We start from the raw sequence: 57,524 nt of genomic DNA, 5'->3' as shown, positions 1-57,524 counted from the left end.
CTGTCATTTTTCCTGCTCAACGTTACCGTTTAATTTCAAACGCTCTCTTTTTAACCACTCCGTTACCCTAAACTCGCCCTTACGCCGCCATTTCTGCAAAGGTTTTCTGTGAAGATGCCTGCAAAATCCGCTTATAAAACACCCTCTTTGCGGCTTTTACATGCGAATTGCGTGTGATTTGTGCAAACGATAAAAGCTTTTGGAAAATTGTTTGACTTATAAGTCCCAGAAAGTAATATATGCGCCACGCAGCGACGAGAAGCTCTTAACGAGTAACTCGAAGCACTCGAAAGAGGCGTTGTGTGGTGAGGTGGCCGAGAGGCTGAAGGCGCTCCCCTGCTAAGGGAGTATGCGGTCAAAAGCTGCATCCGGGGTTCGAATCCCCGCCTCACCGCCATTTTGCATCCGTAGCTCAGCTGGATAGAGTACTCGGCTACGAACCGAGCGGTCGGAGGTTCGAATCCTCCCGGATGCACCATCTATTACTTCATATTGCTTTAGAAGTGATATGAATATCGAGCAGTACAGTAGTAAATCCCGATGCATCCGTAGCTCAGCTGGATAGAGTACTCGGCTACGAACCGAGCGGTCGGAGGTTCGAATCCTCCCGGATGCACCATTTACTATTTCTGAAAGCAGTACCCTGATGCATCCGTAGCTCAGCTGGATAGAGTACTCGGCTACGAACCGAGCGGTCGGAGGTTCGAATCCTCCCGGATGCACCATTTACTATTTCTGAAAGCAGTACCCTGATGCATCCGTAGCTCAGCTGGATAGAGTACTCGGCTACGAACCGAGCGGTCGGAGGTTCGAATCCTCCCGGATGCACCATATTCTCCGAGATAATAGCCACGCTGTTGTTTCAAGGTCTGCGAGTTAATCGCGAGAACCAGGGAGGATAACGTTGCTTCAGCAGCGGCCCGCAGGGCGAGGCGCAGCCGAGTAATCCTCCCGGATGCACCATTATTATTTCTGAAAGTAGTTCCCTGATGCATCCGTAGCTCAGCTGGATAGAGTACTCGGCTACGAACCGAGCGGTCGGAGGTTCGAATCCTCCCGGATGCACCATCTTCTCCTTCTTTGTTTATTCCTTCGACGTTCCGTCAGCAATCACACTCTCAATCAGCGACAAAAATCACCATTTACGATAAAGTAATGCTTTGTTAATCGTTTAGCGAGAGCACGATGTACGCACAGTATGACGGTTTGATCTTCGATATGGACGGCACTCTCCTGGATACCGAACCCACGCATCGTCAAGCCTGGACTGACGTCCTGGGCCGCTACGGAATGCGTTTCGATCTTCAGGCGATGATTGCCCTCAACGGATCCCCCACCTGGCGTATTGCGCAGGCCGTGATTGAACTGAATCAGGCCGACCTCGACCCGCATCTGCTCGCGCGCGAAAAAACCGATGCGGTAAAAGCCATGCTTCTAGATACCGTACGTCCTCTGCCGCTGATTGATGTGGTAAAAGAGTGGCACGGGCGCCGCCCGATGTCGGTAGGAACAGGCAGTGAAAGCTCGATTGCAGAAGCTTTGCTCAATCATCTTGGCCTGCGTCACTATTTTTCTGCCGTGGTCGCCGCCGATCATGTTAAACATCACAAGCCCGCACCGGACACCTTCCTGCTTTGCGCAGAATTAATGGGCGTCCCGGCGGCAAAATGTGTCGTGTTTGAAGACGCCGATTTCGGCATTCAGGCCGCGCGTGATGCCGGTATGGATGCGGTGGATGTGCGCTTACTGTGAGTGACGCGCTGTCACTTGCTTCATTATTCGCCAGCAGTTTTTTAAGCGCCACGCTGTTACCGGGAAATTCGGAAGTGGTGCTGGTGGCGATGCTGTTGTCCGGCGTGAGTCAGCCCTGGCTGCTTGTATTAATAGCAACAATGGGTAATAGCCTTGGAGGGCTGACTAACGTTATTCTTGGGCGTTTCTTTCCGCTGCGCGAAAAATCGCGCTGGCAGGAAAAGGCAGTCGGCTGGCTAAAACGCTATGGCGCTGCCACGCTGTTATTAAGCTGGATGCCTGTAATAGGCGATTTACTGTGTCTGCTGGCGGGATGGATGCGCATCTCCTGGGGACCGGTGCTCTTTTTTTTGTGCCTTGGCAAGGCGTTGCGCTATGTTCTCGTGGCGTGGGCAACACTACAGGGTATGACGTGGTGGCACTAATTGGTGGAATGAATACGCGACCTTCAATCGTCAACCATTACAATTATGCTGAGTAACATTACTTTGACAGGCGGGAGGTCAATTTGATCCCGGACGTATCTCAGGCGCTGGCCTGGCTGGAAAACCACCCTCAGGCATTGAAGGGTATTCAGCGTGGTCTTGAGCGTGAAACGCTGCGCGTTAACGCGGACGGTAGCTTAGCGACGACGGGTCACCCGAAGTCGTTAGGCTCGGCGCTGACACATAAATGGATCACAACCGATTTCGCTGAAGCACTGCTGGAGTTCATCACGCCAGTAGAGGGTGATATTGATCATATGCTGACGATCATGCGCGATATCCATCGCTACACCGCGCGCAACATGGGCGACGAACGTATGTGGCCCCTCAGCATGCCGTGCTATATCGAGCAGGGCCAGGAGATTGAGCTGGCGCAGTACGGCACGTCAAATATCGGCCGGCTGAAAACGCTCTATCGCGAAGGGCTGAAAAACCGCTACGGCGCGTTGATGCAGACGATCTCGGGCGTGCATTATAACTTCTCGCTGCCAATGGCGTTCTGGCAGGCGAAATGCGGTGAAACGGATAAAGATGCGATCTCTGAAGGCTACTTCCGCCTGATCCGCAACTATTACCGTTTCGGCTGGGTGATCCCGTATCTGTTTGGTGCCTCCCCGGCGATCTGTTCTTCGTTCCTGCAGGGGAAACCGACCACGCTGCCGTTCGAGAAGACCGAGTGCGGAATGTACTATCTCCCGTACGCGACCTCTCTGCGCCTGAGCGATCTCGGTTATACCAATAAATCGCAAAGCAATCTCGGTATTACGTTTAACGAATTGCACGAATATGTGGCAGGATTGAAGCGGGCGATCAAAACCCCGTCGGAAGAGTACGAGAAAATCGGCCTCGAAAAAGACGGCAAGCGCCTGCAAATCAACAGCAATGTGCTGCAGATTGAAAACGAGCTGTATGCGCCTATTCGTCCTAAGCGCGTAACGCGCAGCGGTGAAACCCCGTCGGATGCGCTGCAGCGCGGCGGGATCGAATACATTGAAGTGCGTTCGCTGGATATCAACCCGTTCTCACCGATTGGCGTTGATGAGCAGCAGATTCGCTTCCTGGATCTGTTTATGGTCTGGTGCGTGCTGGCGGATGCGCCGGAAATGAGTTCAGACGAACTGCTCTGTACCCGTACAAACTGGAATCGCGTGATTCTGGAAGGGCGTAAGCCGGGCCTGACGTTGGGTATCGGCTGCGAAACGGCACAGTTCCCGCTGACCAAAGTCGGCAAAGATCTGTTCCGCGATCTGAAGCGTGTTGCCCGCACAATGGACAGCATTGACGGCGGCGACGCGTATCAACAGATCTGCGACCAGCTGGTGGAATGTTTTGATAATCCGGAACTGACGTTCTCAGCGCGTATTCTGCGTTCTATGATCGATCAGGGCATTGGCGGCACGGGGCGTTCACTCTCAGCGGAGTATCGTGAGATGCTGATGCAGGAGCCGTTAGAAGTGCTGAGCGAAGCAGATTTTGCCGCGGAACGCGATGCGTCCGTGGTGCGTCAGAAAGAGGTTGAAGCGGCGGATACCGAGTCGTTTGAGGCGTTTCTGGCGAAGCAGTCTTAAGCAGAAAAGAAAAAGGCCACATCGCTGTGGCCAAAATATACATCTCTGAATTCAGGGATGATGATAACAAATGCGCGTCTTTCATATACTCAGACGTGCATTCTGTAGAAGAGTTCAGTTTATTTTAAAAAAAATCACTGTCGGAGGTGACGTATGCCGTTATTAGATAGCTTTACTGTCGACCATACCCGTATGGAAGCACCTGCAGTTCGCGTGGCGAAGACCATGCACACCCCGCACGGCGACACGATCACCGTCTTCGATCTGCGTTTCTGCGTGCCAAATAAAGAAGTGATGCCAGAGAAAGGCATTCATACCCTGGAACACCTGTTCGCCGGTTTCATGCGTGACCATCTGAACGGCAACGGCGTTGAGATCATCGACATCTCCCCTATGGGCTGCCGTACCGGTTTCTACATGAGCCTGATTGGCCAGCCGGAAGAGAAACGCGTCGCTGATGCGTGGAAAGCGGCGATGGAAGACGTGCTGAAGGTGAAAGAGCAGAACCAGATCCCTGAGCTGAACGTTTACCAGTGCGGTACTTACCAGATGCACTCTCTGGAAGAAGCGCAGGAAATCGCGCGTCACATCATCGAGCGTGATGTTCGCGTGAACAGCAACGAAGAGCTGGCCCTGCCAAAAGAAAAACTGCAGGAACTGCACATCTAGTGCACCTTTTCCCTCTCCCTCCGGGAGAGGGTAGGGTGAGGGTGGTTTAACCCCATGACCACAACCGCAACCTTCTCCTTTACCCATCGTCCCCTCGTTCCGTTCGCCCATGATTACGTTCATGGTGACAGCGAGCCGTGGCATGAGCACGACTGCGCGCAGCTGTTGCACACCCTGAGCGGCGTGGTACGGGTCGATACCGCATCGGGCTGTTGGGTTGTTCCTCCGGGTCGCGGCGTCTGGCTACCGGCGGGGACTCGCCACTCGCTTCGCATCACCGGCAACGTGGCGGCGCGAACGCTGTTCATCGATCCGCTGGCGCGGGCCGATCTCCCGGCCTCCTGTCAGATCGTGCAGATCGCGCCGCTGCTGCGCGAGCTGATCCTCGTCTCTCTTGCTTTACCTGAATCGTACTCGCCCGGCAGCCGGGATGAACGCGTCTATGAACTCATTCTCGATGAAATCCGCACCATGCCGGTGCTGCCGTTTCATCTGCCGGAGCCGGAAAGCGAGGCGTTACGCCACCTGTGTCTGCTAATCCGGCAAAACGCGGGAGGGAGCTGGAGCAGCGCGCAGGCCGCGAGCATGATGAACATGAGCGAGCGCACCCTGAACCGCCATTTTCAGCAGCAGACGGGATTAAGCTACGGCGAGTGGCTGAGAAGGGCGCGCCTGCTGGAAGCCTTAGTGCGGCTGGCGCAGGGCCAGCCAGTGCTGCGCGTGGCGCTGGATCTGGGTTACGGCAGCCACAGCGCCTTTACGGCAATGTTCCGCCGGGTGATGGGCGTCTCACCCAGCGATTACTTTAAGAACGACTGACGGCGTTTAAAAGCGCCTGAAGCGACGCGCGCGCCACGTCGCTGTCGATGCCCACGCCCCAGCGGCTGCTCCCGTCCTGGAACAGGCAGCGGATGTAGGCCACTGAGCGGCTGTCGCTGCGTTCGCCTAACGTATGCTCGTGATAATCCTTAATCACGAACGGGGCGTTGACCCAGCGGCTCAAGCCGTGAGCGGCGGCGGAGAGCAGACCGTTACCCTGACCTTCCAGCTGACGCGTTCCCCCCTGCGTAGCGATGCTTGCCGTCAAACGCAGCTGGCCGTCCTGCTGGCTGTCGCTGCGGTAGGATTGCAGCGCAAACTGCGGCGTGGCTACCAGGCCGTAGCGGGTGCGGAACAGCTGCCACAGCGCATTCTGCGTCATCTCTTTTCCGTGGCGATCGGTTTCCTGCTGCACGTGCTGGCTGAAATCCTGCTGCAGGGCGCGGGGTAATTTCAGGCCATGATTCTGTTCGATGAGCCACGCGCTGCCGCTTTTCCCTGACTGGCTGTTCACGCGGATCACCGCTTCGTAGGTGCAGCCGATGTCCTGCGGATCGACGGGCAGATACGGCATCTCCCAGCGATCGCCAGGCCTGCGGGCATCAAAGCCTTTTTTGATCGCATCCTGGTGCGAGCCGGAGAAGGCGGTATAGGCCAGCCGGCCTGCCCACGGGTGGCGCGGATGCACCGGCAGCTGGTTGCAGGCTTCCACCACTTCCACGACCCGGTTCATATCGCTAAAGTCGAGATTCGGGCTGATGCCCTGGCTGTAGAGGTTCATCGCCAGCGTCACCAGGCAGACGTTGCCCGTGCGCTCGCCGTTACCAAACAGACAGCCCTCCACGCGGTCTGCCCCCGCCATCACGGCCAGCTCGGCGCTGGCGACGCCGGTACCGCGGTCGTTATGCGGATGTACGCTGATGCAGACATCCCGGCGGCGGCTGAAGTGGCGACAGAAATACTCGATCTGGTCGGCATAGACGTTCGGCGTGCTCACTTCGACGGTTGCGGGTAAGTTGATCACCATGGGCCGTTCGTCGCACGGCTGCCAGATCTCCGCCACGGCTTCACAAATCTCCAGCGCAAACTCCGGCTCGGTAAAGCAGAAGGTCTCCGGGGAATACTCATACTGCCAGCGGGTGTCCGGGTTCTCTTCACACTGCTGACGAATAAGCCGCGTGAATCGCGTCGCCAGCTCGACGACTTGCGCTTTCTCCATGCCGAATACCAGGCGGCGGAACAGCGGGGCGGTGGCGTTATACAGATGCACGGTAGCCTGCTTCGCGCCGCGCAGGGATTCAAAAGTGCGATGGATGAGATCTTCCCGCGCCTGGGTTAATACCTGAATCGTGACGTCATCCGGGATGCGGTTCTCTTCAATCAGCTGGCGAACAAAGTTGAAATCCGTCTGCGAGGCGGACGGGAAGGCGACCTCAATCTCTTTGAATCCGCAGCCCAGCAGCAGATCCCAGAACTGCAGCTTGCGGGCGCTGTCCATCGGCTCGGCAAGGGCCTGGTTGCCGTCGCGCAGGTCGGTTGAGAGCCAGCGCGGCGCGCAGGTAATGCGTTGCTCCGGCCAGCGGCGGTCGGGCAGGGAAAGGGTCGGATAGGGTTGGTACTTGTCGGCGGGTGTGTTCAGCATAATGCGCTCCTGTTGTCTTTTCACTATCGTGAATTGATTTCAGGAGCGCTGCTTTATCGGAACTGACAATCGCTGTCGCGTTCAGGACAGGGTGCGGTTTTTTGCCGGATGGCGGCTACGCCTTATCCGGCCTACGTTCGTAGGCCCGGTAAGCGAAGCGCCACCGGGCAACTGTCAAAGGACTAGTGCGCGCCACCGCCGCCGCTACCGGCGCCAAACGGTGGTTTAGCAAACCACACCAGCCCCAGCAGGACGATAAAGATCCCCGCCGATATCCAGAAAATCTCGTTGGCCGAGATAATCAGCCCCTGGTTGGTGATCTGCTGGGCAATCCACCCTGACGCCTGCTGCTCCGTCATGCCCATTCCCTGAAGCTGGTTGTACATCTCCCGGGAGTTAGGGTTGAACGGGTTCACCGCTTCGGTCAGCTGGGCATGGTGCATCGATTCACGGTTCGTCCACAGGGTGGTGGTGATCGACGTACCAATCGAGCCCGCCAGCGTTCGCGTAAAGTTCGACAGGCTCGATGCGGCCGCCATGCGCTCAGGCGGTAAACCGGAAAGCGTGATGGTGGTCAATGGCATAAAGAAGCACGCCACGGCAAAGCCCTGAATAAACTGCGGCCACGCGGACGCGCCAAAGTCCATTCCCGGTTCGAACGTATACGCGCGCCAGTAGAAGCACACGGCGTACATGATAAAGCTGAACGTCACCAGCCGGCGCATGTCGAGCTTGTGGGCGAAGCGGCCAATAATCGGCGACAGCAGAACCGGAATCAATCCAACCGGCGCCGAGGCTAAACCTGCCCAGGTTGCGGTGTAGCCGTATACCTCCTGCAACAGCTGCGGCAGCAGTACAATCGCGCCGAAGTAGAGCATGTAGGCGAGGCTGATACACAGACAGCCTATGGTGAAGTTTCGCGACTTAAACAGCGACAGGTCGACTATCGGGTTATCGTCCGTCAGCTCCCAGACAATCAGGAAGCTCAGCGACACCACCGCGACAATCGTCAGGATGATGATCTCCCTGGAGTTGAACCAGTCCAGCTCTTTGCCCTGGTCGAGCATGACCTGCAGGCTACCGATGCCGACAACCAGCAGTGCCAGACCAATGGCATCGATACGCCGCTGTTCCGTCCGGGTTTCTCTGCCGCGCAGCGACTGGAGCGTCAGCATTACCACGAGGGCGCCAATCGGTACGTTGATGAAGAAGATCCAGCCCCAGTGATAGTTGTCGCTGATATAGCCGCCTAAGATAGGCCCGCAAATCGGCGCGACAATCACGGTCATTGACCACAGCGCCAGCGCGATGGAGCGCTTGGCGGGCGGGTAGTTGTTCAGCAGTAAGCTCTGCGACAGCGGGATCAGCGGCCCGGCAACAATCCCCTGAATGACGCGGAAGAAAATCAGCATCGTCAGGCTGCTGGACATACCGCACGCCCAGGAGGCAAGAACGAACAATACCGTAGACCAGAGGAACAGCTTCACTTCACCGACACGCTTTGCCAGCCAGCCGGTAATCGGAATGGAGATGGCGTTTGCCACCCCAAACGAGGTAATGACCCAGGTCCCCTGGCTCAGCGACGAGCCAAGGTTACCGGCGATAGTCGGGATCGCCACGTTTGCGATGGTGGAGTCCAGCACCTGCATGAATGTCGCCAGCGACAGCGCGATGGTCATAATGACCAGCTGCGCGCCTTCCAGCGGTTTTTGCGGCTTTTGCTGTTGCATAACGCTCACCTTCGGATTAACCGGCGTTTGCCTTCACGATGTCATCGATCAGCTTGTTGACCGGATCGAGGCTAATTTCACGGGCGTTACTTTCATAAGCCGGGCTGCTGCGCACCTGGCTTGCCAGGATCTGACCGTCGCGGTTGGCGGTGTCGACCGTCACCAGCGTAGAGAGGCCGATACGCAGCGGGTGATCCGCCAGCTGTTTGGCATCCAGCTCAATACGCACGGGCAGACGCTGAACCACTTTGATCCAGTTACCGGTGGCGTTTTGCGCAGGCAGCAGGGAGAAAGCGCTGCCGGTCCCCATGTCCAGACCAACCACTTTACCGGTGTACTTCACGTCATCGCCGTAGATGTCGCTGACAACCGTCGCGCTCTGGCCGATACGCATATGGGCAAGCTGCGTCTCTTTAAAGTTGGCGTCTACCCACAGATTGTCTGCCGGCACGACCGCCATCAGCGGCGTGGTTGGGCTAATCTGCGCCCCTGGCTGGACGGAACGACGGGAGACATAGCCGGTCATCGGGCTGACGATTTTGGTACGCTGCAGGGCAAGCCACGCGTTGCGCACTTCGGTCGCCGCCTGCTGTACGGCAGGCTGGTTTTCAAGGCTGGTGCCCAGCACCATCGCCTGGTTGGCGTTGTACTGTTGAATGGCTACATCCAGCTGTGCCTGAGCGCTGGCAACGGCGTCGCGGGCATGCTGCAGCTCTTCACGGCCAATCAGGTTGGCGGTGCCGAGCGGAACGCGGCGGTTCAGGTCGCTCTGCGCCTGCGCCAGCGCCGTTTTCTGCACGTCGATGTTGGCCTGCAGCTGTTTGCTGTTGATCATCAGCTGACGGGTCTGACGGACGCTGGAGGCCAGCGCGGTCTGTGCTTTTTCAAACGCCTGCTGGGCGTCGGTTGGATCGAGGGTCACCAACACATCGCCTTTTTGCACAAAGTCGGTATTGTCAGCCCAGACTTTCGTCACGCTGCCCGACACCTGCGCCATAATTTGTACCTGGTTCCCTGCCACGTACGCGTCGTCAGTCTCTTCAGCATGACGCAGTACTAAAAACCAATAGATCCCATATGCCACGGCAATAATGATAAAGAGCAAGGTCAACAGAAGAAGGGCGCTCTTACGTTTGCCTTTCTTGTTGGCCGGTTGCTGCGGGGTAGTGCTCTCCGCATTTGCGCTCATTGTTGTTCTCCACGATCTTCTTATTTTCACATCGGCTGAGCCGACCTGTTGTCAGAAAGGCCAGCACTGTGACGTGCTGGCCTGTCGGTTTTCTTATGAATCTGGAATGGTGAGCGTGTCGTCGCGTTAGCGCAGCGCCTCAAGAACGGCGCCGTCTTCATCCATCTGGTCCAGACGGGTGAGCAGCTTGCGAGTGATGTGCTCAAGCTGGTCGCGCTCGGCGGTGCTGAGGGCAGACCAGAGTTTGTGCAGGCAATTGTGCTGAGGTGGCAGCACCTCGCGCAGGAACTGGTGACCTTTATCGGTCAGTTGCAGATGCAGGCAGCGGCGATCGTTGTCGCTTTCACGGCGCTCAATCCAGCCGCGCTTTTCGAGTTCATCGGCAATACGGGTCGCATTGGTACGGGAGGAGCCCAGCGCGCAGCTCAGTTCGGAAGGCTGAATGCTGTGATTTTCCTGAGACTCCAGCGTAATCAACGCCATAAACAACGTCTCGTTAATCCCTTGAGCTTTCAGCATTTTATTACGGTTTTCCAGTAGCTTACCCTGCATGTGCATGCACAGGCGAGTCAGCAGGATTTCCTGATACGGGAAGTCCTCATGGCGACTGGCGCGGAATTTAAGCATTTGTTCAATGGGCGTAAACGAACTATCCATTTGGGCATAACCTCATTAATTACAGCCGATATAGTAACGATGGTGACAAATAATGTAAATGAATTATTTGTGCGGTTATATCCGCCAAACTTATGTCACCATCAGAAAGCGCCGGGTAAGTCCGTGACCCGGTGAGCACAGAAAGCGTTGGGTGTGAACCCGCTGAAGAGAGGATGTGAGGACGGGGGTCTGAACTATTCATGCCGATTGTAAATATGTCACCCACATTAAAATTTCTGGGATAAATGATTACGTTTACATTAACAGAGTGAAGGGTCTCTTAACACCCTAAGAGGCCAACTCAATGTAAATGTTAGTTAATTGCATCCTGACGGTGATAACCGCGCCACCATACTACCAGGTTGAGGGTAGCGACGATGGCCCCGATCGCGCATACCCCCGACCAGCCCGCATGCTGCCACGCCGACGCTGAAATAAGCGAACCCGCCGCGCCGCCGATGAAGTAGCTGGTCATGTATCCGGCCGTCAGACGGTTACGCGCCTCTGGCTTCACGCGATAGATGACGGTCTGATTGGTGATGTGAACGCCCTGAACGGTGAGATCGAGCACCAGGATACCGACAATCAGCGCCAGCACCGAGATGTGTCCGTACCAGATCGCCGCCCAGGATAGCAGAAGTAAAACCAGCCCTGCGGAGGTGGTCAGGTGGGATTTGCCCTTGTCGGCCAGCCCGCCAGCGGGACGTGCGCCCAGTGCGCCTGCGGCACCGGCCAGACCGAACAGGCCAATCACCCCTTCGGAATAGTTGAACGGCGGCGCGGCCAGCAGAAACGCCATCGACGTCCAGAGAATGCTGAAGTTAGCGAAGGTGAAACAGCCCAGCAGGGCGCGGGTGCGCAGAAGCTTGTCCTGCGTAAACAGGCTGAAAACGGAGGCCAGCAGCTGAGGATAGTTCAGGTGGTTTTCCTGCTTCACTTTTGGCAGCCCGCGCCACAGCGCCAGCGCCATGATTACCATCAGCACGCTCGCCACCCAGTATACGGTGCGCCAGCCGCCGAGGCTTGCCAGCAGCCCTGCAACGGTACGCGCCAGCAAAATCCCCAGCAGCAGGCCGCTCATGATGGTGCCCACCACCTTGCCGCGTTTTTCCGGGGAGGCGAGGGTTGCGGCGAGCGGGACCAGGATTTGCGCCACCACGGAGAACAGCCCCGTAAGCGCGGTTCCGACGATCATCATCGTCAGCGACTGGCTGCTGGCGGTGATCAGCATCCCACCGGCGGCCAGCAGGGTCATGGAGACAATCAGCATTCGGCGTTCAAACATATCGCCGAGCGGCACCAGGAACAGCAGCCCGGCGGCATAGCCCAGCTGGGCAGCGGTAACGATAAAGCCTGCGGAGCTGGCGGAGAGATTGAACGCGCGGGCGATGGTGTCGAGAAGAGGCTGCGCGTAATAGTTGCTGGCGACCGCCAGACCCGTTGCCACGGACATTAAAAGGATGAGTGCGGGGCTAAGCCCTTGAGCTGTTTTTGTCATTAGTTTCAGGAATCGTTAGTTGAGTGATTATTTTTCCGGAAACCATAATAGCTAATGATTGTGAATAGTGGGGGATTGTTGGGTGATGTATTGTGCGGTTTAGGTGAATGGTGCGGTCTGGTGCCCTCACCCTAACCCTCTCCCACAGGGAGAGGGAACGCTAACAGAGAGCCGGGGTGAGGGAAAATGTTTTACTTCTGCGCTTCAAGCGCCTCTTTCACCCAGCCGTCAAACTGCTGCTGGTGGGCCTTGATCCAGCCGTCGACGTGGCCTTTCACATCCGCTTCAGACGATTTGCCCGCATGCATCATCGCGTTCTGGGCATTGATGTCCGCCAGCGGCAGCTTCATTACCGAGAACAGCTTCGCCGCCGCCGGGTTTTTCTCCGCCCAGGCTTTGTTGGCCACGATATGCATGGTGTTCACCGGGAAGCCGTAGTTCATGCCGTTCGGCAGTTTGGTGTCGATATCCTTCTGCTCGCCCGGAAGGGAGGAGAACGGCACCTGCAGCCACACCACGTCTTTGCCCGGCTTCAGCACGTCGCTCACCCAGTACGGCGTCCAGGTGTAGTAGATCACCGGTTTACCCTCTTTGAAGCGGGCAATGGTGTCGGCCATCATCGCTGAATAGTTGCCGTGGCTCACGTCGACCGTTTTCGCCAGATCGAAAGCTTTGTTCTGGTGGTTAATCACCGCTTCACAGCCCCAGCCCGGCGAGCAGCCCATCATGTCGGCCTTGCCGTCGCCGTTGGTGTCGAACAGTTTGGCGATCTTCGGATCTTTCAGCTGTTCAATGTTGGTGATGTGGTACTGGTCGGCAGTTTTCTTGTCGATCAGATACCCCTGCGCCGCGCCCGTCACGAAGGTGCCTTCGCGGTAGAACTTCTTGTCGCCACCGGCGGCGGCATACATGTCGTCGTGCAGCGGCTGCCAGTTCACCGCGGTAAAGGTGGCGTCACCAGAGGCAATCGACGTGTAGCCTACGTTGTAGTCCACTTCGCTCGGCGTGTTAACCGTGTAGCCCAGCTTCTCCAGCGCGCGGCTGACGATCAGAGTCTGGAAGCTCTCTTCCGAAATGGTGCTCTGCACCGGCTGCACGGTAATGCCTTTACCCGGCAGGTCAGCCGCAAACGCGCTGGTGGAGACAAGGGTGGCAAACGCTGTGGCAAAAAGTACGTTATGTCGCATCGTTGTTCCTTATTTTGATTTCGAGAAAGGGCGGGTGAGTAACCCGACAGGGCCGGTGGTATACCAGCGACGGTTGCCGCGACTGCGTGAATCACGACCGACTGCCTGGGTCAGGCGGTCAAGGATAATGGCGAGGATCACAATGCCGACGCCGCCGACGGTGGCCAGCCCCATATCGAGACGGCCAATGCCGCGCAGCACCATCTGGCCCAGACCGCCAACAGCGATCATCGAGGCGATCACCACCATCGACAGGGCCAGCATCAGCGTCTGGTTAACGCCCGCCATGATGGTTGGCATCGCCAGCGGGAGCTGAACCTTAAACAGCATCTGGCGCGGGCTGGCGCCGAACGAGCGTGACGCTTCGATCAGGTCCGCAGGCACCTGGTTAATCCCCAGAATGGTCAGACGAATAATCGGCGGCAGGGCGAAGATAATGGTCACCACCACGCCCGGCACGTTGCCGATACCAAACAGCATTACGATAGGCACCAGATAGACGAACGCCGGGGTGGTCTGCATCGCATCCAGCAGCGGACGAATAATCTTCGCTGCCCGCGGGCTGCGCGCCAGCCAGATCCCCATCGGCAGGCCGATGACAATGCAAAAGAGCAGGGCGGTCAGCACCAGCGCCAGGGTGATCATCGCCTGCGACCACGCGCCAATTGCGCCAATGGCAATCAGCGAGATCAGCGTGGCGATCCCCATCCCCGCGCTACCGAACTGCCAGGCAATCAGGGAGAACAGGATAATCGCCACCGGCGCCGGCATGCCCAGCATCAGCTGCTGGAAGCCGTTCAGGATGTAATCCACCGGGACGCGGATCCCCTGGAAGACCGGACGGAAGTGCGTGACCACCCAGTCGATCCCCTCTGTGACCCAGCTGTCCAGCGGGATCAGCGTTTTATGGAACGGATCCATGATGTTGAAATGTTCTGGCGCAGGCGCGGGTGCGCTGTTCAGCCAGTCTGCCGCGCCGCCGCCATCGGCAGGAGCGGGCGTGGAACCCCACGCGTCGGTGGATTGCGCAGCGCTGTCCGCTGCCTCAGTGGTGCCCCACGGGTTAGATTGATCGGTCATTGTTTGCCCCCTCGCGATCTAAAGCCTGCAGCAGCATCCGTTTTGAGATGATGCCGACGTACTGTTGTTCCTCACCGACGACCGGCACGGCGCACGGCGCCTGGCCTACGTGAGAGAGCAACTCGCTGAGCGGCGTTTCGGCGTCCACGGCAAGCGGAGCGTCAATTAACGCCGCATCGATTCCCTGGTTCTCAGTGAGAGCCGTTTTCAGGGAGTCGATGGAGACAATGCCAACAAATTTATTGCCGCGTTCAACCAGATATCCGTATTCACGGTCTTCGTCCTGCAGCAGCTTAAGCGCCGAGCGCGGGCCGAAGCCTGGCGTTTTACGGATAATGCCGTTTGGCGTTCGACGGGCAATATCTTTGGCGCTAAAGACCTGGCTAATATCCACGCCGCGGAAGAAGGTGCGGACATAATCGTTCGCCGGATTATTGAGAATTTCATCCGGCGTGCCGACCTGCACCACTTCACCGTTTTGCATAATGGCAATGCGGTCGCCAATACGCATGGCTTCATCCAGATCGTGGGAAATAAAGACAATAGTTCGCTGATGTTTAGCCTGTAATTTTACCAGCTCGTCCTGCATCTCGGTACGAATTAACGGATCGAGGGCGGAGAAGGCTTCATCCATTAATAATATGTCTGGATTAATGGCTAATGCACGGGCTAATCCCACGCGCTGACGCATACCGCCGGAAAGTTCATCCGGATACGCATGCGCATAATTTTCCAGCCCGACCTGACGCAGCGCATCAAGGGCTTTTTCCTGACGTTCCTGAGCCGGCGTGCCGGCTAATTCCATGCCGAAAGCGGTATTATCCAGCACCGTCATGTGCGGCATCAGCGCGAATGACTGGAACACCATTGCAATCTTCTTTCTGCGCACCTCGCGAAGCTCTGCGTCTGATATTCTGGCGATATCCACGCCGTCAATCAGCACCTGTCCGCGGGTGGGTTCAATCAGGCGATTGAGAAGGCGAACCATAGTGGATTTACCCGAACCGGATAATCCCATGATGACAAAAATCTCGCCTTCTTCAATGGCCAGACTGGCGTCTTTAACGCCAAGCGATAGCCCGGTTTTTTCCAGAATTTGCTCTTTCGTAAGGCCTTTCTCAATATATTTGAATGCGCGCTGCGGATGCTCGCCAAATACTTTATAAAGATTTTTCACTTCTAATTTAATTGCCATGCAATAGAGAGTGTCCTGTTATTTGTTTATGCCGATATGATTACCATGGTAAATTGTTAACGGGCATAACCCTAACATACTGAGAATCTGAGACAACCCTGAGTCGGGATGAAGGCAAAATTTTGACGCAAGCGAAACGGCTGAATTTCCCATGAATAAAGGGCTGAGGGCGATTTGAATTTTTCTCAATTTTTTGCTGCTGCATCGTGAAATTTCGCCTGAACCGGAATGATTCAGGCGAATATGACGTGGAAATTACAGTGTAGTTGTTTTGTAAATATTAGAGTGGGAATTGTTGGGTTTATATTAAATTAACGAACGTTAGCGTTCATCAAAAATCCCAGTCTTCATCCTCGGTTTCCACCGCTTTGCCCATCACGTACGATGAGCCCGATCCCGAGAAGAAATCGTGGTTTTCGTCGGCATTGGGCGACAGCGCGGCCAGAATCGCCGGGTTCACCTCCGCCATCTCCGGCGGGAACAGCGCGTCGTAGCCCAGGTTCATCAGCGCCTTGTTGGCGTTGTAGCAGAGGAAGGCCTTCACGTCGTCCTCCCAGCCGGTGCCGGCGTAGAGTTCCTCCGTATAGCTCAGCTCGTTGTCGTACAGATCCATCAGCAAATCGAGCGCAAAGCCTTTAAGCTCCTCGCGCTTCGCCTCGCTGACTTTCTCCAGTCCTTTCTGATACTTATAGCCAATGTAATACCCGTGCACCGCTTCATCACGAATGATGAGCCGAATCAAATCGGCGGTGTTGGTGAGCTTGCCCCGGCTCGACCAGTACATGGGCAGCCAGAAGCCGGAATAGAAGAGGAAAGATTCCAGGAACACGCTGGCGATCTTCTTCTTCAGCGGCTCGTCGGCGCGGTAATATTCCAGAACCAGCTCCGCCTTTCTCTGTAATGACTCGCTCTCTTCACTCCAGGCGTAGGCTGCGTCCACGTCTTTGGTCTGGCACAGGGTCGAGAAAATCGAGCTGTAGGAGCGGGCATGCACCGCCTCCATAAAGCTTATGTTCGACATCACCGCCTCTTCGTGCGGCGTCAGCGCGTCGCTCATCAGAGCCGGTGCACCGACGGTATTCTGAATGGTGTCCAGCAGCGTCAGGCCGGTAAAGACGCGGATCGTCAGCTGCTGTTCGGCGTGGCCGAGCGTTTGCCAGGCCGGAATATCGTTGGAGAGCGGGACCTTTTCCGGCAGCCAGAAGTTGCTGGTGAGGCGGTTCCACACCTCCAGATCTTTATCGTCCTGAATCTTGTTCCAGTTAACGGCACTCACGCGTGACAGTTTCATCCTTTCTCCTTACAGCGCGCAGGACACGCAGCCTTCGATTTCGGTTCCTTCCAGCGCAAGCTGGCGCAGGCGAATGTAGTAGAGCGTTTTGATGCCTTTCTTCCAGGCGTAGATCTGCGCTCTGTTGATATCCCGCGTGGTGGCGGTGTCCGGGAAGAACAGCGTAAGCGACAGTCCCTGATCCACGTGTTTCGTCGCCTCGGCGTAGGTATCGATGATTTTTTCCGGGCCGATCTCATACGCGTCCTGATACAGCGCCAGGTTCTCATTGGTCATAAACGGGGCAGGGTAGTAAACGCGCCCGGTTTTGCCTTCCTTACGAATTTCAATTTTCGACACGATCGGGTGAATGCTCGACGTGGCGTGGTTGATGTAGGAGATCGATCCGGTCGGCGGCACCGCCTGCAGGTTCTGGTTATAAATGCCGTAGCGCATCACGTCGTCACGCAGCTGCTGCCACATCTCGCGCGTCGGCAGGGTAATCCCCGCGCGGGCAAACAGTTCGCGCACTTTTTCGGTTTTCGGCTGCCAGTCGCCTTCAAGATACTGGCTGAAATAGGCTCCGCTGGCGTAACGGGAGTGCTCAAAGCCCGCGAACCGCTGGCTGCGCTCGCGCGCCAGCATCATCGAGGTGTGCAGCGCGTGCCAGGTAATGGTGTAGAAATAGAGGTTGGTGAAATCCAGCCCTTCCGGACTGCCGTAGGCGATACCTTCGCGCGCCAGATAGCCGTGCAGGTTCATCTGCCCCAGACCGATGGCGTGCGAAGCGGCGTTGCCCGCTTCAATAGACGGTACGCTGCGGATGTGGCTCATGTCCGACACCGCCGTCAGCCCGCGAACGGCGGTTTCTATCGTGCGGCCAAAGTCGGGGGAATCCATGGTGTGGGCAATATTCAGCGACCCGAGGTTGCAGGAGATATCCTTGCCGATGTCCGCGTAGTCCAGGTTTTCGTCGTAGGTAGACGCGCTGTTGACCTGCAAAATCTCCGAGCACAGGTTGCTCATGTTGATGCGCCCGGCAATCGGGTTCGCGCGGTTCACCGTATCCTCAAACATGATATACGGATAGCCGGACTCAAACTGGATCTCCGCAAGCGTCTGGAAGAAATCGCGGGCATTGATGGTTTTTTTGCGGATGCGATCGTCGGCCAGCAGCTCGTCGTACAGCTCGCTGATGGCCACGTCGCCAAAGGCTTTGCCGTAGATTCGCTCAACGTCATACGGCGAGAAAAGCGCCATCTCGGCATTCTCTTTGGCGAGCTTAAAAGTGATATCCGGGATCACCACGCCAAGCGACAGCGTTTTGATGCGAATTTTTTCGTCGGCGTTTTCACGTTTGGTATCAAGAAAACGCAGAATGTCCGGGTGGTGCGCGTGCAGGTAAACCGCGCCCGCACCCTGACGCGCGCCAAGCTGGTTGGCATAGGAGAAGGCATCTTCCAGCATCTTCATCACCGGGATCACGCCGGAGGACTGGTTTTCGATGCGCTTGATCGGCGCGCCCGCTTCACGCAGGTTCGAGAGCAGAAACGCCACGCCGCCGCCGCGTTTGGAAAGCTGCAGCGCCGAGTTCACCGCGCGGCCAATCGACTCCATATTGTCTTCGATACGCAGCAGAAAACAGGAAACCAGCTCGCCGCGCTGGGCTTTGCCGCAGTTGAGAAAGGTCGGCGTGGCGGGCTGGAAGCGGCCGGAGAGGATCTCGTCGGCGAGCTGCTCCGCCAGCGCTTCATCGCCCTGCGCCAGCGTCAGCGCCACCATCGCCACGCGATCTTCAAAGCTCTCTAAGTAGCGCTTGCCGTCAAAGGTCTTCAGCGTGTAGCTGGTGTAGTACTTCCACGCGCCGAGGAAGGTCTGGAAACGAAAGCCGCTGGCGTGGGCGCGTTCAAACAGCTTCACCACAAAGGCGCGGTCGTAGCGGGTGAGCGTGCGCGCGTCGTAGTAGCCCTCGTTCACCAGATAGTCGAGACGTTCATTCTGGCTCGCAAACGTCACGCTGTTGGGCCGCACGTGGGCGGCAAAAAAGGCGTCCACCGCCTCACGATCTTTCTCGAACTGAATGCGTCCCTCCCGATCGTAGAGGTTAAGCATGGCGTTTAATGCATGGTAATCCGGTGTCGCCTGAATCACCCGTTCTGCGGTTGTCGTTGCCAAAATTCGTTCACTCCTTTACGCACGTTTTCGACGTCCTGCTGTGTCCCCATCAGCTCAAAACGATAGAGATACGGCACGCCGCATTTTTGAGAAATGACATCCCCGGCGCGGCCGAAGGCATCGCCGAAATTGCGATTCCCCGCCGCGATCACTCCGCGAATCAGCCCGCGGTTGTGAGGATCGTTCAGAAAGCGGATCACCTGGCGAGGCACGGCTCCTGCCGTGCCGCCTCCGCCATAGCTGGGCACCACCAGAATGTACGGTTCATCTACCCGGATCCGCTCCCGCTCGTTCAGCGGAATGCGCACCGCAGGCAGCCCGACGCGCTCAATAAAGCGGAGCGTGTTTTCCGAGCTGCTGGAGAAGTAGACCAGCCCGCTCATGCACGCGTGGCCTGAGCGCTCAGGCGGTTAATCATGTCCGGGCGGAAGCCAGACCAGCTTGTCTCCCCGGCGACCACCACCGGAAGCTGACGAAAACCCTGCTTGCGCAGGGTGTCTGCGGCCTCGGGGACCTGGTCAACATTCACCATTTCAAACGCCACGCCGCGGCTTTCCATTGCCCGTTTGGTCGCGTGGCACTGAACACAATCGTTACGAGTGTAAATAATAATGCTCATGATTCGTATTTCCATTTAAAATGAGGGTGCGGCGCGAATCATCGCGTCAGGTTGTGTGTATCTTGCTAAAAGGAATACTAGATGTAGTTGTCTTAAGTTTCAACCATACAAGATATGGGAAATTTAGATTAATATCGCCCCTGTGATGAGCACAGCGGGGCAGGGCAGGCTGTACGGGTTTTTCAGGCTTACGGGCATAAAAAAGCCCCGGCGCCTGAGGCTACCGGGGCAGAATACGCGGGATTATTTACGCAGGCTGAGCAGGGCACCGACGAAGATGCCGACCGCCGCGACGGTTCCCAGAGTACATAGCGGTTTTTCACGCACGAAGGTCGTAGCACAGCTTGCCATATCGCAGGCAGCCTGCGTGGCGCGTGAACGTCCGTTCATACGGGCGCGGGTTTCACGGAGCAGAGACTGAGCCTTACGCTTTGCGGCTTCCGCTTCGTCCTTCGCGTCACTTCCCCAGGACTTCAGCACCTCTTCCAGCGTGTCCGCTAATTGGCTGACATCATTACGAATATCCTGAGCGTCGTCGTTAATATCGTTTCGGTTCGGTCTGTTAAACATACGATCCTCCGTAATTTTGTGTTCCCGTTCAGTTTAGTTCAGAAATTTAATATCTGAAGCGCATCACGCGTTATCCGGCAGTTTATGGACTATTCTGAAAGCCCTGCTATTGCTGAATACTGTAAGGTTGCCGGGCAGGAAAAGATAACGAGGAAAAGATATGTATTTACGACCTGACGAGGTGGCACGCGTTCTTGAAAAAGAGGGATTCACCATGGATGAGGTGACGCCAAAAGCGTATGGATATCGCCGCGGCGAGAATTATGTTTATGTTAATCGCGAAGCAAGAATGGGACGTACCGCTCTCATTATTCACCCGACGCTGAAAGACAGAAGTTTGTCATTTGCTGAGCCTGCCTCGGATATTAAAACCTGCGATCATTATCAGCAATTTCCGCTCTATTTAGGCGGTGAACGGCATGAGCATTACGGTATTCCGCACGGTTTCAGTTCGCGTATGGCGCTGGAGCGATTTTTGAAGGGACTGTTTGGCGACGTACAGTAAATCCGCGACTGGCGTGCGCCAGTCGCTTCACATCACGCTTTTGCCTGGCTGTACTGGCTGACCTTAAACAGGCGGCGGCAATAGTCGAGGAAATAGCCGTAAACGGCTCCCATCAACATCGAAATAACAATATTCGAACTGACCGCCGCAGCGATCTGGTGCCAGTCTGCACCGACTGTCAGGAGAATGGCCACGTAAACCGGCGACTGGAACGTCACATACGCCAGAACGTCCGCCAGGTTTTTCACCCAGCCTGCTGGGCTGATACGACGCGCGAAACGCATTACCGCATCGCGGTATAAACCGTAAGGCCATGCAATAATAATATTGACCGGGATCGCCACCAGACGAGAAGAAAACGACTGCTCGAAGGACATTCCGGAGAGGAATATTTCGATCAGCATGTTCACGACGGAACAGTAAACAACCATCGCGAAAGTATCCGCCACCGCGTGGCGCAGGCGAGATTGCGGCGAGAACATGTCTGAACTCCTTGAGAAGAACACAAAAGAAACGATTTTCCTTCAGCGGTTAGTGCTTTAGGTTGGTTTGTTTGACGTGTATAGCGTATATCTCTGCGTTTGAACTAACAACTAGTGATAAATTTTTATTTAATCGCCTTTTGTCCACAAAATTCTCTAAAGTTGTTCGTTTTTTGTTCCGATCGTTATAATCTGTCTTGTTTGATGGTTATTGCATTAAAATCAATGAGTTGGTTTTGTTAGTGGCTAAAGTCAGGAATCCTCCACCTGACGCGGCGCAGTATGCTGTAATTTGGATTAAAGTTGGCCATTTATATTAATGGAGTGATTGGATTCATCGATGTCCTGTCAGCACCTTGCGCTATTATTAACAGTGAGTTCTAAATATATTTACACTGATGCCCGTACGGACCCTTGGGTAGATATTTCAACTCAAATGAATTATTCTGTCGGCGATTTATCTATTTACCCCCCAAAGAAAAGGTTTTCAAATAATATGTCTTTGACGTTACAGAATCTTAATAATATCCGAACCCTGCGCGCCATGGCGCGTGAATTATCCCTGGACGTTCTTGAGGAAATGCTGGAAAAGGTCAGGGTCGTTACTGAAGAGAAACGCAGCGAGCTGACGGAATTAGAGCAGCAGCGTGCTGAGCAGCAGGAAAAAATTAATGCCCTGCTGGAGCTGATGAAAGCTGATGGTATTTCACCGACTGACCTGCTGGGTTCTGAACTAGCGCAGACGGGTAAGCCAGCGAAAAAGCGTAAGCCGCGTGAAGCAAAATATCGCTTTATTGACCAGAACGGCGAAGAGAAAACGTGGACCGGCCAGGGCCGCACGCCGAAGCCTATCGCCAGCGCGCTGGCAGACGGTAAATCACTGGATGATTTTCTGATCTAACGAATGAGCCGGGCGGAACACGCCGCCCGGCTGACTGTTCAGCAGACGCCGAAATCGCCTTCTTCGGTATAAGGCGCCACATCGGCGGCTTTCAGCGTATATTTCTCGCCTTGCTCATTGCTGGCCTGGACCGCCACAATGCTGTCACCGTTTACTTCGAGCACTTTCAGTTTCGGGCCGCCTTTACGCGGTTGCACATAATCACCGACAGAAAACATATTACCTCCTCATCGTTTTAGCGATCTTCACCTTAGCCCACGCATGACGCCGGGTACAGCGTATTTCACCGATTACTGCTTATGAGGTACGCCGGTTCCAGGGCATCACCTTGAGCAGTCGCGCCATGCCGCAAAAGCCCGTCACACCGGCGAACAGCAGACCGGCTCCGACAAAGCCGCTGAGCAGGAAAAAGCCGCTGGAGACGCTATAGCCCAGCACCACGCCACAGAGTATTAACAGCCCGGCGGCAATTTGCACCTGACGCATCAGCGGCAGCGGCTGGGACTTGTCTTCGACGGTCGGCAGTCCGGCCTGCTTCCAGCCCTGAATGCCCCCCTCGACCACAAATGCCTCTGCGGGCGCGGCGGCCTGAGCAAGGCGGTCGGCATTCCCCGACGTCCGGGCGCCGGACTGGCAGTGAAAAATCACCGTATCGCCCGCCTGCGCGTTAAGCGCGCCGGGTAAGGTATCCAGCGGCACGGACCGCGCGGCGGGAATATGCTCGCGGGCGTACTCATCGGCATCACGAATATCAATCAGTTTTGCGCCTTCAGCGACGCGGGCATTGGCCTGGCGCGGTGAAAGAAGAGGAAGTGACATGGCGACTCCTTACGGGCAATAAAGGGTTTTCAGGGTGCTGATAAGCTGATGTACCGCATTGTTTTTAATGGAATAGAGAATGCGCTGCGCGTCGCGAGTGCTGTCGATAAGCCCTTCCTCACGCATGCGCGCCAGATGCTGCGACGTGGCGGAAGGACTTAGCCCCGTGGCTCGCGCAAGCTCCCCCGCGCTGGTGCCGGGCGCTCCGCATAGGGTGCAGAGGATCAGCAGGCGACGGGGGTTGCTCATCGCTTTTAAGAGTGTGGCGGCCTGCCCGGCGCTGGCCTGAAGCTGTTCGAGTTCTGTCATAATAGTTTAGCATTTACTTAATTAAGTAAATGCTAAACTAATTCGATGCATTAAACCAGCGTCAAAAGCGTAAAAGAGGGTAAACGCGAGGCCCGGAACTGGTATAGACGAATAAACTGGCTATGCTTACAGCATTCTCTTTATTATTTTCAATGGATTAGATTGAACGGAGTGTTTATATGGGATTTTGGCGTATTGTTTTTACGATCCTTATACCGCCGCTGGGCGTGCTGTTGGGCAAAGGGTTTGGCTGGGCGTTTATTATCAACATTCTTCTGACGCTGCTGGGCTACTTCCCCGGCCTCATTCACGCGTTTTGGGTACAAAGCAAAAGCTAGGCGCGCCACAGTAAATCGCTATAGATATCGGTCAGTACCCCCGCTGGACCAAACTGCTGCTTGATCCACCGCGTGACCTGGCCGGTTGCGGCATGCTGCGTGGCGAGCAGCATGCGCGAATCCTGACGCGGGTTGTTAATCCGTCGGGTGACCAGCAGCCCCGCGTCTACCGCCTCGCGGACCATGTATTCCGGCAAAAAGCCAATCCCTTCGCCCAGGATCTGACACTGACATTTGGTGTTAAAGTCCGGGACCAGAATCGCCTCCTGCCCGTGCAGCAGCCAGCCGACCTTTTTGTTAATGGTGTGCGCGGTATCTTCCACCATGATGTTGGGATACAGGCGCAGCTGGCTTTCCGCTATTGGCTCCGGGGTGAATGCCAGCGGATGTTCCGGCGCGATGGCAAACACCCAGCGAATGGCGCCGATCTCGGTGTAATCAATCCCGCCACCGTCCAGCAGCGTGTCCGGCGCGCCAATCGCGATGTTGGCCTGGTTATTGATGATGGAGTCCCAGACGCCGTTGTAGACCTCGGTGGTCACGGTGATCTGACAGGTGGGAAACTGCTTTTTTAGCACCTGCAGCAGCCGCGCCGTGTGGCGTGGGGTATACAAAAGCTGGTTGATACAGATGCGCACCCGCGCCTCAATGCCCTGAGAAATGGTGTCAATCCCGCGCTTGATGGCGTGAAAGTCGTTAAGCAGGTCGGTGGCCTTACGGTAAAAGTAAAACCCGGACTCGGTCAGCTCGATGCTGCGCGTGCTGCGGACAAACAGCACTACGTCCAGCCCGGTCTCCATGCGCTTAATGGTGTAACTGATAGCAGAGGTCGTCACGCCCAGTTCAGCGGCGGCTTTGCTGAAGCTGCCGAAGCGTGCGGCGGTAGTAAAGGCCAGCAGGTTTTCCTCGGTAAAGATGGAATTCATATCTCACTTCCTTCAGCCATCAGTTTTGAACATATTTTAACAGCGTCGTTACAACGCATTTGAAGCCGATCACAGTTCTGACTCTTTGTCGAAAGCCGCATGCGGTAAGGCTTCGTAAGACATAAGCATAATGCAGCCAGAAGCGCTAAAAAGCGGGGAAACATAAGAAAAAGGTTGCACAGACGCACGTTTTGACCGGTTTATTGAATTTACCTCAACAATGAATTGACTGTCGATGAATCATTTTTAAGCGGATTCTTTTATGACCAGGCTGTTGCTATTCTCAGGTCAACAGAAATAAAAACATCGGGAGTCTGAATATGTCTGCGAACGAACTCGTTACTGAATTTCTGCTGGCGGCAGAAGAGGGCAATAGCGATGCGCTAAAAGCCTGTCTGGAGAAAGGCGTGGATATTAACGCCACCAACCGTCAGAAAAGAACCGCCGTTATTATTGCCAGCCTGAAAAAGCATTATGACTGCGTGGCGTTATTAATTGCCGCCGGGGCGGATATTGATAAACAGGATCAGACCTGCTTTAACCCCTTCCTCATTAGCTGCCTGACCAACGATATCACCCTGCTGCGCCTTGTCCTTCCGGCAAATCCGGATCTCGACCGCCTGACGCGCTTTGGCGGCGTGGGCATTACGCCAGCCAGTGAAAAAGGGCACGTGGAGATCGTTCGCGAGCTGCTGGAGAAAACGGATATCAACGTCAACCACACCAACTTTGTCGGCTGGACGCCGCTGCTGGAAGCGATCGTGCTTAACGACGGCGGCGCTAAGCAGCAGGAGATCGTGAAGCTGCTGTTGGATCACGGCGCGAACCCGCACATGACCGATAAATACGGTAAAACCCCGCTCGAACTGGCGCGGGAAAAAGGCTTCGATGCAATAGCTGACCTGCTGCTGGCGGCGGGCGCATAACGCATTCGGCCAGCTTTTTCCGGCTGGCCGCTAATTAAAACGCATTTTTACCGACGTGCATTTTGCACGACGGCGGTCCCCTTTTATCCGCGTTCAGGAGAAAATAATGCCCACAAAAATCGTCATAAAAAAGAACACATATTTTGACTCCGTCTCATTAATGTCTGTTTCCACCAAAGCCAATAAATTACCGGGCGTCGAGCAGGCGTTTGTCGCGATGGCGACGGAAATGAACAAAGGCGTATTAAAAAACCTCGGGCTAATAACGCCGGAATTAGCGGAAGCCAAAAACGGCGACCTGATGATCGTAATTAAAGGCGACGCGGCGAATGATGAAACGCTGGCGGCCATCGAAGCGCTGTTCACGCGTAAAGAGAGCGGCGGCACCCATGAAGCGCGCTACGCCACGATTGCCAGCGCCAAAACTCATCGCCCGGAGAGCAACCTCGCGGTGATTTCCGTCAACGGCACCTTCGCTGCCCGCGAAGCGCGCCAGGCGCTGGAAAACGATCTCAACGTGATGCTGTTTTCCGATAACGTGTCGCTCGACGACGAGCTGGCGCTGAAGCAGCTGGCGCATAAGAAAGGTCTGCTGATGATGGGGCCGGACTGCGGCACCGCCATTATCAACGGCGCGGGACTGTGCTTTGCCAACGCGGTGCGCCGCGGACCGATTGGAATCGTCGGCGCATCCGGCACCGGCAGCCAGGAGCTGAGCGTGCGCATTCACGAATTCGGCGGCGGCGTGTCGCAGCTGATTGGCACCGGCGGACGCGATCTCAGCGAGAAAATCGGCGGCCTGATGATGCTCGACGCCATCGACATGCTGGAAGCGGACGACGCGACCCAGGTCATCGCGCTGATCTCCAAGCCGCCGGCCCCTGCCGTGGCGGAGAAGGTGCTGGCCCGCGCGCGCGCCTGCCGCAAGCCGGTGGTTGTCTGCTTCCTCGGCCGCAGCGAACCGCCCGCCGATGAAGACGGCCTGCAGTTTGCGCGCGGCACCAAAGAGGCGGCCCTGAAGGCGGTCCTGCTCACCGGCATCAAAAAAGAGTCCCTCGATCTGCATCCGCTCAACTGGCCGTTGATTGAAGAGGTGCGCACTCGCCTGACGCCGCAGCAGAAGTACATTCGCGGCCTGTTCTGCGGCGGAACCCTGTGCGACGAGGCGATGTTCGCGGCGCTTGCGAAATTCGACGACGTTTACAGTAACATCCAGCCCGATCCGTCTAAGCGCCTGGGCGACGTCAATGTCAGTAAAGCCCACACCTTCCTCGACTTTGGCGACGACGACTTCACCAACGGCAAGCCGCACCCCATGATCGACCCGACCAACCGCATCAGCCGCCTGCTGCAGGAGGCGCGCGATCCGGAGGTGGGCGTCATCGTGATGGACTTCGTGCTGGGCTTCGGCGCGCATGAGGATCCGGTCGGCGTGATGATCGACGCTATCAAAGAGGCGCAGGCGATCGCGAAGGCCGATAACCGTCCTCTGGAAATTCTCGGCTACGTGCTCGGCACCGACCAGGATCCGCAGTCGCTGGCGCAGCAGTGCCAGTTGCTGACCGACGCAGGCGTCATCTTGGCCAGCAGCAGTACCAACACCGGATTACTGGCACGCGAATTTGTCTGCAAAGGGGAGAAAGCATAATGACGACCTTATTCAACCAGCCGCTGAACGTGATTAACGTCGGCATTGCGATGTTCAGCGACGACCTCAAAAAACAGCACGTTCCCGTGACCCAGCTCGACTGGACGCCGCCGGGGCAGGGCAATATGCAGGTCGTTGAAGCGCTCGACCAGCTGGCGGAAAAACCGCTGGCGGAGAAAATTGCCGCCGCCAACCGCATCGCTCTTGAGCGCATTATTCAGTCCCATCCGGTGCTGGTGGGCTATGACCAGGCCATTAACGTGGTGCCGGGCATGACCCGCACCACCATTCTGCACGCCGGTCCGCCTGTCGCCTGGGAGAACATGTGCGGGGCGATGAAGGGTGCGGTCACCGGGGCGCTGGTGTTTGAAGGGCTGGCGAAAGATCTGGACGATGCGGCAAGGCTCGCTGCCTCCGGAGATATTACCTTCTCGCCGTGCCACGAGCACGACTGCGTGGGCTCGATGGCGGGCGTCACCTCCGCATCGATGTTTATGCACATCGTTGAAAACAAAACCTACGGCAACCGCGCGTTCACCAACCTCAGCGAGCAGATGGCGAAGATCCTGCGCATGGGCGCTAACGACCAGAGCGTGATCGACCGTCTGAACTGGATGCGCGACGTGCTCGGCCCGATGCTGCGCGACGCGATGAAGATCGTCGGCGAAATCGACCTGCGCCTGATGCTGGCTCAGGCGCTGCACATGGGCGACGAGTGCCACAACCGCAACAACGCGGGCACCACGCTTCTTATTCAGGCGCTGACGCCGGGGCTGATTCAGGCGGGTTATCCGGTGGCGCAGCAGCGCGAGGTGTTCGAGTTTGTCGCCAGCAGCGACTACTTCTCCGGCCCGACCTGGATGGCGATGTGTAAGGCCGCGCTGGACGCCGCGCACGGCATTGAGTACAGCACCGTCGTCACCACCATGGCGCGTAACGGATACGAGTTCGGCCTGCGCGTTTCCGGCCTGCCGGGGCAGTGGTTCACCGGCCCGGCGCAGCAGGTGATCGGCCCGATGTTCGCGGGCTATAAGCCGGAAGACTCCGGGCTGGACATCGGCGACAGTGCCATCACCGAAACCTACGGCATCGGCGGTTTTGCGATGGCGACGGCCCCGGCGATTGTTGCGCTGGTGGGCGGGACGGTGGATGAAGCTATCGACTTCTCCCGTCAGATGCGCGAAATCACCCTCGGCGAAAACCCGAACGTCACCATTCCGCTGCTCTCGTTTATGGGCATCCCAACCGCCATCGACATCACCAAAGTCGCGGGCAGCGGCATTCTGCCGGTGATTAACACCGCCATTGCCCACAAAGACGCGGGCATCGGCATGATTGGGGCGGGCATCGTTCACCCGCCGTTTAGCTGTTTTGAAAAGGCGCTGTTGACCTTCCGCGATCGCTACTTTTTATAAGGCATGCATCCATGAAAAACATGAAGCTGGAATGGAAAAGAGGTGACTGGGCGGCGTATTTCGGGTTGATGACCAACAACCTGACCAATTTGCTGACCATGATGGGGCTGCTCATTTTTGTCGTCGGCATCCCGAAGGAGATTGTTTATGGACGCATCGCGCCAGCCTTCGGGCTGGCGGTGCTGGTGGCGAGTATTTGCTACGCCTGGTTCGGCATGCAGATGGCGCGCGCCACCGGACGAACGGACGTGACCGCGCTGCCGTCCGGCCCGAGCGCGCCGTCGATTTTTACCGTGACCTTCCTGGTCCTGATGCCGGTTTATCAGCAGACCGGCGATGCGGACTTCGCGATCCAGATTGGCCTGGTGTGGTGCTTCGTGGAGGCGATGATCCTCGCGGGCGGTTCGTTTTTAGGGGAAACCATCCGCAAGATGATCCCGCGTACCGTGCTGCTGTCGTGCCTCTCCGGTTTGGGCCTGCTGCTGCTGGCGATGAACCCGATGCTGCAGGCGTTCGAAGCGCCGACCGTGTCGTTTATCGTGCTGCTGCTGATCTTCATCAACTGGTTCGGTAAAAAGCCGATTTTCGCCCGTATCCCGACCGGCCTGCTGCTGCTGATAGCCGGTACGGCACTGGCGTGGATCTCCGGTCTGCAAAGCCCGGAAGCGATTAAAGCGTCTATGTCATCCTTCGGCTTTAATCCGCCGGAAGTGCACGTGGACAGCTTCATGCAGGGCCTGCCGCACGCGCTGCCGTATCTGGCCTCTGCCGTGCCGCTGGGGCTGGCGAACTACATCTTTGACCTGGAGAACATCGAAAGCGCCCACGCGGCGGGAGATGCGTACCCGACGCGCAAGGTGATGCTGGCGAACGGTCTGGCGTCGATGCTCGGCTGCCTGATGGGGAACCCGTTCCCGGTGACGGTTTACGTCGGCCACCCCGGCTGGAAAGCGATGGGGGCCAGCATCGGCTACACGCTGGCCTCCGGCGTGACCATGTTCATCGTGCCGCTGTTCGGGCTGGGGGCATTTATGCTCGCCATCATTCCGATGACCGCCATCGTGCCGATTCTGGTGTTTATCGGCGTCGTCACCGCCAACCAGGTTGTGAGGGAAACGCCCAAAGTGGAGGTGCCGGTGATCTTCATCTGCCTGTTCCCGTGGATCGCCAACTGGGCGCTGACCATGATGAACAGCGTGATGGGGGCGGCGGGCACCAGCGCGGCGAAGATCGGCACCGACGTGCTGCACAGCAAAGGAATTTATTACGAAGGCCTGGTGCATCTCGGCAACGGCGCGCCGCTCGCCAGCATGCTGTGGGGCTGTATCGCCATCTTCGCCATCATCAACAAACCGCTGCGCGGGGCTGTCGCCGCTGCGGGTGGTGCACTGCTGGCGCTGTTTGGGGTGATCCACGCCCCGGTGGTGGGCTTTGCCGAGGGCAGTTCGCTGATGTTCGTCACCGCGTATCTGATGATGGGCGGCATGTTTGTGGTGAAGCATGTGCTTGATAGCCGCGAAGCGGCGAGCGCGGCGGCAACGGTTTCTGAATCCTGATAATGCCTGATGCCCTCACCCTAACCCTCTCCCACAGGGAGAGGGAACGTTAATCCCCCTCCCTGTGGGAGAAGGCCTGGGTGAAGGCACCAGAACGCACCTTCGAAAGGAAACAAAATGAAAGAGCTTATGGTCGTCGCCATCGGCGGCAACAGCATTATCAAAGACAACGCCAGCCAGTCGGTTGAACATCAGGCGCAGGCGGTGAAAGCGGTGGCAGAGTCGGTGCTCGAAATGCTGGCCTCCGACTATGACATTGTGCTCACGCACGGCAATGGCCCCCAGGTGGGGCTGGATCTGCGCCGCGCCGAAATCGCCCACGAGCGGGAAGGGCTGCCGCTGACGCCGCTGGCAAACTGCGTGGCGGACACCCAGGGCGGGATTGGCTACCTGATCCAGCAGGCGCTCAACAATCGCCTGGCCGCGCGCGGGGAGCAAAAGGCGGTCACGGTCGTTACCCAGGTAGAAGTGGATAAAAACGATCCGGGTTTTACGCACCCGACGAAACCTATCGGTGCTTTCTTCAGCGAGGCGCAGCGCGACGAGCTGAAGCGCGCACACCCGGACTGGCATTTTGTCGAGGATTCAGGCCGTGGCTACCGTCGCGTGGTGGCTTCACCGCAGCCGCTTCGGATTGTCGAGGCGGATGCGATCAAAGCCCTGACGCAAAAAGGCTTTGTGGTCATCGGCGCGGGCGGCGGCGGTATTCCCGTGGTGCGCACTGAGCAGGGCGATTACCAGAGCGTCGACGCGGTGATCGATAAAGATCTCTCCACCGCGCTGCTGGCCCGTGAGATTTGCGCCGACGTGCTGGTGATAACTACCGGCGTGGAAAAGGTGTGCATCAACTTCGGCAAGCCAAATCAGCAGGCGCTGGAGACCGTCGACGTAGCAGAGATGACGCGCTACATGGACGAAGGCCACTTCCCGGCGGGCAGCATGCTGCCCAAAATCGTCGCCTCGCTGGCGTTTTTACACCACGGCGGCAAGCGCGTGATTATCACCTCGCCGGACTGCCTGCCCGCCGCGCTGCGCGGGGAAACCGGTACCCATATTATTAATGAAGGAAGATAAGATGAGTGAAAATAAAAGCCGCCGCGAATTTATTAGCCAGAGCGGCAAAATGGTCACCGCCTGCGCGCTGTTTGGCGCGACCGGATCCGTCGCGTATGCTGCCGACTCCGCAAAGCCAACCTGCGAGACGGGTAAACCGATGACGATCACCGCGAAACATTACTATCTGGACAACGTGCTGCTCGAAGCCGGCTTTAACTTCGACGGTGGCGTGGCGACGAGCACCCGTACCGAGCTGAAAACGCTGGAGATCAAGGACGGGAAGATCGTCGCCCTGCGCGACAACAAGCGCCACGCCGACGCCACGCTGCCGCACTACGATGCGGGCAACAAGCTGATGCTCCCGGCAATGCGCGACATGCACATCCACCTGGATAAAACCTTCTACGGTGGCCCGTGGCGATCGCTCAACCGCCCGGCGGGCACCACGATTCAGGATATGATCCGCCTGGAACAGAAGCTGTTGCCTGAGCTGCAGCCCTACACCCAGGAGCGCGCGGAAAAGCTGATCGATCTGATCCAGTCGAAAGGCTCCACCATCGCTCGCAGCCACTGCAATATCGAGCCGACCTCCGGTCTGAAGAATCTGGAAAACCTGCAGGCGGTTTTATCGCGCCGTAAGCCCGGCTTTGACTGCGAAATTGTCGCTTTTCCGCAGCACGGGCTGCTGCTGTCGAACTCCGAAAAGCTGATGCGCGAGGCGATGCAGGCCGGGGCGCACTACGTGGGCGGGCTGGACCCAACCAACGTCGACGGCGCAATGGAGAAATCCCTCGACGCCATGTTCCAGATTGCGCTGGACTACGACAAAGGTGTGGATATCCACCTGCATGAAACCAGCCCGGCGGGCGTGGCGGCGGTGAATTACATGGTCGAGACCGTGGAGAAAACGCCGGAGCTGAAGGGCAAGCTGACCATCAGCCACGCCTTTGCGCTGGCGACGCTCAACGAGCAGCAGGTGGATGAGATCGCCACCCGCATGGCGGCGCAGCGGGTGACCATCGCCTCCACCGTGCCGATTGGCACCCTGCATATGCCGCTGAAGCAGCTGCGCGAGAAGGGTGTGTTCGTGATGACGGGGACCGACAGCGTCATCGACCACTGGTCGCCGTACGGTCTGGGGGACATGCTGGAGAAGGCGAATCTATACGCTCAGCTGTACATCCGCCCGAACGAGCAGACGCTCTCCCGCGCGCTCGGCATTGCCACCGGCGACGTGCTGCCGCTGAATGACAAAGGCGAGCGCGTGTGGCCGAAAGCGCAGGACGACGCCAGCTTTGTGCTGGTGGATGCCTCCTGCTCCGCCGAGGCCGTGGCGCGCATTTCGCCGCGCACCGCGACGTTCCATAAGGGCAACCTTGTCTGGGGCTCGGTGGGTTGAGGTGCATTTCTCCCTCTCCCTGTGGGAGAGGGGTGGGGTGAGGGCTTCAGGCCGCACTTCCATAGGTTGGGTAAGGCGAAGCCGCCACCCGACAATGCAGTATACTGCTATGCACATTCTTAAAGAGGGATCTGCCATGGCACAAAACATCTACGACAATCCGGCGTTTTTTGAAGGCTACGCCCAGCTTCCACGCTCGGTGCAGGGTCTGGACGGCGCGCCGGAGTGGCCCGCGCTTAAGGCCATGCTGCCGGATTTAACCGGCAAATCGGTTGTCGATCTCGGCTGCGGCTACGGCTGGTTCTGCCGCGCGGCGCGCGAGCTGGGCGCTGCTGACGTCACGGGGGTCGATATCTCAGAAAAGATGCTCGCCCGCGCAGCGGAGCTTACCGCTGACCCACAGATTCACTATCAGCGTAGCGATCTGGAATCTCTTAAGCTCAACGAGAGCAGCCTCGATCTGGTCTATAGCTCGCTGGCGCTGCACTACCTGCCGGAACTGGATACGCTATTCGCCAGGGTTCAGCGCGCGCTCAAGCCCGGCGGCAGCCTGGTCTTTTCGATGGAGCACCCGATATACACCTGCGCCACCCGTCAGGGCTGGCTGACCGACGATAACGGTGAGCGGTACTGGGGCGTTAATCATTATCAGGATGAAGGCAAACGCGTCAGCAACTGGCTGGCAGACGGGGTGGTGAAATACCACCGCACGCTCGGCACCACGCTTAACGCGCTGATCGGGGCCGGATTAACGATAAGCGACGTCAACGAGTGGGGGCCAGCGCAGGCGCAGATTGACGCCTGGCCCGCGCTGGCCGAAGAGGCGGAGCGCCCAATGCTGGTGCTGATCGCCGCCCGTAAGGCTCAGTAGCCCACCTTATACACCCGCCCGCTCTGCACGCCTTCCACGCTGCGGCGATAGGCCTGCGCCACGGTCGCGGCGGGAACGCTCTCAAAGCCCGGGAAGAAGCCGTCGTAGGTTTCGACGGATTCGGTGAGTACCGTCGGGCTAATCAGGTTGATGCGGATCCCGCGCGGTAGCTCGCAGGCTGCAGCGCGGACAAACCCTTCCAGCGCCGCATTCACCGTGGTGGCATTTACGCCCTGGGCAATTGGCTCGTGCGCCACGATGCCGCTTATCAGCGTAATAGAGCCGCCTTCGTTCAGATAATGCTGGCCGGTCAGCGTCAGGCGCACCTGTCCCAGCAGCTTGTCCTGCAGGCCCTGGTTGAAGTCGCTGTCCTTCATGGTCGCGAGCGGGCCAAAGTAAAGGCCGCCGCTGGCGGACACAATCGCGTCAACCGGGCCGATTTTCTCAAACAGCGCCTGGACGCTCGCCTGCGAGGTGATATCCACCTGCTCGTCGCCCTGCGTGCGGCCGACGCGGATGACCTCGTGGCGACGACTCAGCTCTTCCGTTACCGCACGACCGACCGTACCGCTGGCACCAATAATCACGATTTTCATAGCCGACTCCTTATGTTGTGAGCCTTCATTCTTTAATAAATAAAAATGCAGATAAACTGGTCTAAAGTTAGAAGATTACTAACCAGGAGTTTGGAATATGGATAAGCTTCGCAGCATGGAGACCTTTATTGCCGTGGTTGAAAGCGGCAGTTTTACCAGTGCGGCGGCTCGGCTGGAGATGTCGGCGGTAATGGTGGGGAAATACGTTGCGCTGCTGGAATCACAGCTCGGCACCCGCCTGCTGGAGCGTAACACGCGGCGCCAGAGCCTGACCGACGCCGGGCGGGTCTATTTCGACGAGGCGAAGCGGGTGCTGGAGCAGGTGGCAATTGCCGAAAGCGCGGTGGAACGCCTGCGTGCCGCGCCGTCCGGCACCCTGCGCGTGACCGCACCCACCTCGTTTGGCGGCAGCGCCATCGCGCCGCTTACGGCCTCTTTTTTACAACGCTACCCGGAGGTGCGCATAGAGCTGGATCTCACCAACCGTATGGTGGATCTGGTGGAGGAGGGCATCGATCTGGCCATTCGCATTGGCGATATTCACAACGACGATCTGGTGGCGAAATACCTCTGCCCTTACCGGATGGTGATCTGCGCCGCGCCGGACTACCTTGCGCGCTACGGTACGCCGCAAACCCCTGCCGATCTGGTGGATCATCTCTGCTTATCCCACAGCGTGTGGACCGCACGCAACGAGTGGCGGCTGCCGGGCGTCGAAGGCGAGGTGCGCTGGAAGCGGGATGCGGTCTTGAGATGCAACGACGGCTACGGGCTGCGGATGGCCGCGAGAGCCGGGGCGGGGCTATTGCTGCAACCGGAGGTGCTGGTGGCGGAAGATCTGGAAAGCGGCAGGCTGGTGCGCGTGCTGGAGGCGTATATTCCGGCGCCGAGACCCGTGCATTTGCTGTGGCGTCAGGATTTACGACCTCTCCCTAAGCTAACGGAATTTATCGCCCATATTCTGCTAAGATTGGGCACACTATAAAAAAGAAGGTATGCAAAGAATGTCTGTGAATAAACTCGCCAGCAGCGCGCAGGGCCTGCAATCATCTGCCATCCGTGAATTATTAAAACATAGCAAAATGGCCGGCGTCATTTCGCTGGGTGGGGGGATTCCTAATCCGGCCCTGTTCGATCACGAAGGGCTGAAAATTGCCGCTGATGCCGTATTATCACAGCATTTTGGTGAGGCCTTTCAGTATGGTCTGACCGAAGGTGTACCGGGGCTGCGGGAAGAAATTCAGCGCATCTGCGAGGGGCGCGGTATCGCCTGTAAGGCCGATGATGTCGTTATTACTTCCGGTTCACAGCAGTCCCTCGACGTGCTGGCGCGTGCATTAATCAACCCGGGCGATACCGTTGTGGTTGAGCGTCCAACCTATCTTGCCGCGCTGCAGGTCTTCGGTCTGGCGCAGGCGAATTTTGAATCCGTTGGCACCGATGGTGACGGCATGAAGGTCGACGAGCTTGAAGCGCTGGCGGCGAAGAAAACCATCAAAGCGGTCTATATTGTTCCGACGTTTGGCAACCCTGGCGGGGTAACCCTCTCTGAGGCGCGTCGCAAACAGCTGGTGGAATTATCGAAGCGCTATGACTTCGTCATTATTGAAGACGATCCGTACAGCGAAATTAATTATACCGATGAAGTTTTCCGCCCGTTAATTGCCCATGCCAAAGATATCGGCAACGAAGAGAACGTGGTGTATACCTCGACCTTCTCCAAAATTCTTGCTCCAGGAACCCGCGTGGGCTGGGTGCTGGTGCCGGAATGGCTGAAGCGCGCAGTAGTAAACCTTAAGCAAACCACCGACCTGCACACCAGCACGCTGTCGCAGCTGATGACGTATGAATACCTGAAAACCGGTCGTCTGCCCGATCAGATTAAAACGATCCGCGAAGCCTATCGCCAGAAATACCAGACGTTCGCAACGGAGCTGGAGGCCGAGCTGGGTGATGTGATGTCGTTCCACAAGCCGAAGGGCGGCATGTTCCTGTGGGCGACTATGAAAAATGGGAGTAATACCACTCGCTGGCTGGAAAAAACGTTAAGTAACGGCGTAGTATTTGTGCCGGGCGAGTTTTTCTACTGCAATGAGCCAGACCATTCAACGCTGCGTATGTCGTTTGTCACGCCAACGGATGAAGAGCTGAAGGAAGCGGTTCAACGCCTGAAAAAATCGCTGTAAAAGACCTGCGCATAATGGCTTTCCTGCCGTTATGCGCAATACGCGTTCAGGGCGGCACGAGCCGCGATCGTCCATGGAAATCGCCATGTTTGAATTTCTGTTCGGTGTCGTTACGCACACGCCCGCCTGGGTGTGGGTGCTGTTTATCTTCCTTATCTCTCGCGGCATTAAAGCCCGCAGGCCCGCCACCGTTACGCTGGAGAGGCTTGCCATCATTCCGGCAATATTTCTAATCTGGGATATCTACGATCTGGTGGTCTACCGCACGCTGACGCCCGGAACTGTCGCATTGTGGACGGCGGGGATCCTCGCCGGGGCCGCGCTGGGGTATTTCCTGATTAAGCAGGCGGTTATCACCCGCGCAGATGCGCCGCGCAGCCTTTACCGTCAGGCAGACTACACCGCGCTGCCGTTTATGATGCTGGCGTTCGGCGTTAAATATGTGCTGGGCGTGATGAGTGCGGTCTCTCCCCAGACGATGCAGCAGCCCGCCATGAGCGCGCTGGCGATCGTCTCCGGCGGCGTGTTTGCCGGTGTGTTTCTCGGAAAGTTTGCGCGCTATGTTGGGGTGTATAACCGAACCGAAGCGCGCCCGGTGGAGTGACGTTATTCTGTCGCGTGAGCCAGCGTGCGATCTGAGGCATCACCGCTGAGTGCTCGCGTGACTTCATGGATCCGCCAGATTTTCCCTTCACGCAGCGCGGCAAACAGGTAAACCTCGATCTCTGCCTGACGACCATCAGGATACGTGACCGTCACGATATGCCGGTCAGCCAGAAGTTCGTCATGACAGGCTATCTCCACCACGGTAAAGGCGATCGCGCGGATCTGCAAGCTGACGTGGCTCAGATGCTGGACAAAACCCCGGTAGTCTAGCGCGTGACCGTCTGTAAACTGCTGGTAATCGGACGTAAATACCTCTGCCGGATCGATATCGCCGTTGAATAAGCGGGTTAACAGGCAGGCCATCTTTTCGCGCTGCGCGGCGTTGTCGGTGTGGGCTATCAGGGACGTGATAATGCTCATGCGGGCTCCTTATATGGTGAATCACCATTATCCTTGACAGCCGAAGTCGCAGTTTCTCTAATACGCCAAAGAATAACGATTTTCGGTCAAAATGATATGGTCAGTGTTGAAACGCTCCTTCATCCCGGCGGGTACCGAACGCCCTGGCACAGTCATCGCACCGGCCAGCTGTGGCGCATTGCAACGGGGCTGCTGGTCATTGAGACGCAGCAGGCGCGTTCGGTCGTACCGGCAAAACACATCGGCTGGATCCCTCCGGATCGGCAGCACGCCGCTTTTTCCGAAAGTGCGATAGAAGGCTGCGCTATCTTTCTTGACCCCGCCGGGTGCGCAATGCTTCCCGATGCGCCCGCGCTGTTCGAGCCCGACGATCTCACCCATGCACTATTTTCCCGTTTATGCGATGCAGAGAGCGAGTGCGATCCGCGAAAGCTGACTTTGCTGCTGGATGAGCTTGCCCTGACGCCCCAGGCTCGTTTTTCTCTGCCCGTGCCGACGGATCCGCGTCTGAAGAAAGTGGTCAGCCATTTGCTGCAGTTTGTCGATGATAACCAGACGGTCGAGAGCCATGCTGTTCATGCTGGGATGAGCGTACGTACGTTCAACCGTCGGTTTAGCGCCCAGACCGGAATGAACTTTGTTAACTGGCGGCAGCTGGCGCGCGTCATGCGGGCAATGGAGTGGCTAGCGGCGGGGAAGCCGGTAGGGTGGATTGCGCTGTCCTGCGGCTACAGCAGCGTCAGCGCATTTATTGAGGTTTTCAGAGCATGGACCGGTAAAACGCCGGGGCAGTGGGTTTGATTTCGCGGTCTGATGCCCTCACCCCAACCCTCTCCCACGGGGAGAGGGAGAAAACCCCGTCCTAAGGTGAAGCCGCCACCCGGCGATTGACTACCGCTCCCGCAGCGCCTCTTTCGCACGGTTAAACGGCTTGATCAGATAATCCAGCACCGTTTTCTCGCCGGTCTTAATGTCCACCGTCGCAATCATCCCCGGCACAATCGAGAAGTGCCTGCCCGCCTTATTCACCAGGTAATCCTGGCTGGTGCGGATAAACACCCGGTAATAGAACACTTCCGGCTTGGCCTCGTCCTGGATGGTGTCCGGAGAGATCGTTTCGACGACCCCGTGCAGGCCACCGTAAATGGCGTAATCGTAGGCGGTGATTTTAACCAGCGCCTCCTGGTTCGGGTGGATAAAGGCGATATCGCGCGGCGACAGGCGGGTTTCGATCAGCAGGTGATCGTCCACCGGCACAATCTCCATCAGCTCGCCGTTGGGCGGGATCACCCCGCCGATGGTGGTGACCTTGATGTTTTTCACGATCCCGCGTACCGGGGATTTTACCGTCAGACGGGTCACGGAATCCTGGCGGCCTTTGAGGATCGCTGAAACCATATCCACCTCGGCGTTGGCCTTGGATAACGCCTCCCGGGCCTGAACGTAATACTGCGAGCGTACGTCGGTGAGCTTCAGCTCCAGATCGCTTTTCTGCCGCTGCAGGCGCAGCACCTCCACGTGGCTGGCGGCGCCGGTTTTGACCAGCCGCTGGGTGATGGCCAGCTCCTTGTTGGCGAGATCTAACGCGGCGCGCAGCTCCCGCTGGGTATCTTCCAGCTGCGCGCGGCGTGAGTTGTAGAGGCGCGTTTCGTCAGCAATCAGATCCGGCCACTTTGCCAGCGAAGGAGGGAACTTCAGCGGGAGATCGTTTACCTCGGCGTACAGGCGGGCGCTGGAGGCCAGTGAGGCCCGGTAGCGCGCCGCGCTTTCGCCGACGTTTGATTCGGAACGCGTCGGATCGAGCCGCGCCAGCACCTGTCCGGCCTGCACCTGATCGCCCTCGTGGACGTTCAGCTCGGTGAGGATCCCGCCGTCGAGAGACTGTAGAACCTGCTCGCGCGAGCTGGGGATCACTTTACCCGAGCCGGTTGATACCTCATCCAGCACGCCAAACCACGCCCAGACGCCCAGCACCACAAACATCAGCAGCGAGAAGATCACGATCCGACGCGCGCCGGTGTAGCCGCTTTCGGAGTCGAGGGCGTTATCCAGATCGTCCATTGCCGCCACGTCACGCTGACTGATTTTCATTTTTCCACTCCCGTCCGGTTGCTGCCTGCTGCTGTTGCTGCTGCATACGGCTGTTGTTCAGCGCCTGTGCCTTTGGCGCGTCCATCACCAGCATTCCCTCTTTCAACACCACGACGCGCTCCACCAGTTCCAGCACCGGTACGCGATGCGTGGCGACAATCAGGGTGCGATGCCCGAGCCAGTCGCCCAGACGCTGGATGAATTCCCGCTCGGTGTGCTCGTCCAGCGACGCGGTGGGTTCATCCATCAGCACAATATTCGGATCGCGCAGCAGCATCCGCGCCAGCAGAATCGACTGGCGTTGCCCGCCGGATAACCCCACGCCGTTTTCCATGATCGGGTAGTCCAGCCCCTTGGGCAGCTTCTGCACGAAGCCTGCCGCGCCGGTCAGCTCCAGCGCCTCGAAAATCTCTTCGTCAGTGGCGCGCGGCATGCCGAGGGTGATGTTTTCGCGCAGGGTGCCGTAAAACAGCCGCGCGTTCTGGGTCATAAAGCCGACGTTGCGCCGGACGTCGGCGACGTCGAGATGCGGCAGGCTGAAGTTATCAAGCCGCAGCTCGCCGGCCGCCAGATCCATCCCGCCCGCCATGGCCTGCAGCAGGGTCGATTTGCCCGCGCCGTTGCGCCCGAGGATCGCCACTTTTTCTCCCGGCCGGATCTCCAGCCGGTTAATGCGCAGCGCCATGCGCGGATCGTCCGGCTGATAGCGGAACTGCGCCTGCTCGAAGAGGTAGTGTCCGCGCAGCACGTCCTGGCGGATCGGCGTCTCCTCGCGCTGGTTTTCGGTGGGAAGCTGCATGATGCTGTCCAGCCCCTCTTTTGCCGCTTTGACCTGCTGCCAGCGCGCCAGCACGCCGCACAGCGTCGCCATCGGGGCGATCATGCGGGAGGCCAGCATCGACGCGGCGACCACCGAGCCGGTAGTCAGGGTGCCGTCGATCACCATCGGGGCGCCGACCACAATCACCCCGGCGTAGACCAGGCTCTGAATGGTCATCCCCCAGCTGATCAGGTTCTGCGTCAGCTCGCGGGTGCGCAGGCCGGATTCCGCGGTGATCTGGATATAGCTGTTCCACTGTTGCAAAAAGCGGTTTTCCGCCTGCATCAGCTTGATGTCCTCCAGACCCTGCACGCTCTCCACCAGCACCGCGTTGCGCAGGGTCGATTCATGGGCCGACTGTTTCGCCAGCTCTGCCAGCTTCTTCTGCAGCAGCAGGCCGGGCAGGACCATGATCACCGCCGCGACCGGGGCGATCCACGCCAGCTGCGGGGCGATGATCGCCAGCACCACCACGAACAGTAAAAAGAAGGGCAGATCAACAATCGTCGAGATGGTGGATGAGGTGACCATCTCGCGGATCTGCTCCAGCTCGCGCAGCTGAGAGATAAAGCTGCCGGTGGAGCGGGGGATCGCGCTGTTGCGCAGCCGCAGCGCGTGGCCGAAGACGCGATCTGAAACGCGCATGTCCGAGCGCTTGCCGAGCAGATCCATAATGTGCCCGCGCGCCACGCGCAGCACAAAGCCAAACAGGGTGGCAATCAGCACCCCGATGGTCAGGACGTAAAGCGTCGGATAGGACTGGGCGGGGATCACCCGGTCATAGACCTGCATGGAAAAGACAATCCCGGAGAGCGACAGCACGTTGATAAAGAGGGCGGCCAGCATGACCCAGCTGTAGGGGCGCAGGTCGCGCATCACCAGCCGGTAGAGCCAGTCCGGACGGTATTTTGAGATATAGGCGTCCACGCGGCTGTCCTTCAGCGCGGCGAGTGGACGCAGGGCAATAACGTGGCGGATAGCGGGCAGCATCGCCGTCATCGACAGCCGGTTGGTGTAGGTCTCATCGTCGAAAAAGCTGACCTCCAGCGTATCCTCCCCGTCGAAATGCTCGATCACGCCGATCCTGCCGTCGTTCATCGCCACCACTACCGGCAGACGCCAGCTGTTGATCGCCTGCCGATCGTCGGTAAGGAGCTGAAACGACAGCCCCGCTTCGCGGGCCAGCTGGGTGAGGGCGGGCACCATCGGTTTGCCTTTCAGCCACGGCGCGCCCGCGATGAGCGAGCCGGGCGAGCAGGCGACGCGGTAGCGCGTGGCGACAAAACCAAAGGCCTGCGCCCACTGCGCCAGCGCCTCATCCGTCATGTTTTCACCTTGCGGGATATCACGCTGCTTCATGGCTGGATCTCCACGGTCTGGATGGTGCGGTTATCAAGATCGAACGCATGACGCAGCCGCCCGGTGTTATACAGGCAGTTGAGCTGCAGCTGGTGCAGCTGACCGAGGGTCTGCTGCTGGGTGAAGCGAGCCTGATAGACCTCCTGCTCGGCGTTGAGCACGTCGAGCAGCGGGCGCGAACCGAGATCGAGATACTGCTGCTGGTACAGTTCGCGGGTGCGGGCGCTGAGGGCTTCCTGGCGGCCCTGAATTTGCAGCGTGCTTTGCAGGCTCATCACCTGGCTGCGGGCTTCCAGCAGCTTCTGGCGGACGTCAAGACGCGTACGCTGAATGGTGGACTGCGCCGCCTCCACCGCGTGTCCGGCAGCGTTACGCCGGGCGGTGAGGCCGCCGCCCTGATAGAGCGGCATCTGCACTTTTACCCAGGCGGAATACTGGGTGCGATCCCGGGTTTCGCTCCCCGCGTAGCGATCGTTCATATAGTGACGCACCTCCGGCTCCAGCGAGACGGTGGGCGTCATCTGCGCGTCGGCGTAGTCGAGGTTCGCCTGGGCGACGTTAGCCTGCGCCCAGGCGGCAAGTACCGCGGGCACCAGACGGTCATCCGGCTCGGCGATGTCGCAGCTCCGGCCCAGCTTTTGCGGAAAGTCATTGCTGATTGCGTTCAGGCTGTTCCAGCCGAGAAAGCTCATCAGCGTGGCGCGGGCGCTGTCCAGGCTGGCCTGGTACTGCATCAGCTGGGCGCGCGCACCTTCAATGCGCGCATCGGTCTGCACCACGTCAGAGAGCGACGTGGCCCCTTCGTCGTTACGCTGGCGGGTCAGCGTGCCAATCGAGGAGAGGGCGTCGAGCTGTTCTTTAGCGGTGTCGACCATCTGCTGCAAGGTTTGCACCTGCACCATGGCGATGGCGGTATCGTGGGCAATAGTGTCGATACTCACCAGCACGTTGGCCTGCTGCTGGGCAACGCCCGCGCTCTCGGCGCGCACCTGGCTGGCCACTTTGCCAAAGTCGTAGAGCATCTGTGAGAGAGAGAGCACCAGCGATGGGGTAAAGCCGTTCTGGTCGCCGTCATGGGAATAGCCGTTGTCCACGCCGGCATTAATCTGCGGATAGTATTTTGATTTAGCGACGTCCACCTCTTCGCTCTGTTCATAGAGTTTTCCCACGGCTTCGCCGATCGCCGGGTGCCAGGTGACGGCGCGGTTAACGGCATCGCCAAGCTGCAATGAACCGGGTGCGGCTTTGCCGGCCGCAGGGGCAACGCGGCCATTGAGCGAGGGGAGTTCCTGCGTTTCGCGAAGCTGCCCGGTGTTGATGATTGCCGCCGGGTTCGCGCAGAGAGCAGGCATAGATATCAGGCAGCACGAGAGCCACCAGTGAGGCATCTTCATTCCCATGTCATGTCCCTATTAAAAAGAGTATGTCTTTATTATTTATGCCCGGGCGCTGTGCGCCCGGGTCATCTCTTGCAGGTGCTATCAGGTAATGATGTGTTGCTGGTTAACAAGCTCGTCGTATGTGGTCTGAACGTTATCAAGCGTAACGAGTGCAGTATTAGTGTAGGTGGACCCTGCACCATCACGGTCGATGGAGATCACAGTGTTGCTACCGCTTTGTGTGACATGGATATAATTCCCCAACGAGGCGGTATTACCATCCCAGCCCACCAGCAGATCGCCGATGTCGATTTTGTCCCCCTGCGCCAGCGAGAACCCGGTCCAGTGATCGCCCGCGGTGCTGCTGATGTTGCCCGCCGTGGCATTTCCCACCGTACTGTTCAGCACCTGATAAATCAGCGTATCGCCGTAGGCCGTACCGGTGATGGCGTCGTTATGCTCCGAGCTGATGAACTGCGGTGCCATATTGATGGTCAGCGTGGCGGTATCCGTGTTGCCGTTGGCATCGGTCAGGGTGTAGTTGAAGGTCTCCTTCGACGTCATGGTTGAGAGCGATACCCCGCTGTTGAGGGTATAGGTGTAATGACCGTCAGCGCCGATCGCCAGGATGCCGTAATGGCCGGTGATGTTCACCGTTGCGCTGCCGGTATATGGATCCAGCGTGGTGGTCACGCCGTTGTACCCGGTCACGCTCAGGCGGGTATCCACCGAGTGGAGCTGCTCCAGCACGCCGCCAGAGTCGGTGCCGTCAAAGATATTGCCGTTGACGGTGTGGCTGCCGGTGACGTCAAAATCACTCAGCGAGTAGGTGGTGCCGTTCACGCTTGGGGTGATGGTGATGGTCCCGACGCTCAGCCCCGGTACGCTACCGGTAAAGTTCAGCGTATAGGTCCCGGCGTTGAGATCCAGCCCGGTCAGCGGAACGTCGATACTGCCGCCCAGCAGCGAGGCGCCGCTGAAGGAACCGCTGCGGATCACGCCCGACCCGTCGCTGATGGACCAGTTCACCGTCAGTCCGCCCAGCGACAGCAGCGAGGCCACGTTAAAGTGCAGCGACGCGTTGTGCAGCGCGGTGTTCGCGTCGACCACGAAGGTTCCGCTGCCGGAGCCCTGGGTTGACGAGAGCAGCGCCGTCGTCCAGCTGGCGGTACCCACGGTGGTATCCGAGTAGACCGACGTGTGGTGCACCGAGGTGAGGTCCATCGTGGCGCTGACATCGTTCACCGCATCCATCGCCTGGGCTGTTGGGGTGATGTTGAGCGATGCCGTATCCTTCGAGCCGTCAGGCGCGGTAACGGTGTAGACGAAGGTGTCAGGCGTGCTGATATGGTCCGCCCCCACGCCGCTTCTCAGGGTGTAGGTGTACTGGCCGGACGAATTGATGGTCAGCGTGCCGTATTCCCCCTGAATATCGGTTGTTCCACTGCTGTTGACCGCCACGCCGTTCACTTCGGTGACCACCGTGCCCGCCGGAACAGGGTCATTCGCCAGCACGTCGCCCGTGGTGGTTTCGCTGATGCTCGCCACGCTGTAGACATGATCCTGCAGAACGCTCAGCGTGTAGCCCGTCAGGACGGCGATCCCCGATGCGGTATTGAGTAAGAACAGGTACTCCCCGGCCGGCAGATTCAGCGTCAGCTGAGATGAGGTGCCCCCCAGCAGCGGGGCGCGCAGCCAGCCCGACTCGACGCGAACCTGCTCGAAGGTCTGGGTGGCGTTGTTGAACTTATAGACGTACAGATCGAACACCGACGCCAGCGCCACGCCGCCCACGGAGGCCTGGATGGTCATGGTGCGGGTCGTGCCTTCCTCGACGTTGTAGATAATCGGGTTGGTCATGTCGTCCAGCAGGTTAAGCCCCAGCGTGCTGCCGAGATTAATGCCCACCAGGGTAAAACCGTTCTGAGACGAGGCGCCGTTATTAATCTCGCTCACGGTGGTGTCAAAGGTCAGCGAGGCCGTGTCGTCCACCGCCACAATGCCGTTGATTACCGTACCGGCACCCAGAGACAGCACCAGGTTTGCTGACGCGCTGACGCCGTTATGGGTAATGGTGTAGGTGAAGCTCTCCGTCCGGCCAATGACCGCGGCGCTGGTGTCGGTCAGGCTGTAGGTGTAGCTGCCGTCGCGGTTGATGGTCAGCGTACCGTACTGGCCCTGGATCACCGTGCCGTCGGCGTTCACGCTGGTGGTGACGCCCTGGGCGTTAGTGACCGCGGAGATAGTGGTTCCGGCCGGCGCGTTGTCGCTGCCGGCGGTCGGGTCCGTATCGAGGATCACGTTGCCGTTGAGGCTGGTTTCGCCCGTGACCGTACCCGGACCGGTCTCTTTCACCGCCACGTCGAGGCTGGTGTAGGAGCCGGTTGCCAGCAGGTTGGTGTTGTAGCTGAGCACGCGATAGTCGCCGTCAGCCAGCCCGGTCAGGTTCAGCGAGACGCCGGTTGCGCCGAGGGTCAGGAGATCGGCAAACTGCGGTTGGCCGGTGTCCACCACGGTGGTCCAGGCGCCGTTGACGTAATGCTGAACCACCAGCTCAAGGGTGTTGAGCAGAGAGAGCACCGCTCCCGTGGCGTTGGCGTTCACCACGATATCCGCGCTGCCGCCGCTGCCCACCGTGAAGTTGACCTGGGCCGTATCATTGCCCAGCAGCGTCAGGACGTTGCCGACGGCGCCGACCAGCAGGAAGCCGTAATCGCTGTACTGGCTGTTGGTCACGGTTGCAGTGGTGCTGAGGTTCAGCTCTTCGACGTTATTGCTGGCGGAGAGCGGCACTACCGGCGCAAGGGCGGAGCCCGGCAGCGAGGTGTTGCCCGCGGCATCGGTGGCGGTGATCTGCAGCGTCTGGCCTTCGGTCTGTTTGTTAATGAAAGTGTAGGTGTAGGTGCCGTTGCTGTCCGCAATGGCGGTCACCGTCGAGCCGTCCGCAAGGCGGATCGCGACGGTGCTGCCTGCTTCCGCAGTTCCGGTCAGGACGCTACCGTCGGCGTTGAAGGTTCCGGTTGGCGCCGTTGGGGCGGTCGTATCGACGATAATCGTCGTCACGGCTGACGCCACGCTGGTGTTGCCCGCCGCATCGGTGGCCGTGGCGGTGAAGTTATGCGTTCCTTGCGTCAGCGTGGTGGTTTGCGGCAGGGTCCAGTTTCCGCTGCCGTCGGCGGTCACCGTGCCCACCAGCGTGATGCCATCGTAGATCCGCACCGTGGCATTCGCTTCGGCGGTTCCGCTCAGCGTTGGGCGCGTGTCGTTGGTCGGATTTGTACCGGTCACCGGCCCGGTGACGCTGCCGACATCATCAATGACCGAGCTGATGACCGGTGCGCCCGGCGCGAGGGTATCGACGTTAATTACATACCCGGCGGTAGGCGCGCTCGCGTTGCCCACCGCATCGGTGGCGGTAAAGGTTAAATTGTGCGGACCGTTGCTCAGCGCCGGGGATGGCGTAAAGCTCCACGCCCCGCCGGTCGCCGTCACGCTGCCGATTTGTACGCCGTTATCGAAGATTTTCACCGTTGACCCGGCTTCCGCCGTGCCGCTAAGGGTTGGCTGCGCGTCGTTGGTGAACCCGCCGTTCGCCACCGGCGTCGCCGCATTGCCCACGTCATCCAGAATGCTGGTCAGCACCGGCAGCGCAGGCGGCGTGGTGTCGACGGTGAGGCTGAAGCTGGTGGAGGACACGCTGGTGTTGCCTGCCGCATCCGTCGCCTGCGCGGTGAAGCTGTGCGCGCCCGCTGTCAGCGTGGTGTTGAGCAAGATACTCCAGCTTCCGTTGCCATCCGCGGTGCCTGTTCCGACAAGGGTTGTTCCCTCATAGATGTTCACGGTGGCAAACGGTTCGCTGGTCCCGACAAGGCGCGGAACGGTATCGTCGGTTGTTTGCCCGGACGTGAGCGGGCCGGTGATGCTGCCCACGTCGTCTATCGCCTGGCTGATAACCGGTGCGTTCGGTGCCGCGGTATCAACAATCAGGGTAAAGCCCGGCGAGGTCGGGCTGACGTTGCCCGCTGCATCGGTGACCGTGGCGGTCCAGGTATGGCTGCCGCTGGCCAGCGGCGTTGACGGCGTAAAGCTCCATGCGCCGGTACCGTCCGCCTGAACGGTGCCGACCGGCTGGCCGTTCTCATACACGGTGACAGTGGCGTTTGCGGTGGCGGTGCCGTTCAGCGTCGGCGTGGTGTCGTCGGTGCTCTGCCCGGAAGAGAGCGGGGTTTGAATGCTGCCCACATTGTCACCCGCGGTCGAAATGACCGGCGCCGACGGCACGCCCGTATCCACCGTCAGGTTAAACGGTGCCGTTGCTGTGCCCACGTTGCCCGCCGCATCGGTGGCGTTGAAGGTAATGGCATGCGGTCCGTCGGGCAGATCGGTACCCGGGGTAAAGGTCCAGCTGCCCTGGGCATTGACCACGGCGGTGCCAATTTCGTTGCCATCAACAATCACGTGCACCGTAGAACCGACGTCGCCCGTGCCGCTGAAGGTTGGACGCGCGTCGTTGGTGCTGTTACCCGACGTGAGCGTCCCGGTGACCGGGCCGACATCGTCAATCACGCTGGTCACCACCGGCACGCCGGGGCCTGCGGTATCGACGGTGAAGGCGAAGACCGACGAGTTCGCCGAGGCGTTGCCCGCGGCATCCGTTGCGTACGCGCGCAGGGAGTAGCTGCCGTCGTCCAGCGGCGTGGTCGGGGTGAAGGACCAGTTGCCGGTTCCGTCGACAATCGCCGTACCCAACTGCGTACCGTTATTCATGATGTAGATGGTGCTGCCTGCCTGTCCGGTGCCGCTAATCGTCGGGGTGTTGTCGTTGGTCGCCTGCCCGCTGGTCAGGTTGCCCGTGACGCCGCCAGGGACGTTATCACTCACCGTATCCAGCGTTGGAACCGTCGGCGCCGTCAGGTCAACCACCACGCTCCATGGGGCTGAGATTGCGCTGACGTTGCCCAGCGGGTCGGTCGCCCGAACGGTGAAGCTGTGCGAGCCTTCGACAAGCGCGGTATCAGGGGTAAACGTCCATGCGCCGGTGCCGTCAGCCGTCACCACGGCAATCTGGGTGCCGCCGTCGAAAATGGTCACCACGCTGTTTGCATCCGCTGTCCCCGAAAGGGTTGGCGTGGCGTCGTTCGTTTCGCTGCCGCTAACTACCGTGGTGGCGGCGTTACCGACGTTATCCGTGACGTTGGTGATAACCGGCGTGGCGGAAACGGAGTCCACCACGACGGTGAAGCCCGCCGAAGGACCGCTCTGGTTCCCCGCCGGATCGGTCTCGCGGATGGTCAGGACGTTATTACCCTCTGCAAGAACGGGCGTGGTGTAGCTCCAGGTGCCGGTGTTGCCGACCTCCACGCTGCCCAGCAGCACGCCGTTGTTGTAGATGGAGATGGTATCGCCCACCGCGCCGGTGCCGGTGAGGGTCGGCTGGTTGTCGTTGGTGATCTGGCCGCTGGTCAGCGGGCCGGTGCCCGGACCGACGTCGTCAATCACCGCGCCGATAGCTGGCGTGCCCGGTGCGGTAAGGTCGACGGTGACGCTGGCCGCCGGAGAGCGGCCGCTGGTCTGGCCGTTGAGGGTCGCGGTCACCTCAAAGGTGTGCAGCCCCTCGTCAAGCGCGGCTGGCGTATAGCTCCAGTTGCCGCTGCCGTCGGCAGTCACCGTTGTTAATGGCGTCGTGCTACCGTCCTGATAGATAGTAATCACGCTGCCCGCTTCGGCCGTACCGGTAAGCGTTGGCGTGGTGTCGTTGGTAGTTTTGCCTTTCACATCGCCGGTGACCGGATCCGCGTCATCGACAATCGCCGTGATGACGGGCACCTGTGGCAGGTCGAGCGGTGAATCGGTAACGATAAAGGATGCGCCAGGGCTGGCATTTCCTGCGGCATCGGTGGCGGTCACGGTCAGCGTGGTCGGATCCAGCTGCGCCGGACTCAGCGCAATCGAGAAGCTGCCGTCGCTGGCGGCAACGCCGCTACCAATGACGGTCCCACCGCTATCTTTCACGGTAATGGTACTTCCTGCCTCGGCGTTACCGGTCAGCGGCGTTCCTTCCTGAGCCAGTGCCATGTTGATCGGGTCGGCAGGCGCGGCGGTATCCACCGTCACGCTCAGCGGTGCTGAATCACCGGAGGAGTTACCCGCTGGATCGCTGGAAGAGACTGTGAACGTATGAGGACCATCCGGCAGCGTCGTGTCGGCAGTCCAGCTCCAGGTGCCGCCCGGCTGGACCGTCACCAGCACTGTAGATGGCGTGCCGTCTACGGAAACGATAACGGTGGTGCCGGGTTCACCGGTCCCGGTAAGGGTTGGCGTGCCGTCCTTCGTGTAGAGCACGTTATTAGACAGCTGGCTGTCAGCTACAGTACTAATGACGGGGATCTCTGGCGCAACGATATCGAGGGTGACGGTAAAGACGGAACTCGGCGCGCTAAGGTTGCCAGCCGCATCCACACCCGCAACGGTGATATTCAGCGGACCGTCCGTTTGCGTTGGAAGCGTCAGGCTCCATTCCCCGTTAGCCACCACGACACGGCCCACTTCGACGCCGTTGTTGTAGACGATCACCGTCTCACCGTTGACGCCGGTTCCGCCCACTGTCGGTGTGGTATCCGTGATGTAGCCACCGTTCGGCTCACCGCCCACTGCACTAATCACCGGCGTATCCGGCGCCAGGGTGTCCACGATGATCGTAATCGCTGGAGACGGGTCAGAGACGTTACCCGCCTCATCGGTGGCGGTGGCGGTATAGACGTGGTTGCCCTCCCCAATATTACTGTCAGGACGCCAGCTCCAGTTGCCGCTGCTGTCTACCGTGACGGTGCCCACGACGGTCGGTGTTCCGTTAACGGTATCAGTGATGTTGATGACGTCGTTCGGCGTGCCGGTGCCGCTCAGGACCGGGCGCGGATCGTTGGTGGTTCCGCCATCGGGAACGGGGCCGGTGATTTGTGTAACGCTGTCGGTGACGGTCGGTGCCGCAGGCGTAGCCGGCGCTTCGGTATCAATGGTGATGGTTACCGGTTGCGACGGGGCGCTTTCGTTGCCCGTGCCGTCCACGTTGGTAACGGTCAGGGTAATGTCATAGGTGCCGCCAGGCAGCGGGGTTGATGGCGTCCAGGTCCAGTTGCCGGTGTTGTCCACGACGGCGTCGCCGATTTTGACGCCGTTGTTGTAGATCGTCACGGTATCGCCCGCCGTGCCGGTACCGCTCAGGGTCGGCGTGGTGTCGCGAGTAGTTTCGCCCGGGTTCAACGGTGTTTCTGTTCCGTCAGGATTGACGGTGATTGCCGGGATGTCCGGCGTGGCTGGCGGAACGGTATCTACCGTCAGTTCAAACGGCGTTGAGATAGTGGTATTGCCGGCGGCATCCGTGGCGTGAACCGTCAGCGAATGCGGGCCGTCGGTGAGCGGGGTAACGGGCGTAAAGCTCCAGCCTCCGCTGCCGTCAAGGGTGGCGGTGCCGAGCAGGGTGGCACCGTCATAGACGGTGATCACCGCATCAGCCGGGGCGGTGCCCTGCAGCAGCGGCGTGGTGTCATCCGTGGTATCGCCGCTGCTAAGCGTGCCCTGAACGCCGCCGACGTCATCGGTCACGGTTGCGATGGTTGCCGCCGCTGGCGGCGTGGTATCGACGGTCAGGGTGAATCCGCTTGACGGCTGGCTGGTGTTACCCGCCGTATCGGTGGCGACGACGGTAAAGGTATGAGGCCCTTCGCCAAGCTGCGTGGTAAGGGTATAGGTCCAGGTGCCGCTGCCGTCGACCGGGATCGTAATAAGATCGCTGCCATCAAGGCGAATGGTGACGGTTGAGCCCGGTTCAGCCGTGCCGTTGAGCGTTGGCATGGTGTCGTTGGTACTGTCGCCAGAAGTGAGCGCGCCGAGGCGCTCCGGCACATCGTCCAGCACCTGGGTAATGACCGGGGCGGCTGGCGCGACGCTGTCAATCGTTAGAGTCCAGGTGTTGGAGACGGGGCTGGTGTTGCCCGCCGCGTCAGTTGCGACGGCGGTCAGGGTATGTGGACCTTCAGCGATCGGGGTGTCAGGGGTAAAGATCCACGCGCCAAGACCATTGGCGACGGTCGTACCAATAGCAACACCGTCCACGCGGAGGGTGACCGTCGCGTTTGGTTCGGCGGTACCGCTGAGCGTCGGGGTGGCATCGTTGGTGGTCTCATTAATATCGAGCGAGCCGGTACGCCCGGGAACATCGTCCACGACTTGTGAAATCACCGGGGCGCCAGGCGCCGTCCCGTCGACGTTAATTGTCCACGAGTCTGATAACCCGCTCGGGTTACCGGCGGGATCCGTCGCCGTTGCCATCAGCACGTACGTGCCATCGGTCAGCGGTGAGGGCGGCGTAAAGCTCCACTGGCCGGAGGAGGATACAACCACCGTACCGAGGACATCGCTGCCGTTATAAATCGTGATGGTCGAGCCCGCTTCGCCCGTTCCGTTCACGGTCGGGGCTCGGTCATTGGTGAGGCCGTTCTGGCCCACGGGACCGGTGGTGGCCTGCACGTCATCAATCACCGACACGATAACTGGCGTCTGCGGTGGGGTAATATCCGGTGCTGCCGCGGAGGTGGTTGGACTGGTGTTGCCGGCCGTGTCGGTAGCGTCAGCGGTCAGGATTTCACTGTTAACTTTTGGTGGGGTCAGCGTCAGGCTGAAGTTACCCTGACTGTCGGCAACAGCTGTGCCAAGGATGACGTTGCCTTCACGAATGGTCACCGTGCTGCCAGCTTCTGCGATGCCGCTGATGGTGCCGCCATCATTCGACACCACGAGATTACCCGGATCAAGCGGTGGCGTGGTGTCCACTACCAGTGCGAACGGGCTGGAGATACTGGTATTGCCTGCGGCATCCGTGGCGTGAACCGTCAGCGAATGCAGGCCGTCGGTGAGTGGAGTTGTTGGCGTAAAGCTCCAGCCGCCGCTGCCGTCAAGGGTGGCGGTGCCGAGCAGGGTTGCGCCATCATAGACGGTGATTACCGCATCAGCCGGGGCGGTGCCCTGCAGCAGCGGTTTGGTGTCATCCGTGGTATCGCCGCTGCTAAGCGGACCCTGAACGCCGCCGACATCATCGGTCACTGTAGCGATAGTCGCTGCCGGTGGCGGAGTAATATCGACGGTCAGGGTGAAGCCCTCCGACGGAAGGCTGGTGTTACCCGCCGTATCGGTAGCAACGGCGGTAAAAGTGTGAGTGCCCTCGACAAGCGGCGTGGTGGGCGTATAAGACCACTGGCCGTTGCTGTCGGTTAGCACTGTGCCAATATCAGTTCCGTTCAGACGGATAGTAACGGTTGAACCCGGTTCAGCTGTGCCGGTGAGCGTCGGCGTCGTGTCGTTAGTGAGGCCATTCTGGTCCACGGGGCCGGTGGTGGCCTGCACGTCATCAATCACCGACACGATAACTGGCATCTGCGGCGAGGTAATATCCGGCGACGCCGCGGAGGTTGTTGGTCCCGTGTTGCCCGCCGTGTCTGTGGCGTCAGCGGTCAGGATTTCACCGTTAACTTTTGGCGGGGTCAGCGTCAGGCTGAAGTTACCCTGGCTGTCGGCAACCACCGTGCCAAGGGTGATATCGCCTTCACGGATGGTCACCGTGCTGCCAGCTTCCGCGATGCCGCTGATGGTGCCGCCATCATTCGACACCACGAGATTACCCGGGGCAGACGGCGGCGTGGTGTCCACGGTGAAGATGACAGGCTCTGAGGCCACGCTCAGGTTTCCGGCGGCATCGGTTTCAGTGACGGTTATGGAGTGTGTCCCGTCCGGGAGCGGACCGTTCGGCGTGACGCTCCAGGTGCCGTTGGGCTGAACCGTTGTGGTGCCAACCACCACGCCGTTATCGTAAATGGTGATGGTTCCGCCGGGCTCGCCGGTTCCCGCCAGGAGCGGCAGTGAAGCATCGGTAAGCGCGCCCGACGTGATGGTTCCCCTGATAACGCCCGTATCGTCGGTCAGCACAATCGCGGTCGGCGCGTCCGGCGGAGTAAGATCCACCGTCAGGGTAAACACCGGTGAGGCAGGCCCGGTGTTGCCCGCGGCGTCGGTTGCCCGCACGGTAATCTGATGAGTGCTTTCACTCAGGTCAACCGACGGGGTAAAGGTCCAGGTGCCGTTGCTGGCGACGACCGCCGTACCAATAGCGACTCCGCCGTCATAAATCGTCACTGTCGAGCCCGCTTCGCCGGTACCGGTAAGCTGCGGACGCTGATCGTTGGTGCTGCCGCCGTTGCTGACGGTCCCCGTCTGCGGAGCAACATCGTCCGTTACGCTGGTGATTGCTGGCGCATCGGGCGCGGTGGTATCCGGTGCGTTGAGCGTTGTGCCCGGGCTGGTATTCCCGGCGTTATCCGTCGCGGTGGCAGTCACCTGCTCGCCGTTGGTCAACGGTGTGCCGAGAGAGACGGTAAAGCTGCCGTCGCTGCCCGTTTTTCCTGATCCAATAACATTCCCGTTCGCGTCTTTCAGCGTGATGGTACTGCCGGGTTCGGCGGTACCGGTGACGGTTTTACCGTCTGAAGAGAACTTAAGGCCGGAAGGCGCGTTCGGCGGCGTTGTATCCGGATCGGCAGGATCGACGGGTGTGTTGGGGTTGGGGCTATTATTATTGCCGTCATCTCCACCGCCGCCGCCGCCACCGGTGCTTGCCGCCGCCGCGATGCCGCCCGCTGCGACAATGCCGCCCAGAGCCCATGGCCAGATGGCGGCACCACCGGCATCACTCCCGGAAGAGGCAAGCAGCACATCCGTTGAGGCGATAGATTCGTACGTGGCGGCTCCGGTCGGATCTTCAATCCACCATAATGCGCCCTGGCTGTCCTGCAGTACCAGCTGGCTCACGCCCTGCGCGTCCGTGACGTAGAAGTTTTTAAGGGTGATCACCTCGCCGGAGTGCAGCGTAACCAGTAGATCGTTACCATTTCGCGCGAAGTGGGAGACGCTCGCTCGCTCGACATGAAGCTCAACGATAGAGGAATGGCTCAGCGTAACCTGTGTGCCTTCCGTGGTCGTTTCCACGCCAGTAAGTTTCGATATAACAGAGATTTGGCTCATTTAGGCATTACTCCAGCAGATGTATCATGAACGGCGAGCAAGACGAGCCATCTCTGCAGAAGGTAAAGGGCGCCCCCGGCGCAGTCGCTGTTATCAAGCAGCACTGACCGTTGTTTTTAGCGCGCACGATGCCCGCCAGAATTCAGAGTGGCAACATCAGAGCGAATCTAATGACTTATAAACAGAACAGTTGTTATGGGTGTTTTGTGTCTTATAAAACCCTGTAATTAATAGAGGAATTATTTTCAAGAATATAAAAATGATATAGACAGAAAACGATGGTTGTGCAAATTAAGCTTTCGTAAATAAGTACCAAAACAATGAAGAGGGCATTAATACATTGGGTTTGTTAATAATTTAACTAGCTTAACTGTTTGTTTTTTTATGATTTTAATTTTGTCTTGCGATGTTGCTTTTAAATATGATTTACGCAGTATGATAATTGGTAGGAGACATTTTTAATATACTGTAAAACGTTATTGTTTAAGCGCGCTTAATATGCATTTAAGTTAGGGTGACGTTTTTGATATAAGATATATTATATCACCTGTACGAAGAAATATATTCTTATGCGAGGTTAAAATTCTGCTATCACGCGAAAATAATAGCGTTAAGGAAAGGGTAAAATAACCTGATTAATTTCCATTGGGGCTACGACATCAGCATGATTTTGCGACAACAATAAAATTATGGGGAGAATGAATAAAAAGCGTCAGTCGGGCGTTTACTGACGTCACTCCCTTCTTACCCTGGAGCTTTATATGAACACGTCCTCGTTCCGTTTGATCCCGGTGCTGATTTTTTCCCTGCTGTCCCCCCTGGTGCTGGCAATGGGCAATAATAGTACCGAGAGCAAAACGCCCGATTGTCCTTCCGGACAGGTGTATGACAGCGCCACCCAGAAATGCGTGCCGTACAAGAGCAGCAGCCTCAGCGACCAGGACAAAACCAACTATGCGTACCATCTCGCGAAGAAAGGCGAGTACCAGGCGGCGCTCAACCTGCTTGATTCGCTGAAAAATGGCAATACGGCTGAAGCGTGGAACTATCGCGGGTTCGCCACGCGCAAGCTTGGCCGCACGGACGAAGGGATTGGTTACTACCAGCGCGCGCTGGCTATCGCACCGGATTATGCCAAAGCCCGGGAATATCTCGGTGAAGCGTGGATGGTAAAAGGACGTCCTGACCTCGCGAAAGAACAGCTGAAGGTGATTGCCGGTATTTGTGGCCAGTCCTGCGAGGAGTACCGTGACCTGCAGGCCGCTATCAACGGACATCCGGAATCCTGATTTTCTCGTGGAGGGGAAACACATCGCTACCAGTGAGGTTCGTCAACAGTTAGCCGCACACCTGCCGCGTCTCTGGCGCTATGGGCTGGTGCTGTCGCGAAACAGGGATATCGCCGAAGAGCTGGTTCAGTCCACCTGCGTGCGTGCGCTTGAACGGGGCAGCCAGTATACGCCGGGCACGCGCATCGACAGGTGGCTGTTCGCGATACTTCACTCTATCTGGATCTCTGAGCTTCGGGCCCGACACGTGCGTCAGGGGCAGGGATTTGTGGCCAGCGACGAGCTTCTGGCGCCGGATACCCGCGAACAGGATGAGACGCGCCTGCATTACATGAAGGTGATGCAGCGCGTTAACGCGCTGCCTGAAGCCCAGCGCAACGCGGTATTTTTGGTTTATGTCGAAGGCTTTACCTACCAGGAGGCGGCGGAGACCCTGGCGGTGCCTATCGGTACCGTGATGAGCCGGCTGGCGACGGCGCGGGTTCGGCTTGCCAGGTCCGCTGACGCACTGCCTCCGGTAAAGGAGAAACGCTCTTGAACTCGCACCGTTTTGCACCGCCCTATAACGACGACGCTATCGTGGCATGGATAGATGGCGAGATGTGCCGCGCCGACGCGCAGCAATTTGAAGAACAGTTGAAAAGGGACGAACGCCTCTCCGGACGAACCGCCGAACTGATGAAAAGCAGCCAGGATTTCGCCGGGGCGTTTGCCCCCCTGCTGGATGAGGCACCTCTGGAGACAATGCAGGCGCGTCTGGCGGCGCTTCCCGATCCACAATCCTCCACGCCGGCTGGCGTCAGCAGGCGGGCGCTGATTGCCGCATCGGTCAGCTTTTTGATGGTCGGATCCGGGCTGGGCTATCTGCTTCGGCCCGCTTCCGCGCCAGCGGATGAGAATGCCCATATTCGCGACCTCGAAGCGCAATATATGTCCCTGTACAGCGTCGAGACGCTGCTGGATATGGACAGCGCAACGCCGGTCCTGCTGCGCGGGCTGGAACGGGCCGCGCAGGACATCGGCATCAAGCTGCGCATGTCGCAGCTTGTCCTGCAGGGAGCAGAGCTGAAAATGGTGCGAATGCTGCGCTATGAAACCACCTCGATCGCGCAGATTGCCTGGATCAACGCCGACTACGGCCCGATGGCGCTCTGTATCTCTCCTGTAGATGAGAAGACGATGGCCTCTCTGCGCCAGGAGCAGCGGCACGGCATGAACCTGGCGTGGTGGCAGGAGGCGGGCTACCAGTTTGTCCTGATTGGCCGAAACCCGCCGTCTCACCTGCGGGGAAACGCGGAGCAGCTACAGCGGCTCATCTCAGGATGACGGCACGTCGTTTGTCTTAATCGCAATGGCGATGGCAATACGATCGTCCACGACCAGCGCAAACTTATCCATCCCGTAGGACGCGCGCGAGATCGCCGTCGTGGCATCCAGCGTAAGGGCCTGCGCGTGCGGGTCTATCACGACGGCCTCCAGGATCACCGGGCGGGCAATGTTTCGCACGGTCAGCGTGCCGAACACCCTGAACCGCCCGTCGCCCTGGGTGACCACGCGAGAGCTGATGAACTCGATAGTCGGGTAGCGCTCGGATTCAAAAAACATGTCGCTTTTCAGCTGCCAGGTGAGCAGCTTGTTTGAGGCTACGAGAGTCGCTACGGGAATGGTGACGTGAATATGGTCGTCGACGTCATTTTCCGGATTGAGCGTCACGGCGCCCGTCACGCCGCTGAACGTCGCCCAGGAGAGGATGCCGCCGAAGGCATGCCAGGATAGCCGAATGGTGGTGTTGTTGGTGTCGATGATGTAGCTCTTCGGGGCAGCCATCGCCCACGGACAAACCAAAACAAGCACTATTACCAGGCGTCGCAGCATCTCAGGATCTCTTTTAGGGGGGCAGGGAGTAAACGCGTCACCCCCGGGATCTATTCGGCTTTTATGCGTCAGGCTGTTTTAATGATATCCACCGAGATTTCGACGGCGGTCACCGGGCCCCGGTTTTCCAGCCAGTGGACCGTATTATGATCTTCCGGCCAGCCGACGCCGGGACCGTAATCGGTGGCGATACCGTTACGATGATCGGTGATGGTCCCCTCAAGGATAAAAACGGTACCGGGGCGATCGATATGATCGTGCACCGGACCAAAGACCGCACCGGGGGCGAGCGTCACCCTGCGCATGCGAAGCTGACGCCCGTCCATGCCTGCGATCTCCGGGCCCAAATCGACAATGGAGAGTATTTCAACGGTTACGCCCTGGGTTTCTGGTGCGGTGTCTTTGTGGCTCATGACGGTGCCCTCCTGAGACAAGTTTAGCCTTCAGGGAGCAGGGCGGGAGGGAATAAAAAAGGCCGCGTCTGCGGCCTTTCGAAGGGATTACTCAGTGACTTTCTTTTCCAGCTCGCTGGCACCTTCTTTGGTTTTGTTCCAGCCTTTCTCTGCGCCTTCTTTGG

General features: G+C 58.6%; 49 protein-coding genes and 6 tRNA genes (1 of these 55 only partly in view). 28 read left to right on the top strand and 27 right to left on the bottom strand.

The features are described 5' to 3' along the window. Nucleotides 1-304: 304 nt before the first annotated feature. From SPG90_RS12745 to SPG90_RS12695, 11 genes are all read left to right on the top strand, one after another. A tRNA-Ser gene (locus tag SPG90_RS12745) sits at nt 305-397 on the top strand. Between the two features lie 4 nt (nt 398-401). Then, nucleotides 402-478: transfer RNA gene (locus tag SPG90_RS12740), tRNA-Arg, on the top strand. A gap of 64 nt (nt 479-542) precedes the next feature. Further along, nucleotides 543-619, top strand: a tRNA-Arg gene (locus SPG90_RS12735). A 29-nt stretch (nt 620-648) separates the two neighbouring features. Continuing rightward, nucleotides 649-725 (top strand) — tRNA-Arg (locus tag SPG90_RS12730). A 29-nt stretch (nt 726-754) separates the two neighbouring features. Further along, nucleotides 755-831, top strand: a tRNA-Arg gene (locus SPG90_RS12725). 160 nt (nt 832-991) lie between these two features. Next, nucleotides 992-1,068, top strand: a tRNA-Arg gene (locus SPG90_RS12720). A 117-nt stretch (nt 1,069-1,185) separates the two neighbouring features. Further along, a complete protein-coding gene (gene yqaB / locus SPG90_RS12715; RefSeq protein WP_023308940.1) occupies nt 1,186-1,752 on the top strand; it encodes a fructose-1-phosphate/6-phosphogluconate phosphatase in 567 nt (188 codons plus the stop codon). Continuing rightward, on the top strand, nt 1,749-2,177 hold the full coding sequence (locus tag SPG90_RS12710) for a YqaA family protein (RefSeq protein ID WP_008499541.1): 429 nt from the start codon (nt 1,749-1,751) through the stop codon (nt 2,175-2,177). The genes yqaB and SPG90_RS12710 overlap by 4 nt, the downstream gene beginning before the upstream one ends. Before the next feature lie 83 nt (nt 2,178-2,260). Continuing rightward, the gene (gshA, locus tag SPG90_RS12705) at nt 2,261-3,805 is read left to right on the top strand and encodes a glutamate--cysteine ligase (RefSeq protein WP_045404726.1); all 1,545 of its coding nucleotides are present in this window, start codon (nt 2,261-2,263) and stop codon (nt 3,803-3,805) included. Nucleotides 3,806-3,958: 153 nt separating this feature from the next. Next, nucleotides 3,959-4,474 carry an S-ribosylhomocysteine lyase gene (luxS, locus tag SPG90_RS12700; RefSeq protein WP_008499539.1) on the top strand — a complete coding sequence of 172 codons (516 nt, stop codon included), beginning with the start codon at nt 3,959-3,961 and terminating at the stop codon, nt 4,472-4,474. Between the two features lie 54 nt (nt 4,475-4,528). Beyond that, nucleotides 4,529-5,293, top strand: a complete 765-nt coding sequence (locus tag SPG90_RS12695) for an AraC family transcriptional regulator (RefSeq protein ID WP_126303022.1) — start codon at nt 4,529-4,531, stop codon at nt 5,291-5,293. Here the strand turns inward: SPG90_RS12695 and leuA are convergent. The 13 genes from leuA to SPG90_RS12630 all read right to left on the bottom strand — a co-directional run bounded on the left by leuA (nt 5,280) and on the right by SPG90_RS12630 (nt 20,105). Then, nucleotides 5,280-6,935: a 2-isopropylmalate synthase gene (gene leuA / locus SPG90_RS12690; RefSeq protein ID WP_126303021.1), complete on the bottom strand. Its 1,656-nt coding sequence runs from the start codon at nt 6,933-6,935 to the stop codon at nt 5,280-5,282. The genes SPG90_RS12695 and leuA overlap by 14 nt on opposite strands. 182 nt (nt 6,936-7,117) lie before the next feature. Beyond that, nucleotides 7,118-8,665 (bottom strand): multidrug efflux MFS transporter permease subunit EmrB, encoded by a 1,548-nt coding sequence (gene emrB, locus SPG90_RS12685; protein ID WP_023308935.1) that lies wholly within the window; start codon nt 8,663-8,665, stop codon nt 7,118-7,120. Nucleotides 8,666-8,681: 16 nt separating this feature from the next. After that, nucleotides 8,682-9,854: a multidrug efflux MFS transporter periplasmic adaptor subunit EmrA gene (emrA, locus tag SPG90_RS12680; RefSeq protein ID WP_023308934.1), complete on the bottom strand. Its 1,173-nt coding sequence runs from the start codon at nt 9,852-9,854 to the stop codon at nt 8,682-8,684. A 126-nt stretch (nt 9,855-9,980) separates the two neighbouring features. Further along, nucleotides 9,981-10,511, bottom strand: a complete 531-nt coding sequence (mprA, locus tag SPG90_RS12675) for a transcriptional repressor MprA (RefSeq protein WP_023308933.1) — start codon at nt 10,509-10,511, stop codon at nt 9,981-9,983. A 313-nt stretch (nt 10,512-10,824) separates the two neighbouring features. Then, nucleotides 10,825-12,009: an MFS transporter gene (locus SPG90_RS12670; protein ID WP_045357559.1), complete on the bottom strand. Its 1,185-nt coding sequence runs from the start codon at nt 12,007-12,009 to the stop codon at nt 10,825-10,827. Nucleotides 12,010-12,200: 191 nt separating this feature from the next. Continuing rightward, nucleotides 12,201-13,196: a glycine betaine/L-proline ABC transporter substrate-binding protein ProX gene (gene proX / locus SPG90_RS12665; protein ID WP_045404718.1), complete on the bottom strand. Its 996-nt coding sequence runs from the start codon at nt 13,194-13,196 to the stop codon at nt 12,201-12,203. A 9-nt stretch (nt 13,197-13,205) separates the two neighbouring features. Beyond that, complete coding sequence (gene proW, locus SPG90_RS12660) at nt 13,206-14,276, bottom strand: glycine betaine/L-proline ABC transporter permease ProW (protein WP_322408177.1); 1,071 nt, start codon at nt 14,274-14,276, stop codon at nt 13,206-13,208. Further along, the gene (gene proV / locus SPG90_RS12655) at nt 14,260-15,471 is read right to left on the bottom strand and encodes a glycine betaine/L-proline ABC transporter ATP-binding protein ProV (RefSeq protein ID WP_032660399.1); all 1,212 of its coding nucleotides are present in this window, start codon (nt 15,469-15,471) and stop codon (nt 14,260-14,262) included. Before proV ends, proW begins: the two co-directional genes overlap by 17 nt. Before the next feature lie 331 nt (nt 15,472-15,802). Beyond that, a complete protein-coding gene (nrdF, locus tag SPG90_RS12650) occupies nt 15,803-16,762 on the bottom strand; it encodes a class 1b ribonucleoside-diphosphate reductase subunit beta (RefSeq protein ID WP_023333169.1) in 960 nt (319 codons plus the stop codon). 9 nt (nt 16,763-16,771) lie between these two features. Further along, on the bottom strand, nt 16,772-18,916 hold the full coding sequence (gene nrdE / locus SPG90_RS12645) for a class 1b ribonucleoside-diphosphate reductase subunit alpha (protein ID WP_322408176.1): 2,145 nt from the start codon (nt 18,914-18,916) through the stop codon (nt 16,772-16,774). Next, entirely contained in the window at nt 18,889-19,299 is a 411-nt protein-coding gene (gene nrdI, locus SPG90_RS12640; RefSeq protein ID WP_023308926.1) for a class Ib ribonucleoside-diphosphate reductase assembly flavoprotein NrdI, read from the bottom strand. Before nrdI ends, nrdE begins: the two co-directional genes overlap by 28 nt. Next, nucleotides 19,296-19,535 carry a glutaredoxin-like protein NrdH gene (nrdH, locus tag SPG90_RS12635; protein ID WP_023308925.1) on the bottom strand — a complete coding sequence of 80 codons (240 nt, stop codon included), beginning with the start codon at nt 19,533-19,535 and terminating at the stop codon, nt 19,296-19,298. Before nrdH ends, nrdI begins: the two co-directional genes overlap by 4 nt. A 243-nt stretch (nt 19,536-19,778) precedes the next feature. Continuing rightward, nucleotides 19,779-20,105 carry a DUF883 domain-containing protein gene (locus tag SPG90_RS12630; protein WP_045404711.1) on the bottom strand — a complete coding sequence of 109 codons (327 nt, stop codon included), beginning with the start codon at nt 20,103-20,105 and terminating at the stop codon, nt 19,779-19,781. A 160-nt stretch (nt 20,106-20,265) separates the two neighbouring features. On the opposite strand from SPG90_RS12630, the gene SPG90_RS12625 reads away from it, so the two are divergent. Continuing rightward, complete coding sequence (locus tag SPG90_RS12625) at nt 20,266-20,610, top strand: DUF2002 family protein (protein ID WP_023308923.1); 345 nt, start codon at nt 20,266-20,268, stop codon at nt 20,608-20,610. A gap of 32 nt (nt 20,611-20,642) precedes the next feature. Here the strand turns inward: SPG90_RS12625 and alaE are convergent, their stop codons facing one another. Then, nucleotides 20,643-21,092 carry an L-alanine exporter AlaE gene (gene alaE, locus SPG90_RS12620; protein ID WP_045404708.1) on the bottom strand — a complete coding sequence of 150 codons (450 nt, stop codon included), beginning with the start codon at nt 21,090-21,092 and terminating at the stop codon, nt 20,643-20,645. A gap of 496 nt (nt 21,093-21,588) precedes the next feature. Here alaE and stpA point away from each other — a divergent pair, with 496 nt between their 5' ends. Then, nucleotides 21,589-21,993, top strand: coding sequence for a DNA-binding protein StpA (stpA, locus tag SPG90_RS12615; protein WP_032660403.1), 405 nt, complete (start codon nt 21,589-21,591; stop codon nt 21,991-21,993). A gap of 38 nt (nt 21,994-22,031) precedes the next feature. Here the strand turns inward: stpA and SPG90_RS12610 are convergent, their stop codons facing one another. The 3 genes from SPG90_RS12610 to SPG90_RS12600 all read right to left on the bottom strand — a co-directional run bounded on the left by SPG90_RS12610 (nt 22,032) and on the right by SPG90_RS12600 (nt 23,121). Next, a complete protein-coding gene (locus tag SPG90_RS12610) occupies nt 22,032-22,211 on the bottom strand; it encodes a hypothetical protein (RefSeq protein WP_023308920.1) in 180 nt (59 codons plus the stop codon). Nucleotides 22,212-22,290: 79 nt separating this feature from the next. Continuing rightward, a complete protein-coding gene (locus SPG90_RS12605; protein WP_059347771.1) occupies nt 22,291-22,812 on the bottom strand; it encodes a rhodanese family protein in 522 nt (173 codons plus the stop codon). A 9-nt stretch (nt 22,813-22,821) separates the two neighbouring features. After that, nucleotides 22,822-23,121 carry an ArsR/SmtB family transcription factor gene (locus tag SPG90_RS12600; RefSeq protein WP_023308918.1) on the bottom strand — a complete coding sequence of 100 codons (300 nt, stop codon included), beginning with the start codon at nt 23,119-23,121 and terminating at the stop codon, nt 22,822-22,824. 179 nt (nt 23,122-23,300) lie between these two features. On the opposite strand from SPG90_RS12600, the gene SPG90_RS12595 reads away from it, so the two are divergent. Continuing rightward, nucleotides 23,301-23,459 carry a YqaE/Pmp3 family membrane protein gene (locus tag SPG90_RS12595; protein ID WP_023308917.1) on the top strand — a complete coding sequence of 53 codons (159 nt, stop codon included), beginning with the start codon at nt 23,301-23,303 and terminating at the stop codon, nt 23,457-23,459. On the opposite strand, the gene SPG90_RS12590 is transcribed toward SPG90_RS12595, so the two are convergent. Further along, nucleotides 23,456-24,385, bottom strand: a complete 930-nt coding sequence (locus tag SPG90_RS12590; RefSeq protein ID WP_033146353.1) for a LysR substrate-binding domain-containing protein — start codon at nt 24,383-24,385, stop codon at nt 23,456-23,458. The genes SPG90_RS12595 and SPG90_RS12590 overlap by 4 nt on opposite strands. A 320-nt stretch (nt 24,386-24,705) precedes the next feature. Here SPG90_RS12590 and SPG90_RS12585 point away from each other — a divergent pair, with 320 nt between their 5' ends. From SPG90_RS12585 to SPG90_RS12555, 7 genes are all read left to right on the top strand, one after another. Then, a complete protein-coding gene (locus SPG90_RS12585; RefSeq protein WP_039263421.1) occupies nt 24,706-25,311 on the top strand; it encodes an ankyrin repeat domain-containing protein in 606 nt (201 codons plus the stop codon). Nucleotides 25,312-25,417: 106 nt separating this feature from the next. Next, the gene (fdrA, locus tag SPG90_RS12580; protein WP_163354232.1) at nt 25,418-26,959 is read left to right on the top strand and encodes an acyl-CoA synthetase FdrA; all 1,542 of its coding nucleotides are present in this window, start codon (nt 25,418-25,420) and stop codon (nt 26,957-26,959) included. Further along, nucleotides 26,959-28,374 carry a DUF1116 domain-containing protein gene (locus SPG90_RS12575; protein WP_174259557.1) on the top strand — a complete coding sequence of 472 codons (1,416 nt, stop codon included), beginning with the start codon at nt 26,959-26,961 and terminating at the stop codon, nt 28,372-28,374. Before fdrA ends, SPG90_RS12575 begins: the two co-directional genes overlap by 1 nt. 11 nt (nt 28,375-28,385) lie before the next feature. Next, nucleotides 28,386-29,930: a hypothetical protein gene (locus SPG90_RS12570; protein ID WP_063927674.1), complete on the top strand. Its 1,545-nt coding sequence runs from the start codon at nt 28,386-28,388 to the stop codon at nt 29,928-29,930. 117 nt (nt 29,931-30,047) lie between these two features. Then, on the top strand, nt 30,048-31,004 hold the full coding sequence (locus SPG90_RS12565) for a carbamate kinase family protein (RefSeq protein ID WP_126303015.1): 957 nt from the start codon (nt 30,048-30,050) through the stop codon (nt 31,002-31,004). Nucleotide 31,005: 1 nt separating this feature from the next. After that, nucleotides 31,006-32,385, top strand: coding sequence for an amidohydrolase family protein (locus SPG90_RS12560; RefSeq protein WP_047173848.1), 1,380 nt, complete (start codon nt 31,006-31,008; stop codon nt 32,383-32,385). Nucleotides 32,386-32,521: 136 nt separating this feature from the next. Beyond that, nucleotides 32,522-33,256 carry a class I SAM-dependent methyltransferase gene (locus SPG90_RS12555; protein ID WP_126303014.1) on the top strand — a complete coding sequence of 245 codons (735 nt, stop codon included), beginning with the start codon at nt 32,522-32,524 and terminating at the stop codon, nt 33,254-33,256. On the opposite strand, the gene SPG90_RS12550 is transcribed toward SPG90_RS12555, so the two are convergent. Next, a complete protein-coding gene (locus SPG90_RS12550) occupies nt 33,250-33,852 on the bottom strand; it encodes a short chain dehydrogenase (RefSeq protein ID WP_126303013.1) in 603 nt (200 codons plus the stop codon). The two genes, SPG90_RS12555 and SPG90_RS12550, sit on opposite strands and share 7 nt — an antisense overlap. A 97-nt stretch (nt 33,853-33,949) precedes the next feature. Between SPG90_RS12550 and SPG90_RS12545 the strand changes: the two genes are divergently transcribed. The 3 genes from SPG90_RS12545 to SPG90_RS12535 all read left to right on the top strand — a co-directional run bounded on the left by SPG90_RS12545 (nt 33,950) and on the right by SPG90_RS12535 (nt 36,642). Beyond that, on the top strand, nt 33,950-34,837 hold the full coding sequence (locus SPG90_RS12545; RefSeq protein ID WP_126303012.1) for a LysR family transcriptional regulator: 888 nt from the start codon (nt 33,950-33,952) through the stop codon (nt 34,835-34,837). 19 nt (nt 34,838-34,856) lie between these two features. Continuing rightward, nucleotides 34,857-36,038 carry a PLP-dependent aminotransferase family protein gene (locus tag SPG90_RS12540; RefSeq protein WP_045404689.1) on the top strand — a complete coding sequence of 394 codons (1,182 nt, stop codon included), beginning with the start codon at nt 34,857-34,859 and terminating at the stop codon, nt 36,036-36,038. An 85-nt stretch (nt 36,039-36,123) separates the two neighbouring features. Continuing rightward, the gene (locus SPG90_RS12535) at nt 36,124-36,642 is read left to right on the top strand and encodes a DUF6622 family protein (RefSeq protein ID WP_163354235.1); all 519 of its coding nucleotides are present in this window, start codon (nt 36,124-36,126) and stop codon (nt 36,640-36,642) included. 2 nt (nt 36,643-36,644) lie between these two features. Here the strand turns inward: SPG90_RS12535 and SPG90_RS12530 are convergent, their stop codons facing one another. Beyond that, nucleotides 36,645-37,064: a nuclear transport factor 2 family protein gene (locus SPG90_RS12530; RefSeq protein WP_322408175.1), complete on the bottom strand. Its 420-nt coding sequence runs from the start codon at nt 37,062-37,064 to the stop codon at nt 36,645-36,647. Between the two features lie 96 nt (nt 37,065-37,160). On the opposite strand from SPG90_RS12530, the gene SPG90_RS12525 reads away from it, so the two are divergent. Further along, nucleotides 37,161-37,865, top strand: a complete 705-nt coding sequence (locus tag SPG90_RS12525; RefSeq protein WP_239631213.1) for a helix-turn-helix domain-containing protein — start codon at nt 37,161-37,163, stop codon at nt 37,863-37,865. A gap of 90 nt (nt 37,866-37,955) precedes the next feature. Here SPG90_RS12525 and SPG90_RS12520 read toward each other — a convergent pair whose 3' ends face one another. The 4 genes from SPG90_RS12520 to SPG90_RS12505 all read right to left on the bottom strand — a co-directional run bounded on the left by SPG90_RS12520 (nt 37,956) and on the right by SPG90_RS12505 (nt 53,783). Beyond that, the gene (locus SPG90_RS12520) at nt 37,956-39,125 is read right to left on the bottom strand and encodes an HlyD family efflux transporter periplasmic adaptor subunit (protein ID WP_086374946.1); all 1,170 of its coding nucleotides are present in this window, start codon (nt 39,123-39,125) and stop codon (nt 37,956-37,958) included. Nucleotides 39,126-39,135: 10 nt separating this feature from the next. Further along, nucleotides 39,136-41,334, bottom strand: coding sequence for a type I secretion system permease/ATPase (locus SPG90_RS12515; protein WP_045404680.1), 2,199 nt, complete (start codon nt 41,332-41,334; stop codon nt 39,136-39,138). Next, nucleotides 41,331-42,734: a TolC family outer membrane protein gene (locus SPG90_RS12510; RefSeq protein WP_163354236.1), complete on the bottom strand. Its 1,404-nt coding sequence runs from the start codon at nt 42,732-42,734 to the stop codon at nt 41,331-41,333. The genes SPG90_RS12515 and SPG90_RS12510 overlap by 4 nt, the downstream gene beginning before the upstream one ends. An 81-nt stretch (nt 42,735-42,815) precedes the next feature. Beyond that, nucleotides 42,816-53,783, bottom strand: coding sequence for a BapA/Bap/LapF family large adhesin (locus SPG90_RS12505; RefSeq protein WP_322408174.1), 10,968 nt, complete (start codon nt 53,781-53,783; stop codon nt 42,816-42,818). 761 nt (nt 53,784-54,544) lie between these two features. Between SPG90_RS12505 and SPG90_RS12500 the strand changes: the two genes are divergently transcribed. From SPG90_RS12500 to SPG90_RS12490, 3 genes are read left to right on the top strand one after another with little or no spacing between them, the layout of a single operon-like run. Continuing rightward, complete coding sequence (locus tag SPG90_RS12500; RefSeq protein WP_126303007.1) at nt 54,545-55,072, top strand: tetratricopeptide repeat protein; 528 nt, start codon at nt 54,545-54,547, stop codon at nt 55,070-55,072. A gap of 7 nt (nt 55,073-55,079) precedes the next feature. Further along, the gene (locus SPG90_RS12495) at nt 55,080-55,610 is read left to right on the top strand and encodes an RNA polymerase sigma factor (protein WP_126303006.1); all 531 of its coding nucleotides are present in this window, start codon (nt 55,080-55,082) and stop codon (nt 55,608-55,610) included. Next, nucleotides 55,607-56,398, top strand: a complete 792-nt coding sequence (locus SPG90_RS12490) for an anti-sigma factor family protein (protein WP_126303005.1) — start codon at nt 55,607-55,609, stop codon at nt 56,396-56,398. Before SPG90_RS12495 ends, SPG90_RS12490 begins: the two co-directional genes overlap by 4 nt. On the opposite strand, the gene SPG90_RS12485 is transcribed toward SPG90_RS12490, so the two are convergent. From SPG90_RS12485 to SPG90_RS12475, 3 genes are all read right to left on the bottom strand, one after another. Further along, a complete protein-coding gene (locus SPG90_RS12485) occupies nt 56,390-56,947 on the bottom strand; it encodes a YceI family protein (protein WP_126303004.1) in 558 nt (185 codons plus the stop codon). The two genes, SPG90_RS12490 and SPG90_RS12485, sit on opposite strands and share 9 nt — an antisense overlap. A 68-nt stretch (nt 56,948-57,015) precedes the next feature. Beyond that, on the bottom strand, nt 57,016-57,360 hold the full coding sequence (locus SPG90_RS12480; RefSeq protein WP_059445677.1) for a cupin domain-containing protein: 345 nt from the start codon (nt 57,358-57,360) through the stop codon (nt 57,016-57,018). 87 nt (nt 57,361-57,447) lie between these two features. Beyond that, nucleotides 57,448-57,524 carry the 3' end of a hypothetical protein gene (locus tag SPG90_RS12475; protein WP_023333137.1) on the bottom strand. The gene runs 280 nt beyond the window's last position, so the window shows 77 of its 357 coding nt (coding positions 281-357); its start codon lies off the right edge, out of view; the stop codon is at nt 57,448-57,450.

The sequence above is a fragment of the Enterobacter sp. D2 genome (assembly GCF_034427575.1).
Taxonomy (GTDB): Bacteria; Pseudomonadota; Gammaproteobacteria; order Enterobacterales; family Enterobacteriaceae; genus Enterobacter; species Enterobacter cloacae_M.
The sequence above is the reverse complement of the archived record's forward strand: the minus strand, read 5'-3'. Positions and strand labels throughout refer to the sequence as shown.

Coding starts and splice junctions, on each gene's coding strand:
- yqaB (WP_023308940.1), top strand. CDS start 1,186: ATGTACGCACAGTATGACGGTTTGATCTTCGATATGGACGGCACTCTC.
- luxS (WP_008499539.1), top strand. CDS start 3,959: ATGCCGTTATTAGATAGCTTTACTGTCGACCATACCCGTATGGAAGCA.
- SPG90_RS12695 (WP_126303022.1), top strand. CDS start 4,529: ATGACCACAACCGCAACCTTCTCCTTTACCCATCGTCCCCTCGTTCCG.
- leuA (WP_126303021.1), bottom strand. CDS start 6,935: ATGCTGAACACACCCGCCGACAAGTACCAACCCTATCCGACCCTTTCC.
- emrB (WP_023308935.1), bottom strand. CDS start 8,665: ATGCAACAGCAAAAGCCGCAAAAACCGCTGGAAGGCGCGCAGCTGGTC.
- emrA (WP_023308934.1), bottom strand. CDS start 9,854: ATGAGCGCAAATGCGGAGAGCACTACCCCGCAGCAACCGGCCAACAAG.
- mprA (WP_023308933.1), bottom strand. CDS start 10,511: ATGGATAGTTCGTTTACGCCCATTGAACAAATGCTTAAATTCCGCGCC.
- SPG90_RS12670 (WP_045357559.1), bottom strand. CDS start 12,009: ATGACAAAAACAGCTCAAGGGCTTAGCCCCGCACTCATCCTTTTAATG.
- proX (WP_045404718.1), bottom strand. CDS start 13,196: ATGCGACATAACGTACTTTTTGCCACAGCGTTTGCCACCCTTGTCTCC.
- proW (WP_322408177.1), bottom strand. CDS start 14,276: ATGACCGATCAATCTAACCCGTGGGGCACCACTGAGGCAGCGGACAGC.
- proV (WP_032660399.1), bottom strand. CDS start 15,471: ATGGCAATTAAATTAGAAGTGAAAAATCTTTATAAAGTATTTGGCGAG.
- nrdF (WP_023333169.1), bottom strand. CDS start 16,762: ATGAAACTGTCACGCGTGAGTGCCGTTAACTGGAACAAGATTCAGGAC.
- nrdI (WP_023308926.1), bottom strand. CDS start 19,299: ATGAGCGGGCTGGTCTACTTCTCCAGCAGCTCGGAAAACACGCTCCGC.
- nrdH (WP_023308925.1), bottom strand. CDS start 19,535: ATGAGCATTATTATTTACACTCGTAACGATTGTGTTCAGTGCCACGCG.
- SPG90_RS12630 (WP_045404711.1), bottom strand. CDS start 20,105: ATGTTTAACAGACCGAACCGAAACGATATTAACGACGACGCTCAGGAT.
- SPG90_RS12625 (WP_023308923.1), top strand. CDS start 20,266: ATGTATTTACGACCTGACGAGGTGGCACGCGTTCTTGAAAAAGAGGGA.
- alaE (WP_045404708.1), bottom strand. CDS start 21,092: ATGTTCTCGCCGCAATCTCGCCTGCGCCACGCGGTGGCGGATACTTTC.
- stpA (WP_032660403.1), top strand. CDS start 21,589: ATGTCTTTGACGTTACAGAATCTTAATAATATCCGAACCCTGCGCGCC.
- SPG90_RS12610 (WP_023308920.1), bottom strand. CDS start 22,211: ATGTTTTCTGTCGGTGATTATGTGCAACCGCGTAAAGGCGGCCCGAAA.
- SPG90_RS12605 (WP_059347771.1), bottom strand. CDS start 22,812: ATGTCACTTCCTCTTCTTTCACCGCGCCAGGCCAATGCCCGCGTCGCT.
- SPG90_RS12600 (WP_023308918.1), bottom strand. CDS start 23,121: ATGACAGAACTCGAACAGCTTCAGGCCAGCGCCGGGCAGGCCGCCACA.
- SPG90_RS12595 (WP_023308917.1), top strand. CDS start 23,301: ATGGGATTTTGGCGTATTGTTTTTACGATCCTTATACCGCCGCTGGGC.
- SPG90_RS12590 (WP_033146353.1), bottom strand. CDS start 24,385: ATGAATTCCATCTTTACCGAGGAAAACCTGCTGGCCTTTACTACCGCC.
- SPG90_RS12585 (WP_039263421.1), top strand. CDS start 24,706: ATGTCTGCGAACGAACTCGTTACTGAATTTCTGCTGGCGGCAGAAGAG.
- fdrA (WP_163354232.1), top strand. CDS start 25,418: ATGCCCACAAAAATCGTCATAAAAAAGAACACATATTTTGACTCCGTC.
- SPG90_RS12575 (WP_174259557.1), top strand. CDS start 26,959: ATGACGACCTTATTCAACCAGCCGCTGAACGTGATTAACGTCGGCATT.
- SPG90_RS12570 (WP_063927674.1), top strand. CDS start 28,386: ATGAAAAACATGAAGCTGGAATGGAAAAGAGGTGACTGGGCGGCGTAT.
- SPG90_RS12565 (WP_126303015.1), top strand. CDS start 30,048: ATGAAAGAGCTTATGGTCGTCGCCATCGGCGGCAACAGCATTATCAAA.
- SPG90_RS12560 (WP_047173848.1), top strand. CDS start 31,006: ATGAGTGAAAATAAAAGCCGCCGCGAATTTATTAGCCAGAGCGGCAAA.
- SPG90_RS12555 (WP_126303014.1), top strand. CDS start 32,522: ATGGCACAAAACATCTACGACAATCCGGCGTTTTTTGAAGGCTACGCC.
- SPG90_RS12550 (WP_126303013.1), bottom strand. CDS start 33,852: ATGAAAATCGTGATTATTGGTGCCAGCGGTACGGTCGGTCGTGCGGTA.
- SPG90_RS12545 (WP_126303012.1), top strand. CDS start 33,950: ATGGATAAGCTTCGCAGCATGGAGACCTTTATTGCCGTGGTTGAAAGC.
- SPG90_RS12540 (WP_045404689.1), top strand. CDS start 34,857: ATGTCTGTGAATAAACTCGCCAGCAGCGCGCAGGGCCTGCAATCATCT.
- SPG90_RS12535 (WP_163354235.1), top strand. CDS start 36,124: ATGTTTGAATTTCTGTTCGGTGTCGTTACGCACACGCCCGCCTGGGTG.
- SPG90_RS12530 (WP_322408175.1), bottom strand. CDS start 37,064: ATGAGCATTATCACGTCCCTGATAGCCCACACCGACAACGCCGCGCAG.
- SPG90_RS12525 (WP_239631213.1), top strand. CDS start 37,161: ATGGTCAGTGTTGAAACGCTCCTTCATCCCGGCGGGTACCGAACGCCC.
- SPG90_RS12520 (WP_086374946.1), bottom strand. CDS start 39,125: ATGGACGATCTGGATAACGCCCTCGACTCCGAAAGCGGCTACACCGGC.
- SPG90_RS12515 (WP_045404680.1), bottom strand. CDS start 41,334: ATGAAGCAGCGTGATATCCCGCAAGGTGAAAACATGACGGATGAGGCG.
- SPG90_RS12510 (WP_163354236.1), bottom strand. CDS start 42,734: ATGGGAATGAAGATGCCTCACTGGTGGCTCTCGTGCTGCCTGATATCT.
- SPG90_RS12505 (WP_322408174.1), bottom strand. CDS start 53,783: ATGAGCCAAATCTCTGTTATATCGAAACTTACTGGCGTGGAAACGACC.
- SPG90_RS12500 (WP_126303007.1), top strand. CDS start 54,545: ATGAACACGTCCTCGTTCCGTTTGATCCCGGTGCTGATTTTTTCCCTG.
- SPG90_RS12485 (WP_126303004.1), bottom strand. CDS start 56,947: ATGCTGCGACGCCTGGTAATAGTGCTTGTTTTGGTTTGTCCGTGGGCG.
- SPG90_RS12480 (WP_059445677.1), bottom strand. CDS start 57,360: ATGAGCCACAAAGACACCGCACCAGAAACCCAGGGCGTAACCGTTGAA.